Raw genomic sequence first — 57,671 nt, 5'->3', positions numbered from 1 at the left:
AGCGTGTCATTTCTTCCATCGAGATCAGCGGACCGACGTTCTTGTGGAACACGACGCGCTTTTCTTCGCTATAGCGCGACGACGACTTGCCGTAACCGACCGCGAGATCCTGGAGCTGGCATTCGCCGCCCTGGTCGCAGATCGGGCAGTCGAGCGGGTGATTGATCAGCAGGAATTCCATCACGGACTGCTGAGCCTTGACCGCCTTGTCCGACTTCGTTCTGACGATCATGCCCGCGGCGACCGGGGTCGCGCATGCGGGGACGGCCTTCGGCATCTTTTCGACTTCGACGAGGCACATGCGGCAGTTCGCCGCGATCGACAGTTTCTTGTGGTAGCAGAAATGCGGGATGTAGGTATCCGTCTTGTGCGCAGCCTGGATCACCATGCTGCCTGCGGGTACCTCAACCTTCTTGCCGTCAATTTCGAGTTCAACCATGATCTATTCGACTCAGGCGAGTACAGCTTCGGCCGGCACGAGGCAATGCTTGTGCTCGACGTGATATTCGAATTCGTCCCAGTAATGCTTGAGCATGCCGCGCACGGGCATCGCCGCCGCATCGCCGAGTGCACAGATGGTCCGGCCCATGATGTTTTCCGCGACCGAGTTCAGCAGATCGAGGTCTTCCTTGCGACCCTGGCCGTTTTCGATCCGGTGGACGACGCGATAGAGCCAGCCCGTGCCTTCGCGGCAGGGCGTGCACTGTCCGCACGACTCTTCGTAGTAGAAGTACGAGAGACGCAGCAGCGAGCGCACCATGCAACGCGTTTCGTCCATGACGATGACCGCGCCCGAGCCGAGCATCGAGCCCGCCTTCGCGATCGAGTCATAGTCCATGTCGGTCGCCATCATCATGTCGCCCGGCACGACCGGTGCCGACGAACCGCCGGGGATGACCGCCTTGATCTTCTTGCCGCCGCGCATCCCGCCCGCGAGTTCGAGCAGCTTCGCGAACGGCGTGCCGAGCGGGACTTCATAGTTGCCCGGACGCTCGACGTCGCCCGACACCGAGAAGATCTTCGAACCGCCGTTGTTCGGCTTGCCGAGTTCGAGATACTTCTGCGGGCCGATCGCGAGCAGGAACGGCACGGCCGCGAACGTTTCCGTGTTGTTGATCGTCGTCGGCTTGCCGAACAGACCGAAGCTCGCCGGGAACGGCGGCTTGAAACGCGGCTGACCCTTCTTGCCTTCGAGCGATTCGAGCAACGCGGTTTCTTCGCCGCAGATATAGGCGCCGTAACCGTGGTGCGCGTGAAGCTCGAACGAGAAGCCCGAGTTCAAGATGTTCGAACCGAGCAAGCCGGCCTTGCGGGCCTCTTCGAGCGCGGCTTCGAAGATTTCGTAGACTTCCCAGATTTCGCCGTGGATATAGTTGTAGCCCACGGTGATGCCCATCGCGTACGCACCGATGGCCATGCCTTCGATGAGCGCGTGCGGGTTGTAACGCAGGATGTCGCGGTCCTTGAATGTGCCGGGCTCGCCCTCATCTGAATTGCAGACGAGATACTTCTGGCCGGGGAACTGACGCGGCATGAAGCTCCACTTGAGGCCGGTCGGGAAGCCCGCACCGCCGCGGCCACGCAGGCCCGACGCCTTGACGTCGGCAATGACCTGCTCGGGAGGGATTTTTTCCTCGAGGATCTTGCGCAGTTGCGCGTAGCCGCCGCGCGCGACGTAGTCCTCGAGATGCCAGTTCTCGCCGTTGAGGCCGGCGAGGATCAGCGGATCAATGTGGCGATCGTGCAAACTCGTCATTTGGAAAGTTCCTCGAGCATCTGGTCGATCTTCTCGCGGCTCATGAAGCTGCACATTTTCGTGTTGTTGACGAGCAGCACCGGCGCATCGCCGCACGCGCCCATACATTCGCCTTCCTTCAGCGTGAACTTGCCGTCAGGCGTGGTTTCGTTGAAGTCGATACCGAGCTTTTGCTTGATGTAGTTCGCGGCATCCTCGCCGCCCGACAACTGGCACGGCAAATTCGTGCAGACCGTGATCTTCGATTTGCCGACCGGCGACGTGTTGTACATCGTGTAGAACGTCGCGACTTCCTGCACGGCGATCGCGGGCATGCCGAGGTAATCGGCAACCGCCGCGATGGCTTCAGGCGAGAGCCAGCCGTGCTCGGCTTGCGCGACGTGAAGCGCATGCATCACGGCGGACTGCTTTTGGTCCGCCGGGTACTTCGCGACCGCGACGTCGATTTTCTTGAGAGCTTCAGCAGAGAGCATTTTGAACCTTCAGTCTTAGCGGTCGACTTCGCCGAACACGATGTCCTGCGTCCCGATGATCGTGACCGCGTCGGCAATCATGTGGCCCTTCGCCATTTCGTCGAGCGCCGACAAGTGCGCAAACCCCGGCGCACGAATCTTGAGGCGGTACGGCTTGTTCGCGCCGTCGGACACGAGATAGATGCCGAACTCGCCCTTCGGATGCTCGACCGCCGCGTACGTCTCGCCTTCGGGCACGTGGAAACCTTCGGTGAAGAGCTTGAAGTGGTGAATCAGCTCTTCCATGTTCGACTTCATCGAGACGCGCTTGGGCGGCGCGACCTTGTGGTTGTCGACCATGACCGGACCCGGATTCTTGCGCAGCCATTCGACGCACTGAAGCACGATGCGCGTCGATTGGCGCATCTCTTCGACGCGCACGAGGTAACGGTCGTAGCAGTCGCCGTTGACGCCCACGGGAATGTCGAAATCGATCTTGTCGTAGACCTCGTACGGCTGCTTCTTGCGCAGATCCCACTCGATGCCCGAGCCACGCAGCATAGCGCCCGACATCCCGAGCTGCAGCGCACGTTCGGGACTCACGACACCGATGCCGACCAGACGCTGCTTCCAGATCCGATTGTCGGTCAGCAGCGTTTCATATTCGTCGACGTGCATCGGGAAGCGCTTCGCGAAGTCCTCGATGAAGTCGAGCAACGAGCCCTGACGGTTCTCGTTCATCTTCGACAGCGCTTTCGCGTTGTGGATCTTCGACGCCTTGTATTGCGGCATCGAATCCGGCAGATCGCGATAGACGCCGCCCGGCCGATAGTAGGCCGCGTGCATACGCGCGCCCGACACGGCCTCGTAGACGTCCATGAGGTCTTCGCGCTCACGGAAAGCGTAGAGGAACACGGCCATCGCGCCGACGTCGAGCGCATGCGCGCCGATCCACATCAGGTGGTTCAGCATCCGCGTGATTTCATCGAACATCACGCGGATGTATTTCGCGCGCACGGGCACGTCGATGCCGAGCAGCTTTTCGATCGCCATCACGTAGGCGTGCTCGTTGACCATCATCGACACGTAGTCGAGACGATCCATATACGGCACGGACTGGATGAAGGTCTTGTTTTCGGCGAGCTTCTCGGTCGCGCGGTGCAGCAGGCCGATGTGCGGATCGGCACGCTGGATCACTTCGCCGTCGAGTTCGAGCACGAGACGCAGCACGCCGTGAGCGGCCGGGTGCTGAGGGCCGAAATTGAGCGTGTAGTTTTTAATGTCAGCCATGGCGAATTACCTGGTGTGGGGTTCAGGCGAAGGCCTCAGTGCTTGAGACCGCCGTAACGATCTTCGCGGATCACGCGAGGCGTGATTTCGCGAGGCTCGATCGTCACGGGCTGATACACCACGCGTTTCTCTTCCGGGTCGTAGCGCATTTCGACATAACCCGACAGCGGGAAGTCCTTGCGGAACGGATGCCCGATAAAGCCATAGTCGGTCAGGATCCGGCGCAGGTCCGGGTGACCGTCGAATACGATGCCGTAGAGGTCGAACGCTTCGCGCTCGAACCAGTTCACGCCGTTCCAGATCTCGACGACGGACGGCACGATCGGCAGGTCGTCGTGCTCGGCGAACACGCGCACGCGCAGACGCCAGTTGTTCGTGACCGACAGCAGATGGAGCACGGCCGCGAAGCGCGGACCTTCATAGGCGCCGTCGCCGAACGCCGAATAGTCGAGACCGCAAACGTCCATGCATTGCTCGAAGCGCAGCGACGGATCGTCGCGCAGCTGCTTGCAAATCGAAAGGTATTCAGCCGGCTTGACCACGATCGTGATCTGACCCAGGTCCTCGGTGAGGCTCTGCAGGCGGCCGCCAAAGGCCGCCTCGAGATTGGCTTTCAGGGTCTCGAGTTTACTTGTCATGGTGGGAGCTCGGCGTTACTGACGGGCGATGGTGCTGGTGCGGCGGATCTTCGCCTGCAGCTGGATGATCCCGTAGACGAGCGCTTCGGCCGTCGGAGGGCAGCCCGGAACATAGACGTCGACCGGCACGATGCGGTCGCAGCCGCGCACGACCGAGTACGAATAGTGGTAGTAGCCACCGCCGTTCGCACACGAACCCATCGAGATGACCCAACGCGGTTCGGCCATCTGGTCGTAGACCTTGCGCAGGGCGGGCGCCATCTTGTTGCACAGCGTGCCTGCGACGATCATCAGATCGGACTGGCGCGGGCTCGGACGGAACACAACGCCAAAACGGTCGAGATCGTAACGGGCGGCGCCCGCATGCATCATCTCGACCGCACAACATGCAAGACCGAACGTCATCGGCCACAGCGAGCCGGTGCGCGTCCAGTTAATCAGCTTGTCAGCCGTGGTGGTGACAAACCCTTCTTTCAAGACCCCTTCGATACTCATTTGCCATTCGCTCCAGGCAGGCATCCGGGGCGGAGGACCCTCCTCCCGCGACGCCCGCATCGGTCATGCTACGCGCGCCATTATTCCCACTCGAGGCCGCCCTTCTTCCAGATGTAAGCGAAGCCCAACAGGAATTCGAGCAGGAAGATCATCATCGCGATGAAACCCGTCCAGCCGATATCCTTGAGCGCGACGCCCCACGGGAACATGAACGCGGTCTCGAGATCGAAAATGATGAAGAGGATTGCAACGAGGTAATAGCGGACATCGAACTTCATCCGCGCATCCTCAAAAGCTTCGAAGCCACACTCGTACGGTGCGTTCTTCGCGCTATCGGGCTTGCTGGGACCCAGGACCTTGCCAACGCTGATGAGCGCTGCACCCAGACCGACGCCCACGAGAATAAACAGCAATACGGGGAAATAGGGTGCGAGGTTCACGGCTATCCTCTGTCGGTTTGGTTCAGAGATTACCAATCGAATCACTTCGATTGGATGATTCAAGCCGCACGATGCTACGGCCAGATAATTCAAGCCGCGCTAAGACTGAGTAAAACAGTCGGAGATCACAGCCCTGAAAAAACAAATGCCAGCCAAGCACTCGTGCATCTGGCTGGCATCAGTTTGTATTTGGTGCCGACGGCGAGACTCGAACTCGCACAGCTTTCGCCACTACCCCCTCAAGATAGCGTGTCTACCAATTTCACCACGTCGGCATCCTGCGTCAAACCCGTCTGTTTTGACCGCGTTTTCTGCGGTTCGGGCTCAACGTTTCAAGACCATAACTGTAACAGGATATTTGGATTGGATCAACGCTCGAATGTGCAGTTTGTTTAAATATTTTCGAGCGCGATCGATTTACTTCGGCACGTCCTGGCCCGGAGCCGACGATGCGGGCGTCGACGACGCAGCGACGGCAGGCGCCGAGGCCGAGGCCGGCGCGCTGGCTGCCGGAGCCGCGCCGAGCACGCCTGCCGACACCTGCGATTTATACGAACCGATGTAGGTCAGCGCGAGCGTGCAAACGAAGAAGATCGTCGCGAGAATCCCCGTCGTGCGCGACAGGAAGTTCGCCGAACCCGTGGCGCCGAACAGGCTGCCCGATGCGCCGCTACCGAACGCCGCGCCCATGTCGGCGCCCTTGCCGTGCTGAAGCAGGACAAGACCGATCACACCGAGGGCCGACAACACCTGGACCACGATAATCAAGCTTTTCAACAACAACATTTCAGTTCACCCAGTATTCCGTTGTACCTGGCCGGCCCGCATGCCGGTCGACACGCGCCGACGGCGATGAGAACAGGACATCCGATGCATCGGCTCACACCCGTCGATTTGACGTCATGACACCGACGCGCGCGCGTGCGGACGCGCAAAACACGACATGGTAAACGATCTCGGCGTGCTGGGGGTCGCCCTTCGCGTAAATCCGGGTGCTTTTCGTACCGTGCGGCTCATGGCCGGACAAGACGGGCCGGGCTCGAGGTCCGGCGCGTCAGGCCCATGCGCGCTTCGCAAGCGATTGAAACCCGGCATGACGGCCGGGTGGGACGCATCGAACCGCGACGCGCCGAATATCACCGGGAACGGCGCGTCGAGTCGCTCAATTCGAGTCGCGCAATTCGAGCCGCTCAATAACCGCCGTGATGCGCGTGAACGATGCCCGATGCGGCGGCCGCCGCGTCGCAGATCTCGAGGAACTGCGTCGCATCGAGCGATGCGCCGCCCACCAGGCCGCCGTCGACCTCGGGCACCGAGAACAGCGACAACGCGTTCTCGGGCTTGACGCTGCCGCCGTAGAGAATCGGAATCCGCGCGACCGCGTCGCCCTTGCGCGCGAGGTGATGCCGCAGAAACGCGTGCACGTCCTGCACCTCTTCGCAGTTCGCGCTGCTGCCCGATCCGATCGCCCAGACAGGCTCGTACGCGAGCACGAGCCCCGCGGCCTGCTCGACGGTCAGCCGGTCGAGCACCGCGTCGAGCTGCGCGCACAGCACGCGCTCGGTGAACGCGAATTCACGCTCCTCCTGCGTTTCACCGACACAGACGATCGGCGTGAGGCCCGCGGCAAGCGCGCGCTCGGCCTTCTCGGCGACGAGAATCGCGCCTTCGCGGTGATACTCGCGACGCTCGGAATGACCGACGATCGCGTACCGCGCGCCGAAATCGGCCACCATCGGTGCGGACACCTCACCGGTATACGCGCCCTCATCATGCGCGGACAAATCCTGCGCGCCCCACTCGATCCGCGACGCGCCAAGCATCGCCTGCGCTTGCGCGAGATACGGATAAGGCACGCAGAGTCCGATTCGCAGCCCGGGAGGCATGGCCCTCGTCCCATTGGCCAGCTTTTGCAACAGCACTTCGTTGCCGCGCAGACCGCCATGCATCTTCCAGTTACCGATGACCAGCTTCGCGCCGACCTTCGATCCAGGCATCTTCGACATGCAATTCGCCCCGCATTTCGACGGAGACCGCGCGAGCGATCGACAAGCGCGCCAGAGGACCGACAGCGCCACACGATCGAATTGTTCGCCCGATCTCCGGGGTTTTGCCAACACACGTGCCGCGTCACTGCGGTGATCTGACGCAAACCCGGCACACGCAAAATCATCGAATTCTATCGACCCGCTTACATGCGGGCAAACCCGCGCGCGTGGGAGCGTTACCAATCGAATGCGCGGTCCGCGGCCCGCGCAGGCGCCTCGCCCGCGCGTGGACACCCGCATCATACGGTGTCCATAGCGCGGCTCACCGTCTGCCTCACCACGCGAGCATGATCTTGCCGATATGCGTGCTGCTCTCCATCAACGCGTGCGCCTGCGCGGCGTGCTCGGCCGCGAACGTGCGATAGATCACCGGTTTGATTGCCGCGCACGCCAGCAAAGGCCAGACCCGCTCGCGCAGATTCGCCGCGATCGCCGCCTTGAACGCGACCGGCCGCGGCCGCAACGTCGACCCCGTGATCGTGAGGCGCCGCCGCATGACTTCCGCGAACGGCACCTCGGCTTTCGCACCGCCGAGCGTCGCGATCAGCACGAGCCGTCCGCCGTCGGCCATCGCCTGGATTTCGCGCGGCACGTAGTCGCCCGCGACCATATCGAGCACGACGTCGGCGCCGCGTCCGCGCGTGAGTTCGCGCACGACCTCGACGAAGTCCTCGGTCCGGTAGTTGATGCCGCGCTCGGCGCCGAGCGCCTCGACCGCACGGCATTTGTCGTCGCTGCCGGCCGTCGCGAACACGCGATGCCCGAGCGCATGCGCGATCTGCACGGCCGCCACGCCGATCCCGCTCGTCCCGCCTTGGACGAGCAGCACTTCGTCGTCTCCGCCTTCGCCGCGCCCCAGCATCGCGCGGTCCATGACGTTGCTCCAGACCGTGAAATAGTTCTCGGGCAGCGACGCCGCCTCGACGTCGCTCAGGCCCGCCGGAATCGGCAGGCACTGCAGGATCGGCGCGACGGCCAGATCGGCATATCCGCCCCCCGTCACGAGCGCGCAGACCCGATCGCCGCGCTTGAAGCCCCAGCGATTCGCGCTGCTCTCGAGATCGCCGCCGACGATTTCACCCGCGATTTCGAGGCCCGGCAGATCCGATGCGCCCGGCGGCGGCGGATAGTGACCCGCGCGCTGAAACACGTCCGGCCGATTGACGCCCGACGCCGTGACCCTGATCAGCACTTCGTGCGCGTTGGGGACCGGATCCGGCCGCTCGACGAGCCTCAGGACCTCAGGGCCGCCCGGTGTGGAAATCTCGATGGCACGCATGCTCGACTGCTCTCCCGCAACGTCATGTGAATCCGCTCGCGCGCCGCGCGGTGCGTCAAACGGAGCCGATAAAAAAACCGGCACGCAGTCTCCCGCGTGCCGGCTTCGATCTTGGGGCAGCGCGATGGCCGCCCCGTCTGACACTGTCGCAGTCGCTTATTGCGGCTGCGTTTCGCCGCCTTGCGGCGCGCCTTCGTTCAACAGTGCCTTCGCCGACAAGCGCACGCGACCCTTCTCGTCCGTCTGGATGACCTTGACCTTCACGGCCTGGCCTTCCTTCAGATAGTCGTTGATGTCCTTGATGCGCTCGTTCGCGATCTCGGAGATATGCAGCAGACCATCCTTGCCCGGCAGGATGTTGACGATCGCACCGAAGTCGAGCAGCTTGAGCACCGTACCGTCGTAGACCTGACCGACTTCGACTTCCGCCGTGATGTTCTCGATGCGGCGCTTCGCTTCGGCCATGCCTTCGCTGCTCGTGCTCGCGATCGTGATCACGCCGTCTTCGCCGATATCGATCGTCGTGCCCGTTTCTTCGGTCAGCGCGCGGATCACCGAACCGCCCTTGCCGATCACGTCGCGGATCTTCTCGGGGTTGATCTTCATCGTGATCATGCGCGGCGCGAACTCGGACAGCTCCGTGCGCGCACCGCTGACGGCTTCCTGCATCTTGCCGAGGATATGCATGCGGCCTTCGCGCGCTTGCGCGAGCGCGACCTGCATGATTTCCTTCGTGATGCCCTGGATCTTGATGTCCATCTGCAGCGCGGTCACGCCTTCGGCCGTACCCGCCACCTTGAAGTCCATGTCGCCGAGGTGATCTTCGTCGCCGAGAATATCGGTCAGCACGGCGAAGCGATTCTCTTCGAGGATCAGGCCCATCGCGATGCCCGCGACGTGCGACTTCAGCGGCACGCCGGCATCCATCATCGCGAGCGAACCGCCGCAGACGGACGCCATCGACGACGAACCGTTCGACTCGGTGATTTCCGACACGACGCGGATCGTGTAGCCGAATTCATCGGCCGTCGGCAGCGTCGCCACGAGCGCGCGCTTCGCGAGGCGGCCGTGGCCGATTTCGCGGCGCTTGGGCGAGCCCACGCGACCCGTTTCGCCCGTCGCGAACGGGGGCATGTTGTAGTGGAGCATGAAGCGATCGCGGTACTCGCCTTCGATCGCATCGATGATCTGCTCGTCGCCCTTCGTGCCGAGCGTCGCGACCACGAGCGCTTGCGTCTCGCCGCGCGTGAACAGCGCCGAACCGTGGGTACGCGGCAACACGCCCGTACGGATCGTGATCGGACGCACCGTGCGCGTGTCGCGGCCGTCGATACGCGGTTCGCCGTTCAGGATCTGGCCGCGCACGATCTTCGCTTCGAGACCGAACAGGATGTCGCCGACCGCTGCGCTGTCGGCGGCAGGCGCGCCTTGCGCCGTCTGCTCGGCGAGCTTCTCGTTGACGCTCGCGTAGAGCGCCTTGAGCTTCTCGCTGCGCAGCGACTTTTCGCGAATCTGATAGGTCGCGCGGAGCTCGTCGCCCGCGAGCGCGCTCACGCGCGCGATCAGCGCATCGTCGCTCGGCGCCGGTTGCCAGTTCCACTCGGGCTTGCCGCCGTCGCGCACGAGTTCGTGGATCGCGTCGATCGCGGTTTGCATCTGGTCATGACCGAACACGACCGCGCCGAGCATCACGTCTTCGGGCAGTTGCTGAGCTTCGGACTCGACCATCAGCACGGCGCGCTCGGTACCGGCGACGACGAGATCGAGCTTCGACTCCTTCTGCTGCGTGCGCGTCGGGTTCAGCACGTACTGGCCGTCGATATAGGCGACGCGAGCCGCGCCGACCGGGCCGCTGAACGGAATGCCCGAGACCGCGAGCGCGGCCGATGCGCCGATCAGCGCCGGGATGTCCGCGGGCACGTCGGGGTTGACCGACAGCACGTGGATGACCACCTGGACTTCATTGAGGAAGCCTTCGGGGAACAGCGGACGCAGCGGACGGTCGATCAGGCGCGAAATCAGCGTTTCGCCTTCCGAAGGACGGCCTTCGCGGCGGAAGAAGCCGCCCGGAATCTTGCCGGCGGCATAGGTCTTTTCGATGTAATCGACGGTCAGCGGGAAGAACGATTGACCCGGCTTGGCCGACTTCGCGCCGACGACGGTCGCGAGGATGACGGTTTCTTCAACGTCGACCAGCACGGCGCCGCTTGCCTGGCGCGCAATTTCACCGGTCTCGAGCCGCACCTTGTGCTGGCCCCATTGGAATTCCTTCACGATCTTGTTGAACATTTCCACTCCTTCTCAATAGGCCGCGCTCCATGCGGCGCGGCGCGCGACGGTCATCCGTCACGACGTGCGGAGTATTTATGCCATTCCATCGGCGCGCGGGTTGGCGTGCGCTGCTGGAATGACACAAGCTTCCACGATCGTGCCGGTCCGTATAGGTCTGACAACGTGGTCGAGCGACGCGAAAGACGCGTGCCGGGCTTGGCGGGTCGGAAGCATTGCCGCGGGCTCAGTCATGGCCCGATTCGGCGCGCCCGGCCGGGTCCGGCGCATCGTCTGCCGGCGTGCGCGAACCGGAACGACACAGGCAAAAACGCAAAAAAACAAAATGCCTGCATCAGCGGGAGGCTGATACAGGCATTGGCTGAAAAGGCGGGAAGCCCAGACCGCTTACTTACGCAGGCCCAGTTGCTCGATGAGCGCGCGGTAACGGTCCGCGTCCTTGCCCTTCAGGTAGTCGAGCAGCTTGCGACGACGGCTCACCATGCGCAGCAGACCGCGGCGGCTATGGTGGTCCTTCATGTGTGCCTTGAAGTGACCCGTGAGTTCGTTGATGCGCGTGGTCAGCAGAGCGACCTGCACTTCGGGCGAACCGGTATCGTTTGCAGCACGCGCAAACTTCGCGACGACTTCCGACTTATTCATATTTGCAACAGACATGATATTTCCTTGATTTCTGACTGGCGGTCACGGAAGAAAGGCCGTGCCGTGGTGGGTTCATCCATGGGCCGCATCGCCGTCGCATCGAACCGCGCCGCCGACCGGACCGGGCTTTCCGCCGTACCGTCGACACGCTCGCGCGACTGCTCGCACCCATCCTGCTCGCTTCTTTTCCCTACTTGCCATCCGATTCGACGGCCTTTCGGCCCCTTACCGGAACGACAAGAGGCGCATTGTAGCACAGTCGGATTCCTCGACGCCCTTGGGGGCGACACCCATGTACGGGGGAAGCGGACGCCGGGATCGCGGCGCGCGAACGGACACGCGGCCCGGTCTCTGCCGTAATCGGGGTCGAAGTCGGATTCGTGGCGGCCGGCGATCGACGCCGCACGTCGGCCGCCGCCTCGCCGACCCGCTGGTATCGCGCGGCATCGACAACGGGATCGACGCCGCAATCGAAGCCCTGCCCCGGTCGACCGTCAGGGGCGCGTCATCTTGCACGTCGTCGGCAAGCGCGTCTGATCCGGCTCGAACGTCTTGACGGTCTTGAACCCGTAGCCCGATCCTTCCGCGTCGTGCGGCACGCCCGGCGCGCCCTGCTTGGCCATCTCCATGACATAGAGCGGCTGCATCAGCTGATGATCGTCGGGCCGCATCCACGACGGATGGAATGACGCGCCCGGGTCGAGATGCGCATCTTCGAGCGCATGCGCGACCGCCGCGGCATCGGTGCTTTTGGCCTTCTCGATCGCCTGCGCGAGCATGTCGATCATGACCGTCACGCGCAGCACGGGCCAGTCGTCGGCCGGATTCGGCCAACGCGCGCGATAGCCCGCGTAAAACGCGTCGGAGCCCGCGCCTTCGACGTTCTGGTGCCACTCCGCCACGGCCTCGACACGGCCGACGCCGGCATCGCCGATCGCCGCCGCGGCGCCGAGACTGTTCGCGTAGAACGTATAGAAACGAACCTTGAGGCCGCCGTCGTGCGCGGCCTTGACGAGCAAGGTCAGATCGTTGCCGTAGTTGCCCGTGATCACGGCGTCGGCGCCGCTGTCGCGGATCTTCGAGATATACGGCGTGAAATCGGTTACTTTGCCGACCGGATGGAATTCGTCGCCGACGATCGCGATATCGGGGCGCTTGGCCGCGAGCATCCCGCGCGCGAGCGTGCTGACGTCGTGCCCGAAGCTGTAGTCCTGGTCGATCAGGTAAACCTTCTTGACGCTCTTGTCGCCTTCGATGACGTCGGTCAGCGCGTTCATGCGCATGCCGGCGTGCGCGTCGAAGCGGAAGTGCCAGAAGCTGCAGCGCTCGTTGGTCAATGCGGGATCGACGGCCGAATAGTTGAGAAACAGCACGCGCGTATCGGGTTCGCGCGCGTTGTGCTTGTCGATCGCCGATTCGAGCGCGGCCGCGACCGCCGAGCTATTGCCTTGCAGGATAAACGGGATATGCGCGTCCTCGGCGGCGCGCAGTTGTGCGAGCGCCTGATCGGGCGTGCCTTTCGTGTCGAAGACCGCGAGTTCGAGCGGATGCGCGCCATCGGGCAAGCGCACGCCGCCGCGCGCATTGAGCGCGTCGATCGCATAGCGGAGATTGCGCTCGATCGCCGCGCCGCCGTTCGCGAACGGGCCCGACATGCCTTCGAGCATCGCCAGCCGGATCGGCTGGCCCGCCGCGGGCGCGGCAGTCACGGCGAAGGCCGACGGCGCGCTCGCGAGCGTCGATAGGGCGAGCACCGCCGGCGCAATGCGCGACATCGATAGGCGCGACACCGATACCGGCGCCGAAACCGACGCCGATACGTTCGCGCGAATGGACTGCACGATCACGCGCGCGCGGCGCGCGAACGGAAGACATGAAGCGGGACGAAGCATCGAAAATCCTTGCGGCGAATGTGCGCGCGATCATAGCAGGCCGCCGCGCGGCGACATCCGGAGGCGGTCGCGCCGCGACGGCCCCCCGCGCGCGAACGCACCGCCCGCCGATCGCGCCGTGCGCAGCCCTGCGCCGCATGCCTGGCGCCCTATGCGATCAGGCGCGAACCGACGCAGACCTCACGGCCTCTTCCCAGGCGTCGATCGATCGGTTCTGGAATAACCGCGTCGCCGCAACGTTTCCTGGATGATGCGCCGTGTCAGAATCCGGCATGCATCCGATTCTCGTGCAGGAGCCTTGAAATGAAACCGCAAGACGCACCGCGCGCCCGTACGCCGCGGCTCTCGATTCGCCGCATGCGTGCACTCGCGATCATCGCGCTGAGCCTGACGCTCGGCGCCTGCATGCAGCCGTGGCAGGCGTTCCAGCCGGGCGCCGATCAGAGCGCGATCGTCGCGCGCTTCGGCGAACCGAAGGAAGTCTACGATCTGCCGAACGGCAACAAACATCTGCTCTGGCCCACGCGGCCGTTCGGCGAAACGACGGTCGGCGCGGAAATCTCGCCCGACGGCAAGCTCGTGAATCTCGATCAGATGCTGACGGACCAGAACTTCGCGCGCGTGATCGTCGGGCAATGGACGAAGCACGACATTCAGATCACCTTTGGCCTGCCCGAAGAGACGGCCTACTTTCCGCTCATGAAACGCGAAGTCTGGTCGTACCGGTATATGCAGGCCAATGTCTGGTACCGGCTCTATCACTTCTATTTCGACGACCAGGGCGTCGTGCGCATGACGCAGACGACCGAGGACCCGCTTCACGATCCGACGCGCCGCTTCCCGTTTTAAGCGGCCCGTCGCGCGCTTCATCGCCGCGCTAGTGGCTGATCATCCACGGGCGCGCCGAAGGATTGCCCTTCATGGCGCCGGGCGCGCCGGTCTGCGCGCCGCTTTGTCCGGTCGCCGCCTTGCGCGACGACCCGCAGCCGCAGCCGGGCCCGTGAACATGCCGGTACGCGCTCGAGTGCTGCGGCGCATGCGCCGCACGCTCGTTGATCTGATGACCGGCTCGCGCCGTCCCCGCCATCAGCGCGAGCTGGGGCATGCTGATCGTGCGCGTCGACAGCGTGCCGCACTCGGGGCATGCGCAATCGGTGTCGCGATCCGCGATGCGGCGCATCACGGTGAAGACGCCGCACGATTCGCAGCGATAGTCATAGGTCGGCATCCCTCATCCCCTCGTCATCAGGTCATGCGCGCGGCGTGTGCGCGCGCTGCGGAAGCGGCGCACACCGCGCCGCTTCAAGTTCGATCGATCAAAGGCCGCGCGCGTGCGCGCGCCGGCCTTTGCACCCCGTTACCGGCGTACCCGCGTACTCAAACGAGATCCGGCGACAAGGGCATATCGACACCGCCCGTGATGTGCTTGATCGGTCCGGCCGACGTCGGTTGAATATCGAAGTCGAAGATCTGCGTCGGCAGCCAGAGCGTCGCGCACGCGTTCGGAATATCGACGACGCCGCTGATATGGCCCTGCACGGGCGCGGTCCCCAGAATCGAATAGGCCTGCGCGCCCGAATACCCGAATTTCTTCAGATACTCGATCGCATTCAGACACGCCTGGCGATACGCGATATGCACGTCGAGGTAATGCTGCTTGCCGCCTTCGTCGACCGAGATCCCTTCGAAGATCAGATAGTCGTTGTAGTTCGGCGTGATCGGGCTCGGCTTGAAGATCGGGTTCTTGATGCCGTATTTCGCCATCCCGCCCTTGATCAGCTCGACCTTCATATGGACCCAGCCGGCCATTTCGATCGCGCCGCAGAACGTGATTTCGCCGTCGCCCTGGCTGAAGTGCAGATCGCCGACCGACAAGCCCGCGCCTTCGACGTAGACCGGGAAATACACCTTCGAGCCGCGCGACAGATCCTTGATGTCGCAGTTGCCGCCGTGTTCGCGCGGCGGCACGGTCCGCGCGCCCGTCGCGGCGGCCGCATCGCGTGCTTCGCCCTTGAGCTTGCCCATATGCGCGGTCGGCGCGAACGGCGCATTCGCGAGCGGCGGCACGCGCGCGGGTTCCGTCGCGATCAGGCCGACTTCGCGTTCGTTCCACGTTTCGAGCAGTTTCGGATCGGGCAGGCAGCCGATCAGGCCCGGGTGAATCAGGCCGGCGAAGTTCACGCCCGGGATATGACGCGAGCTCGTGTAGAGCCCCTTGAAATCCCAGATCGACTTCTGCGCCTGCGGGAAATGATCGGTCAGGAAGCCGCCGCCGTTCTTCTTCGAGAAGAAGCCGTTGAAGCCCCACTGGCTGTCGTCCTTCGCGCCGATATCGAGCAGATCGACGACGAGCAGATCGCCGGGCTCGGCGCCCTTGACGCCGACCGGGCCCGACAGGAAGTGGACGATCGACAGGTCGATGTCGCGCACGTCGTCGGCGCTGTCGTTGTTCTTGATGAAGCCGCCGGTCCAGTCGTACGTTTCAAGCACGAAGTCGTCGCCCGGGTTGACCCAGCACGCCATCGGAATATCGGGGTGCCAGCGGTTATGGACGTTTTCGTTTTCGTAGGCGGACTGATTGAGGTCGACCTTGATCAGCGTATCGGGCATTGCACTCCCCTCCTTTGGGTTGTCGAAGGCGGCCGGACATCCGGCGCGCCCGGAGCTCGGATATCGGACTAGACGGACAGGTATTCGCGAATTTTTTCGGCGTCGGCGGAACTGCGCGCGCTTTCGTGAACGAGACGTCCGCCCTCGATCACGAACAGACGGTCGGCGACATCGAGCGCGAAACTCAGGACCTGCTCGGACACGACGATCGTGATCTCGCGAAGCTTGCGGATCTCGTTGAGCGCGCGCGCGATGTCCTTGATGATCGACGGCTGGATGCCCTCGGTCGGCTCGTCGAGCAGCAACACCTTCGGATTGCTCACGAGGGCGCGCGCGATCGCGAGCTGCTGTTGCTGACCGCCCGACAGATTGCCGCCCTTGCGGCGGCGCATATCGAACAGCACGGGAAACAGCGCATAGATCTCGTCGGGGATCGTGTGCTCGCGCGTTGATTCGAGCCCGGTGCGGATGTTCTCTTCGACGGTCAGCGTCGAAAAGATCTGCCGGCCCTGCGGCACGTAGGCGATCCCCTTCGCGACGCGCCGGAAGCTCTCGTCCTTCGACACGTCGTTGCCGTCGACGCTGACCGTCCCGCTCTTGAGCGGCAGGATGCCGATCAGCGACTTGAACAGCGTCGTCTTGCCCATTCCGTTGCGGCCCATGATGGCGACGGTCTCGTTGCGCGCCGCTTCGAAACGGATGCCGTGGAGCGCCTCGCTCTGTCCGTAGCTCACAAACACGTCATCGACTTTCAGCATGGCTTTCTCCTGGCGGACTCAATGTCCGAGATACACATCGATCACGCGCTGGTCCGACTGCACCTGCTCCATATTCCCTTCGGCGAGGATCTTGCCCTGGTGCATGACGGTGACCTTGTGCGCGATCTGCTCGACGAACGCCATATCGTGTTCGATCACGATCATCGAGCGGTTCACGCAGATGCGTTTCAGCAATTCGGCCGTGATCTCGCGTTCGCGCACGCTCATGCCGGCGATCGGTTCGTCGAGCATCAGCAGCTCGGGCTCCTGCATCAGCAACATGCCGATTTCGAGCCACTGCTTCTGGCCGTGCGACAGCAGGCCGGCCTCGGTGTCGAGCTGCCCCGCGAGACCGATCTCGTCGGCGACCGCGCGCACGCGATCGCGCACTTCGTCGTCGCGGCGAAACGCGAGCGCGCCGAACACGCCGCGGCCGCGCGGAAACGAGACCTCGAGGTTTTGAAACACCGAGAGGTTTTCGTAGATCGACGGCGTCTGGAACTTGCGTCCGATGCCCTTGCGCACGCGCAGATACTCGGGCACGCGCGTCATCTCCTCGTTGCGGAACTTGATGCTGCCGTGGCTCGCGCGCGTCTTGCCGCAGATCAGATCGAGCAGCGTCGTCTTGCCGGCCCCGTTCGGACCGATGACGACGCGCAGCTCGTTGCGGTCGAGATAGAAATTCAGCGAATCGATCGCCTTGAATCCGTCGAACGAGACCGTCAGGTCTTCGACGGCGAGAACGAAATCGGTATTGCTCATCGCGGCTTCCCCTTAGTCTGCGGATCCGTGCGGCGTGCTCGCATGGACGTCGTTGGCGTCCGCGCCCGGCTTGGCCGCGCGGCGCGCGAGCCATCCCTTGATATGACTGTCGTAGAGTCCGGCGAGCCCGTTCGGGAACGCCATGACCACACCGATGAACAGCGCCGCCATCAGGAACAGCCAGAGGTTCGGAAAGCTCTCCGAGAAATAGGTCTTGCCGAGATTCACGAGGATCGCGCCGTAGACGGCGCCGACGAGCGACATGCGTCCGCCGACCGCGGCGAAGATCACCATTTCGATCGACGGCACGATGCCGACGAACGACGGCGACATAAAGCCGACCTGCAGCGTGAACATCGCGCCGCCGATCGCCGCGAGCGCCGCCGCGAGCGTGAACGCGAAGACCTTGAACATCGCGACGTCGTAGCCCGAGAAGCGCACGCGGTCTTCCTTGTCGCGCATCGCGAGCAGCAGCGTGCCGAGCTTGCTGCGTTGAACGAAGCGGCACGCGACGATCGATGCGAGCAGCAGCAGCGCGTTGACGAAGTACAGGATCAGCTTCGCGCTGTCGGTGCGGATATCCCAGCCGAGCAGCGTGCGCAGATCGGTGATGCCGTTGACGCCGCCCGTGTACCCTTGCTGACCGATGATCAGCACCGAGAGGATCAGCGCGACGGCCTGCGTGATGATCGCGAAATAGACGCCGCCGACGCGCCGCTTGAACATCGCGAAGCTGATGACGAAGGCGAGCACGCCCGGCACGACAAGCGTCGCGAGCATCGCGAACGGCAGCGAATGAAACGGCTTCCACCAGAACGGCAAGGCCGTCAGCTGGTTCCAGTCCATGAAGTCGGGAATGCCGGGCGTCGACTGGATCTTCGTGCTGACCGGATCGGAGGCCTCGAGCTTGAGGAACATCGCCATGCAATAGCCGCCGAGCCCGAAGAACACGCCTTGCCCGAGACTCAGCACGCCGCCGTAGCCCCATGCCATGACGAGCCCCACGGCCACGAACGCATAGGTCAGATACTTGCCCATCAGATTCAGGCGAAACACGTCGAGCGTGAGCGGAAATACGACGAGGATCAGCGCGGCGAGCACAAACAGGCTCGCATAGCCGCTCGACGTCAGTGCGCGCCAGAACGGCGGCGCGGCGGGCGCGCCGGCGGAGCGGGACGGCATCACAGGTTCGGTCATCGCGGGGCTCCGTGCCGTTGCCGGCTCTGGGTGTAGCGGTTCCATGAAATTTCTCCTCGCTGGGTCGGGTTCACGCGCGCCGGACCTTCGACGCGAACAGACCTTGCGGACGCAGCATCAGCACCACGACGATCGTGAGCAGCGTGATCACGCGCGCCGACGAACCGGTCATGAAGAATTCGCTGATCGACTGCATCTGCGCGATGCCGAATGCCGAGGCGACCGTGCCGAGCAAGCTGGCGGCGCCGCCGAACGTGACGACGAGGAACGAATCGACGATATAGAGCGAGCCGCTCGTGGGACCGGTCGAGCCGATCGCGGTAAACGCGGCGCCGGCCACGCCCGCCATGCCGCAGCCGATCGCGAACGTCAGGCGGTCGGTCTTTTTCGTATCGATCCCGGTCGCATTGGCCATCGGACGGTTCGCGACCGTCGCACGCACGCGCAAGCCCCAACGCGAGCGATACAGCGCGAGCAGCACGCCGCCCGTCATCAGGATCGCGAGGCTCATCACGAACAGCCCGTTGATCGGAATATCAAGCCCCTGCTTGGGCGACCACGACCCCATGAGCCAATCGGGCAGCGTCGGACTCACTTCCTTCGGGCCGAACGTCGAGCGAAACACCTGCTGCATGCCGAGGCTCAGGCCCCACGTCGCGAGCAGCGTATCGAGCGGACGCCGGTACAAATGACGAATCAGCGCCCATTCCGCGATCCATCCGGCGATAAACGCGAGCGCGAACGCCGCGACGATCGCGATCGGGAAGTAGAACACCGTGAACGCGTGCCAGTGATCGTCGGCGATGCGCGAAAACATATAGATCGTGTACGCGCCGATCGTCATGAATTCGCCGTGCGCCATATTGATGACGCCCATCTGGCCGAAAATCACCGCGAGGCCGAGCCCCATGAGCAGCAGCACGCTGAAATTGCTGAGGCCCGCAAAGCCTTGCATCAGCGTGATGTTGAGAATGTCTGACGCCGACATCGTTACCTCCTCGAAGAAACACCGCGGCCCGCCGATCGCGGAAATCGCGGCGGAAGAACGAAGCGCCCCCTCGATCGCATCGGTCCCCGCCTGCATTTCCAGCCCGACCCCGCGGATATGCGCAGCCACATCGTTGCGCCGGACGGCGGCACGGCACATGCCGCGCCGCCGAGACCCGGAACGAACTGCAATCGATCCTGTTACTGATACCCCTTCGGGAACGGATTCGGCTCGATCAGATCCGGCGATTCCGCGACGACCTTGACCTGACCGTCGGCCTGCCATTCGCCGATGCGCGTGCGGCTCCAGAGATGGTGGTTCTGGTGGATCTTCACGTAGCCTTCGGGCGCGGTCTTGAGCTCGATGCCCGGCGACGCCGCGACGACCTTGTCGACATCGAAGCTGCCGGCCTTCTCGCACGCGGCCTTCCAGAGCCAGGGACCGAGATAGGCGGCCTGCGTGACGTCGCCGATCACGGACTTGGGCCCGTATTTGGCCTTGAATGCCGCGACGAACTTCTTGTTGTTGTCGTTATCGAGCGACTCGAAGTACTTCATCGCCGAGTAGAAGCCCGCGACGTTTTCGCCGCCGATGCCCAGCACTTCGTCCTCGGTCACCGAGATGGTCAGCAGGAACTGCTTGTCGGCCGTGATGCCGGCGGCCTTGAGCTGCTTGTAGAACGCGACGTTCGATCCGCCGACCACGATCGCGTAGATGCAATCGGGCTTGGCGATCTTGATCTTGTTGATCAGCGAATTGAAGTTCGTCGTGCCGAGCGGGTAATACTCTTCGCCGACGACCTTGCAGCCCTGCAAATGCTGCTCGATGTGCTTGCGCGCGATTTTGTTCGACGTGCGCGGCCAGATGTAGTCGGAGCCGATCAGGAAGTACGACTTCGCTTTCTTCGTCTGATTCGCCCAGTTCAGGCCCCAAAGAATCTGCTGGGTGGCTTCCTGCCCCGTATAAAACACGTTCTTCGACTGTTCGAGACCTTCATAGAACGTCGGGTAATAGAGCAGCCCGTTGTCGCGCTCGAAGATCGGCAGCACGGCCTTGCGCGAGGCCGAGGTCCAGCAGCCGAACACGGCGGCGACGTGGTCGTTCTCGAGCAGCTTCTTCGATTTCTCGGCGAACGTCGGCCAGTCCGATGCGCCGTCCTCCTGAATGATCTTGATCTGGCGGCCCAGAATGCCGCCGGCCGCATTGATCTGTTCAATCGCGAGACGCTCGGCCTGGATCGAACCCGTTTCGGAAATCGCCATCGTGCCGGTCGCCGAGTGCAACTGGCCGACCGTGACTTCCGTATCCGTGACGGCGAGGCCCGTCGTGTTGACCTTCGCGGTCGGGAACTGCTGTGCCCACGACAAGGCCGGCATCGCGAGTGCCGGCGATGCTGCGAGACCCATGAGGATCTTGCGTCGGAGGGCGGACGGCTGGTCGTTGTCGTGCTGATCGTGCGCGGACATCGGATTCTCCTGTTCGTGTGGTCGGGCGATGCGTGTCATCGGGCGACCCGTTCATGTGTTGTCGCCGGGGTCGTTGAAACGAAAGTTAGGGGGTCAATTTGCGGCGATGAATACGTCACTTGACGTAGGGCACGTTTGAATTTCGCTCCCTACAATCGCGCCGTCTCACGCCAGAGCCGCGCGGTGGAATGCAACTTGCGTTCGCGCGTCGGAACCTGGGTTTCGCCCTGAAAGGCGTCTTGATGCACCAAACGGATACACATCGAACCGATGCGGAGAACCGGCATGCACCTGCCGCATCCGCCGCGCCGGGGGCCGCGCCCGCCTCGGGCACGCAGCGCATCGTCAAGATTCGGCGCGACTACAACTCATGGGTCGCCGACGAGACGCTCGAGGACTACGCGCTGCGCTTTACGCCGCGCACGTTCCGGCGCTGGAGCGAATTTCGCGTCGCGAATACGGCGATGGGCGCGATCTCGTTTCTCGCGCTCGAAGCGATCGGCGGCACGCTCGTCGTCAATTACGGATTCAGTAATGCGGTCTGCGCGATCCTCGCCGTCTCGCTGCTGATCTTCCTGACCGGCCTGCCCATCAGCTATTACGCGGCGCGTTTCGGCGTCGACATGGACCTGCTCACGCGCGGCGCGGGCTTCGGCTATTTCGGCTCGACAGTCACGTCGCTGATCTATGCCGTCTTCACGTTCGTGTTCTTCGCGCTCGAATCGGCGATCATGTCGCTCGCGATCCAGCTCTACTTCGCGATCCCGCTCCCCATCGCGTACATCATCAGCGCGATCGTCGTGATCCCGATCGTCACGTTCGGCATCACGTTGATCAATCGCCTGCAGGGCTGGACACAGCCGTTATGGATCGCGCTGCTCGTGGCGCCGTATATCGCGGTGTTCTGGCGCGAGCCGCATCTGCTTTCGCAATGGGCGAGTTTCGGCGGCATGGCCGCGGACGGACATGCGTTCAACCTGCTGTCGTTCGGCGCGGGCTGCACCGTGGCGTTCTCGCTCGTCGTGCAGATCGCGGAACAGGTCGACTTTCTGCGCTTCCTGCCGCCGCGCACACGGAAGAACCGCGTGCGCTGGTGGCTTGCGCTGCTGTCGGCGGGCCCCGGCTGGATCGTGCCCGGCGCGCTCAAGATGCTCGGCGGCGCGCTGCTCGCGTTTCTCGCGATCCAGCACGAAATCGATCCGCTGCGCGCGGTCGAACCGACGCAAATGTATCTGGTCGCGTATCAGTACGTGCTGCACTCGCCCGAGGCCGCGCTCGCGGCCATGACGCTATTCGTCGTCGTTTCGCAGATCAAGATCAACGTGACCAACGCGTATGCGGGCTCGCTCGCGTGGTCGAACTTCTTCGCGCGGCTCACGCATAGTCATCCGGGCCGCGTCGTCTGGCTCGTCTTCAATGTGCTGATCGCCCTGCTGCTCGTCGAAATGGGCGTCTTCGCGGTGATCAGCAGCGTGCTCGCGCTCTACGCGAACGTTGCGATCGCCTGGATCGGCGCGCTCGTCGGCGATCTCGTCATCAACAAGCCGCTCGGTTACAGCCCGAGCTATGTCGAATTCAAACGCGCGCATCTGTACGACATCAATCCGGTCGGACTCGGCGCGATGCTCATCGCCTCGATCGTCGCCGCGCTGTCGCACTCGGGCTGGTTCGGCGAAACGGCTGAAGCGCTTTCGCCGTTCATCGCGCTGCTGACCGCGTTTCTCTGCGCGCCGGCCATCGCGATCGCGACACGCGGCAAGTATTACCTCGCGCGCCAATCGGATGCGCTCGAAGCGGGCCCCATTCTGCGTTGCGTGATTTGCGCCAACGCGTTCGAGCGCGACGATATGGCCCACTGCCCGGCCTATGCGGGACCGATCTGTTCGCTCTGCTGCTCGCTCGACTCGCGCTGCAACGATGTCTGCAAGCCCGGCGCGCGCATGTCGGATCAGCTCAATCTGACGGTCAAGGCCCTGTTTCCGAAACTCAAGCTCAACGCGGGCTCGCTACGCCTCGCGCGGTATACGGGCGTTCTGCTGATCGTGCTCGGGCTGCTCGGCGGCGTGCTCTATCTGGCCTGGTATCAAAGCGCGCACAACCTCGACGAAAGCGCGTCGGTCGCGCGCACGGCGCTGCTGCGCGGCTACGTCACGGCGTTCTTCGCGCTCGCGCTCGTCGGATGCATCGGCGTCTGGTGGCTCGTGCTCGCCAACGAAAGCCGCAAGGTCACGCAGGAAGAATCGGCACGTCAAACCGAATTGCTGATGCAGGAAATCGAGGCCCACCGCAAGACCGATGCCGCGCTTCAGCAAGCGAGCGCGGCCGCCGAATCGGCGAATCGCGCGAAAAGCCGCTACGTCACGGGCCTGAGTCATGAATTGCGCACGCCGCTGAACAGCATCCTCGGCTATGCGCAACTGCTGCTGCAGGACCCGCGCGACATGCACGCGTCGCAACGCAACGCGGTCACGACGATTCATCGCAGCGGCGAGCATCTGCTCGCGCTCGTCGACGGCTTGCTCGACGTCGCGCGGATCGAGGCCGGCAAGCTTCAGCTCAATGTGACCGAGGTCGCGTTTCCGGCGTTTCTCGACGCGCTGTCCGCCATGCTCGAACCCCAGGCCAACAACAAGGGGCTGCTCTATTCGATGAACACGCAAGGCCGCCTGCCGGCCGTTATTCGCGCCGATGAAAAGCGCGTACGGCAGATCCTCATCAATCTGATCGGCAACGCGATCCGCTTCACGTCGTCGGGTTCCGTGCAGATCACGGTGACCTACGCGTGGGAAACCGCGACGTTCGAAATCGTCGATACCGGACCCGGCATTCCGCGCGTCGAACTCGAACGGCTGTTTCTTCCGTTCGAACGCGGCGCGGCCGCGCACGACAACGATCACGGCGCGGGACTCGGGCTCACGATCTGCCGGATGCTGACCGAACTCATGGGCGGCAATCTCGATGTCGACAGCGACGTCGGCAAAGGCACGCGCTTCACGCTCAAGCTGTTTCTGCCCGAGGTCCGCGCGCCGCAATTGCTCGCGGGCCGCGCACAGCCGGTCAAGGGCTACCGCGGTCCGGCGCGCACGGTGCTCGTGGTCGACGATCTCGCCGATCAGCGCCGCATCGTCACGAGCGCGCTGACGCCGCTCGGTTTTCATGTCGTCGAAGCATCGAGCGGACCCGCGGCGCTGCAGTGGCTTGCCACCGAGCTCACCGATCTGATCGTGATGGATGTGTCAATGCCCGCGATGGACGGCTACGAAGCGAGTCAACTGATCCGCAGCAATCAACTGTCGAACGCGCCGATTCTGATTCTGTCGGCCAACGCATTCGCCGACGATCGCGAGAAAGGGGCGATCGCCGGGAGCGACGACTATCTCGCCAAGCCGGTCCATATCCCGCTGCTGCTCGACAAGATCGCGTCGCTGCTCGCCCTCGAATGGATCGATGCCGACGATCGTCCGCAGCCGAGTGCGCCGGCGATACCCGCCGAGCTGCGCAAGCAGCTCAAGGCCTTGCTCGCGGTCGGCTATATCCAGGGCATACTCGAACACATCGAACACGCGATCGGCGAGACGCCGTCGCTCGCCGGCGCGCTCGAACCGCTACGCACGTTCGCGCAACGGTTCCAGTTGTCGGAACTCGCGCAACGTCTCGAAGACGCCTCGCCCGCGGAGTCCGATCATGCCTAAGCGCGCGATTCCGCGTCGCCTTGACTGTATGCACTGCAATTACATTTCCAGCTTTTCACGCTTACTACGTTTAGCGCGCGCGACGCCTAGGCGTTTCGAAGCATTCTCGACCGACGCCTCGGTCCACGGAGCGTCCGTATGTTGAGCCACGACCCCACGATGTCCCCTCTTAGCACCGCGACGCCCGCGTTGCCCGAAGACAAGCCGCTGATTCTGATCGTCGACGACACGCCCGATAATCTCGCGCTGCTGTCCGACACGCTGCAAGCTGCCGGCTATGCCGTGCTCGTCGCGCTCGACGGCGCCTCGGCGCTCGAGCGGCTCGACCTCGTCACGCCCGATGCGGTGCTGCTCGACGCGATGATGCCCGATATGGACGGCTTCGAAACCTGTCGTCTGATCAAACGCGATCCGCGCCATCGCCATTTGCCGATCATCTTCATGACGGCCCTGACGGAAAGCGAACACGTCGTGCAGGGCTTTCGGGTCGGCGGCATCGATTATGTGACCAAGCCGGTACGGCCGAGTGAAGTCGTCGCGCGCATCGCCGCGCACGTGCAGCGTTCGCAGGCGCAACGGCAGGCCGATCTGGTGCTCGAAATGGGCATGAAGGCCGCGCTGATCGCGCGCGGCACGGGCGAGATCGTCTGGCAAAGCGACCTCGCGCGTCAGCGCATCGCGCATCTTTGGCAGCTCGCGAGCGAGGGATCGGACGCGCTGCCTGCGGAGTCGGCGGAGTCGGCGGAGTCAGCGACAACGCGGCTTCCCCCCGCGCTCGCCGACTGGCTCAAACGCTGGATCGATCACGGCGCCGATGCGCAAGCCACGTTTGAGACGGCGCACGGCAGCGTCCGGCGTATCGCGCGCGTGCTCGGCCGCGCCTCGCGCGGCGACTGGGTCATTCTGATCGACGAATTCGACGATGCCGCGCAGACGAGCGATCTCGCGGCGCGCTTCGGGCTCACGGCCCGCGAAGCCGAAGTGCTGCTCTGGCTCTCGCGCGGCAAAACCAATCGCGACATCGGCGATATCGTCGGCATGGCGCCGCGCACGGTCAACAAACACCTCGAACATATCTTCGCCAAACTCAACGTCGAAACGCGCGCGGCCGCCACGGCGATGGCCGTGCAAGTGGCGTCGAGATAATCGAATGGCATACGAAAGGTAACCGTCGGTATTACCTTTTGATGCCTGCTCGATGCCTTTTTTCATACTGCATTTTCACTACTTTCCCGTTTTGTCTGCTTTAACGCTTAGTGATGTTGAGTAAATTTGTTTAGTGAACGTCCGCTCTATAGAAAAACGTTTGCTCGCCGTTAACGTACGTGCGAATACGGCTCAAGTCGTTGCAGGCCGAACGCGAGACGCCTTTGAAGCGTCGGTCCAACGTAGCGACTGGAGAACACTGTGAGATTCAGCACCCTGCCTACCCGCGTCAAATTCTCGATTGCTTTCGGCGTACTTTCCATCGCCGTCCTGATTGTGTCGGGCCTCTCGCTCGACGCCCTGAATGGCGCGAACGGCCGTTTTCATAACTTTGTCCAAGGCGTCAACGCGCGCGCCGAACTCGCGGAGGCCGTACGATCCGCGGTCGACGATCGCGCGATGGCCGTGCGCAACCTCGTACTCGTTTCGTCGCCGCAAGACGTCGAGATCGAAAAGAACGCGGTCATCGACGCCGAACATCGCGTCGAGGCACGACTCGACGCTTTTCAGAAGATGATCGCCGTGGCGCAGGACATCGATGACGAAACGCGTCATCGCGCCGACGAGATCACGCGCATCGAAACGCTCTATCGGCCCGTCGCCCTCGACATCGATCGGCTCGCGGTCGCGGGACAACGCGATGCGGCCGTCGACGAGATCGTCACGAAGTGCCGTCCGCTCTTGCTCGCATTGATCGCCGCGAGCACAAGCTATATCGACCTCACTCATGAACGCGCGGCCGCGATGATCGCCGACTCCGAACGTCAGTTCGCGCAGCAGCGCAGCCTGTTGATCGCGATCTGCCTGGTCTCGATCGTGACCGCGCTGATCGCGGGAACGGTGATCACGCGCAGTTTGCTGCGTGCGCTCGGCGCGGAGCCGACCGCGCTGGCCGAGGCCTCGCAACGCGTGGCGACCGGCGATCTGCGCCCGGTTTCAGGCGCCTCGTCGGCGCCCGCGGGCAGCGTGCTCGCGTCGATGGGCGCGATGCAGGCCAGCCTGGTTTCGCTGATACACCGCATTCATAGCGTCGCCGAAAGCGTCGCATACGGTTCGAGCGAAATCGCGTCGGGCAGCGACGATTTGTCGGCGCGCACCGAGGAGCAGGCCGCGTCGCTCGAAGAAACCGCCGCGAGCATGGAGGCATTGACCAAGACCGTGCGTTACAACGCCGATAACGCCGAGCAGGCGCGCACGCTGTCGATCACGGCATCGGAGATCGCCGAGCGCGGCAATACGGTCGTCGGGCAAGTCGTCGGCACGATGGCCGAGATCAGCACGAGCGCCAAACAGGTCGGCGAAATCACCGGGATGATCGAGGGCATTGCGTTCCAGACCAACATCCTCGCGCTCAATGCCGCCGTCGAGGCCGCACGGGCGGGCGAACAGGGTCGGGGCTTCGCCGTCGTCGCGGGAGAAGTCCGCAGTCTTGCGCAACGCGCATCGAGCGCGGCGAAGGAAATCCGCGAACTGATCGGCAACTCGGTCGAGCGCATTCGGCAGGGCGAGACGCTCGTCGGCCAGGCCGGCGAAACCATGTCGGAGGTGACGGGTGCGGTCGCGCGCGTCAGCGCGATCATCGGCGAGATTGCCGATGCGTCGAACGAGCAAAGCCAGGGCATCGAGCAGATCAATCGCGCGCTGTCGCAGATGGAGCAAGTCACGCAGCAGAACGCCGCGCTCGTCGAGCAGACCGCCGCGGCCTCGAAGTCGCTTGAAGACCAGAGCCAGCGGCTCAACGACGCGGTCGCGTTCTTCCGTTTCCGCGACGATACGCATCACGATCGCAAGGCCGACGCGTATGCGGGGGGACTGGCAGGCGCCGTGAGTGCCTGAGGCCGGCCCAAATCGTAAACGTTTGCGTTGGGGTTCGCACCGGCGTTTGCATTGCAGGGCCGACCCGGCATGAGCGAGTCGATAAAACAAACCCCCAGCGGCGGGATGAATCTCCACCTTCCGGGGGTCTTGGCTCGGCAGCACGACGGGCATGCGCACGCGAGCGTCGCATCGCCTTCATATCGCATGCACGCGTCGAATCACCCTTACCGGGCGATTCGACGCATCCGCTCACAACTGCGGATTGAGCTTTTCCGTCTTCGACTGCAGGCGATTGAGCGCCGCGATATAGGCCTTGGCCGATGCCGCGACGATGTCCGGATCGGTCCCGACGCCGTTGACGATCCGGCCGCTCTTCGACAGGCGCACCGTGACTTCGCCCTGCGCCTGCGTGCCGTTCGTGATCGCGTTGACCGAATACAGGATCAGTTCGGCGCCGCTGCCGACCTTGCTTTCGATCGCGTTGAGCGTGGCATCGACGGGCCCGTTGCCGTCACTGTCACCCGAAACTTCCGCGCCGTCGATCGAGAACACGATCTTCGCGTGCGGACGCTCGCCCGTTTCCGAATGCTGCGACAACGACACGAAGCGGAAGTATTCCTTCTCGTGCGCGGCCGCTGCCTCGTCGGACACGATCGCGAGAATGTCCTCGTCGTAGATATCGGCCTTCTTGTCGGCGAGATCCTTGAAGCGTACGAACGCCGCATTCAGATCGGCTTCGCTTTCAAGTTCGACGCCGAGCTCCTGCAAACGCTGCTTGAACGCATTGCGGCCCGAGAGCTTGCCGAGCACGATCTTGTTCGTCGCCCAGCCCACGTCTTCGGCACGCATGATTTCGTACGTGTCGCGCGCCTTGAGCACGCCGTCCTGGTGAATGCCCGACGCATGCGCGAACGCATTCGCGCCGACCACGGCCTTGTTCGGCTGCACGACAAAGCCCGTGACTTGCGACACCATCTTCGACGCGGGGACGATCTGCGTCGTATCGATGCCGAGTTCGAGACCGAAGTAGTCCTTGCGCGTCTTGACGGCCATCACGATCTCTTCGAGCGACGTATTGCCCGCGCGCTCGCCGAGACCGTTGATCGTGCACTCGACCTGCCGCGCGCCGCCGATCTGCACGCCCGCGAGCGAGTTCGCGACCGCCATGCCGAGATCGTTATGGCAATGCACGGACCAGACCGCCTTGTCCGAGTTCGGTATGCGTTCGCGCAGCGTCTTCACGAGGTTGCCGTAGAGCTCGGGCACGCCGTAGCCGACCGTATCGGCGATATTGATCGTGGTCGCGCCTTCGGCGATCACGCCTTCGAGCACGCGGCACAGAAAGTCGAGATCGGAACGGCTGCCGTCTTCGGGCGAGAATTCGACGTTGTCCGTGAACTTGCGCGCGAAGCGCACGGCATTGCGCGCCTGCTCGTAGACCTGATCGGGCGACATCCGGAGCTTCTTCTCCATATGCAGCGCCGACGTCGCGATAAACGTGTGGATCCGCTTGTTGTCCGATTCGGCAAGCGCATCGGCCGCGCGCTGGATGTCCTTGTCGTTCGCGCGCGCGAGCGAGCAGACGGTCGAGTCGCGCACGAGCGACGCAATCGCCTTGATCGCGTCGAAGTCGCCGGCCGAGCTCGCCGCGAACCCGGCTTCGATGACATCGACCTTGAGCCGCTCGAGCTGCTTCGCGATCCGGATCTTCTCGTCCTTGGTCATCGACGCACCGGGCGACTGCTCGCCATCGCGCAACGTGGTGTCGAAAATGATCAGTTTCTCTGCCATGGTGTGGGGTCCTCGGTCCTGCATATTTTAAAAGTGTAGGCGCTGCGCGGCGCCTCGTTACCGGCATGTCGCGACGCGCGGCTCCACGCAGTTCGTCGCGATCTGCCGCAAGCTTTCGCCGCTATCGATCCGTCGCGGTCCGCGCGGGGTTCTGCCGACCGCGCAACAACTGGTAGCCCCAGTAGACGTAGCCCGACAGGCCGTACAGCACGAACAAGCCGAACAGCATGATCGGCGGATCCGACGAGACGGCGACGAAGGCGACGACCACGAGCAGCAGCACGCCGAACGGCACGCGATGGCGCACGTTGAACGCCTTGCCGCTGTAGAACGGCGCGTTCGACACCATCGTGACGCCCGCGTAGACGGTCAGCGCGAACGCGACCCACGGCAGCCACGCGAGATTCACGGGCACGCGGTTATCGATCGCGAGCCAGACGAAGCCCGCGATCAGCGCGGCCGACGCGGGACTCGGCAAGCCCTGGAAGAAACGCTTGTCGACGACGCCGATATTCGCGTTGAAGCGCGCGAGCCGCAGCGCGGCGCCCGCGCAATAGACGAACGCCGCAAGCCAGCCCCAGCGTCCGAGATCGCGAAGAATCCACTCGTAGATGACGAGCGCGGGTGCGACGCCGAACGAGACCATGTCCGAGAGGCTGTCGAACTGTTCGCCGAAGGCGCTCTGCGTGTGCGTCATGCGCGCGACGCGGCCGTCCATGCCGTCGAGCACCATCGCCGCGAAGATCGCGATCGCCGCGATCTCGAAGCGGACGTTCATCGCCTGCACGACCGCGAAAAAGCCGCAGAAGAGCGCCGCCGTCGTGAACGCGTTCGGCAGCAGATAGATGCCGCGCCGCCGCAAGAATTGCTGACGCTTGTCCCGCAAGCTCTGGACCGAGCTATCGACCGCGGCCGCCTGATTGCGGCGGAACGGGCGCGGGATATGGGACGCAGACTTCGGACGCGGACGGCGTTTCATGGCAGGCATCGGGTTCTCCGGTTCGGCGTGGCGATGCGGCGCTCAGGCGCGCTCGGCGAGTTCGGCCAGCACGGTCGACGAGGCGAACACCTTCTCGCCGATCGCGACGCGCGGCCGGCTGCCGATCGGCAGGTAGACGTCGACACGCGAACCGAAGCGGATAAAGCCGTACCGCTGACCGCGCGTGAGCGGCTCGCCGACCCGCACGTAGCAGAGAATGCGGCGCGCGACGAGCCCGGCGACCTGCACGGACGTGACCGTATGACCGGAGGCCATCGCGATCACGAGCGCATTGCGTTCGTTTTCGAGCGACGCCTTGTCGAGCGCGGCGTTCAGAAACGAACCCGCGAAATAGTCGGCCTTCGTCACGGCGCCGTCGACGGGCGAGCGCTGCGAATGCACGTTGAACACATTCATGAACACGCTGATCTTGAGCGCATCGCGATCGGCATACGGATCGCGGCTCGTCTCGACGGCGACGATACGGCCGTCGGCGGGGCACAGCACGGCGTTCGGCTGGGTCGGAATCGGCCGCGGCGGGTCGCGGAAAAACTGGAGCACGAAAATCGTGAGCAACCAGAACGGCACGGACCACGCGAAACCGGCGGCAAGCAGGATGATCAGCGCGATGACGGCGGCGATGGCGATAAAAGGCCAGCCTTCGCGGGCAATGATCGGATGCGGATAGTTCATGAATGGGTGGGTGAAGCGGAAACCGCTAGGATAGCAAAAGCCGCCCGGTGCTTGACGCAAACGGGCGGCCCAATCGAACCGACGGCCCCGCCTCGCGGCAGGGCCCATGCCGGCATATGCGGCGAGGCATATGCGGCTGAATGACGCGACTTCGTGACGCGGCTTAGTTCTTCGTCTGGTCGACGAGCTTGTTCTTCGCGATCCACGGCATCATCGCGCGCAGCTTCGCGCCGACTTGTTCGATGTCGTGCTCGGCCGTCAGACGGCGACGCGACTGCAGCGTCGGCGCGCCGGCGCGGTTTTCGATGATGAAGCTCTTCGCGTACTCACCCGTCTGGATGTCGCGCAGCACGTCCTTCATGACCTTCTTCGTTTCGTCGGTCACGACACGCGGACCCGTCACGTACTCGCCGTATTCGGCGTTGTTCGAGATCGAGTAGTTCATGTTCGCGATGCCGCCTTCGTAGATCAGGTCGACGATGAGCTTGAGCTCATGCAGGCATTCGAAGTACGCCATTTCGGGCGCGTAGCCGGCTTCGACGAGCGTCTCGAAACCTGCCTTGATGAGCTCGACCGTACCGCCGCAGAGCACGGCTTGTTCGCCGAACAGATCGGTTTCGGTTTCTTCACGGAAGTTCGTCTCGATGACGCCCGCACGGCCGCCGCCGTTGGCTGCCGCGTACGACAGCGCGACGTCGCGCGCCGCACCCGACTTGTCTTGATGCACGGCGATCAGGTGGGGCACGCCGCCGCCTTGCGAGTACGTCGAACGCACCGTGTGGCCCGGCGCCTTCGGCGCGATCATGATCACGTCGAGGTCGGCACGCGGAATGACCTGGCCGTAGTGGACGTTGAAGCCGTGCGCGAACGCGAGCGCCGCGCCGTTCTTGATGTTGGCCGCGACTTCCTTGTTGTAGACCTCGGCGATTTGCTCGTCGGGCAGCAGCATCATGACGACGTCGGCGTTCTTGACCGACTCGGCGACTTCCTTGACCGTCAGGCCTGCCGATTCCGCCTTGCTCCACGACGCACCGCCCTTGCGCAGGCCGACCGTCACGTGCACGCCGCTGTCCTTGAGGTTCTGTGCGTGTGCATGGCCTTGCGAACCGTAACCGATGATCGTGACCTGCTTGCCCTTGATCAACGAGAGATCGGCGTCTTTGTCGTAGTAAACCTTCATGATCTGTTCCTTTGCTATTTTCAAGTGAATCGAACGTGCCGCCAGCCGCGCGGGATGCTCGAACGCGCGAGCGCCCAGGCCGCCGGGCCGGCGCTTGTCAAACCTTCAGGATCCGCTCTCCGCGGCCGATGCCCGAACTGCCGGTGCGAACGGTCTCGAGAATTGCGGTCGAATCGAGACCTTCGATGAACGCGTCGAGCTTGCCGGCGTCGCCGGTCAGCTCGATCGTGTACGTCTTTTCGGTCACGTCGATGATGCGGCCACGGAAGATATCCGCCATCCGCTTCATTTCTTCACGCTCCTTGCCGACCGCGCGGACCTTGATCAGCATGAGTTCGCGCTCGATGTGCGCGCCTTCCGTGAGGTCGACGACCTTCACGACTTCGATCAGGCGGTTCAGGTGCTTCGTGATCTGTTCGATCACGTCGTCGGATCCGATCGACACGATCGTCATCCGCGACAGCGAACGGTCTTCGGTCGGCGCGACCGTCAACGTCTCAATGTTGTAGCCACGTGCCGAAAACAGACCCACGACGCGCGATAACGCGCCGGGCTCGTTTTCGAGCAGCACGGAAATAATATGTCTCATGATGGGCGCTTGCTTGTTTCCTGACTATCGATGACCGGCGTGGCATGCCACCGGCCGATTCCGCTGCCCGGTTCCTGTACAGGACGACGGCTGCGCGCGAATCCGCTCCTTGTGGGAACGATGCGACGCGTGCCGCCCTGCACACCGGGGAACGCGAGGTCCGCCGTTCGAGCCCGTTCGCCGGATCGTCGAGACCGATCTTCGATCGGCCGCGACGACGGCTTGCGGCTCGCTGCCCGCGCGCATGCGACACGCGGGCAACGGCAGGCCTCACGCCTGTTCAGCGGGCGCTTATAGATCCTCCGAACCCAGCAGCATCTCGGAGATGCCCTTGCCGGCCTGAACCATCGGCCAGACGTTTTCGGTCGGATCGGTTTGGAAATCGAGGAACACCGTACGGTCCTTGAGCCGCAGCGCTTCACGCAGCGCCGGCTCGACATCGGCCGTCTTCTCGATGCGCATCCCGACATGGCCATAGGCCTCGGCGAGCTTCACGAAATCAGGCAGCGCATCCATGTACGAATGCGAATAGCGCTTGTTGTATTCGAGCTGCTGCCACTGGCGAACCATGCCCAGATAGCGGTTGTTCAACGAGATGATCTTGATCGGCGTCTCATACTGCTTGCACGTCGAGAGTTCCTGGATGCACATCTGGATCGAGCCTTCGCCCGTGATGCAGACGACGTCGTCGTCCGGATGCGCCATCTTGACACCCATCGCGGCCGGCAGACCGAAGCCCATCGTTCCGAGACCGCCCGAATTGATCCAGCGGCGCGGCTTGTCGAACGGGTAGTACTGCGCGGCCCACATCTGGTGCTGGCCGACGTCCGAACAGACGAACGCATTGCCGCCCGTCAGTTCGTGCAGCTTCTCGACCACGTATTGCGGCTTGATGATCTCGCTCGTGCGGTCGAACTTCAGGCAGTCGCGCGCGCGCCATTGTTCGATCTGCGACCACCATTCGGCGAGCGCCTTGCGATCGGGACCATGCTGCGCGGTCTGAAGCTGCTCGATGAGTTCCTTGAGCACTTCCTTGACGTCGCCGACGATCGGAATATCGACCTTCACGCGCTTCGAGATCGACGACGGGTCGATATCGATGTGAATGATCTTGCGCGGCGACGACGCGAAGTGGCCCGGGTTGCCGATCACGCGGTCGTCGAAGCGCGCGCCGATCGCGAGCAGCACGTCGCAGTTCTGCATCGCGAGGTTCGCTTCGTACGTGCCGTGCATGCCGAGCATGCCGAGGAACTTGCTGTCGCTCGCGCGATACCCGCCGAGCCCCATCAGCGTGCTCGTGACCGGGAATCCGAGCAGGTCGGCGAACTGATTGAGTTCGCGCGCCGCGTCGGCGAGGATGATGCCGCCGCCCGTATAGATGTACGGACGCTTGGCTTGCAGCAGCAGGCTCACGGCCTTGCGGATCTGACCCGAATGGCCCTTCGTGATCGGGTTGTACGAGCGCAGCGAGAGCGTCTTCGGATATTCGAAGCGGCACGGCGCCTTCGACACGTCCTTCGGAATGTCGATCAGCACCGGACCCGGACGGCCCGTGCGCGCGATGAAGAACGCCTTCTTGACCGTGGCCGCGAGGTCGCGCACGTCCTTGACGAGGAAGTTGTGCTTGACGCACGGACGCGTGATGCCGACCGTGTCGCACTCCTGGAACGCGTCCTGGCCGATCGCCGCGGTGGGCACCTGGCCGCTGATGACGACGAGCGGGATCGAATCCATATACGCCGTCGCGATACCCGTGACCGCATTGGTCACGCCCGGACCCGAGGTCACGAGGCAGACGCCGACCTTCCCGGTCGAGCGCGCGTACGCGTCAGCCGCGTGCACGGCCGCCTGTTCGTGGCGCACGAGCACGTGATGAATCTTGTCCTGCTTGTAGAGTTCGTCGTAGATGTAGAGAACTGAGCCGCCCGGGTAGCCCCAGATGAATTCGACTTGCTCTTCGGCAAGGGCTTTCATCAGGACTGTGCCCCCGATCGATTCACCGGCGTCTTCGCGGGGATCGTGGGCAGGCGTTTCCGACGTGGAGAATTCCGCGCTGGGCATATTCATTCATTCACCTTTCAAATTTTCGGCAAAAAATTGATCGGGTGCTCTCCCCGCGTGCTTATGGCTCGGGCTCAAGCTGCGCGTCCAACTGGCAGGCGGGCCTCGTAAGCGCGCCCCTGTAAGACAGGTACGTATTGTTTCGAAGCGTGGAGGGTACTGGTGGAATACGATCGCGGTCAAGCAAAAATCGGTATGGCGTGCCGAACCTGTCGCGCGATCGAAGCGGCGCGCGCATCGACGCTTGCGGACGCGCGCCGATCGATTTATGCCGGTTTCACCTAAGCGCTGCGTTTTTTTGCTAGCATTCGCGGGTTTTATCCACTCATCTTACGGACGATTTCAGGGCGCTCGGCACGCGCGCCCTTTCCCGGATGGCATCAGAAAAGGAACTGGCCGATTTTCTGGCGAGCGTCGAGCGCAGGGCGTTCAAGCAAGCCGCGTTCGCGGTGCGCGACGACGAAGCCGCGCTCGATATCGTCCAGGACGCGATGATCAAGCTCGCCGAAAAATACGGCGACAAACCGGCTGCCGAGCTGCCGATGCTGTTCCAGCGGATTCTGCAGAATTGCCAGCACGACTACTTCCGACGGCAGAAAGTCCGCAATACCTGGATCAGCCTATTTTCGTCGTTTGGTAATAATAGCGAAGATGACGATTTCGACCCGCTTGAAACCCTGACGGCCCAGGACGAGTCTATTCAGCGGTCGAGCAGCGAAAGCGAAGTCGAACGCGCACAAGTGCTGCAGATCATCGGCGACGAGATTCAGAAACTCCCGGCGCGTCAACGCGAGGCCTTTTTGATGCGTTATTGGGAGGATCTGGATGTCGCCGAGACTGCCGCAGCGATGGGGTGCTCCGAGGGAAGCGTCAAAACGCATTGCTCGCGCGCCACGCACACGCTGGCCCAGGCGCTCAAGGCAAAAGGGATCACGTTATGAACTCCACGCTCGAAACTAGGGAAGTCGAATTCGCGCACGCGCTCCGATGTGCGCTCGAAGAAAGTGTTGCCGATCTGCCGGCGCCGGCGCTCGAACGCCTGGCCGCCGCGCGCGCCGCAGCCCTCGCACGCAAGAAGCCGGAAACCGTCGAAGCGCCGGTTTTCGTGCCGGCGTTCGCCGGCGCGGGCGCGCCCGTAGCCGCCCCCGATGCCGCGCCGCGCGCAGGCGCCGGCCGGCGCCCGCTGCGCGGCCTCGCGATCCTCGCGCCGCTCGCCGCGCTCGTGATCGTGCTGATCGGCGTCGCGTCGTGGGAAGACCAGCGCCGCATCGACGAGAACGCCGATATCGACGCGGCCATGCTCAGCGACGACGTGCCGTTGTCGGCCTATCTCGACCACGGCTTCCACGCGTACCTCTCTCACTCGCGATAAGCGTCGGTCGCGCGACGTCACTCACAATCGGGACTTGCGGTGCGGAAAAAACGGGGGCTCGCGGTATTTATCGTTTCGGTGATTGCGATACTGGTCTCGATCGCCGCGACCTGGCCGCGCTTTCACCCCAGCAAACCCGAGGCGGCGCTCGACCGCACGGGCGCCAAGGCGCCGCTCGCGACGTCGGCCGTCGAGGCGACCGGCCCGCTCGCGTGGTCGCGCCTGAGCGCCGATCAGCACGAGGCGCTCGCGCCGTTCGCCGCCGACTGGGACAAGTTCGACGACGACCGCAAACGCCGCTGGCTCAAGATCGTCTCGCGTTACAAGAAGATGTCGCCCGATCAGCGCAATAGACTGCATGATCGGATGATCGAGTGGCTGCACATGACGCCCGAGCAACGCCGCACGGCACGCGAAAACTATCAGCTGTCCAAGCAGGTGCCGCCCGATCAGCGCGAACATGCGTGGAACGAGTACCAGCAACTGCCCGACGAACAGAAGAAGACGCTCGCGGCGGCTGAAAAGCATGCGCGGCGTCCGACTGTCGTGACCGCACCGCCGACGGGCGGCAAGCCCGAACTCAAGGATCTCAATCGTGCGCTGCACGCCGAGGTCCTGGCCGAAGACGCGTCGGCCGCGCAGATCGCCGCAGCCGCGGCGGCCGCCGCCGAAGCATCGGAAGCCGCGGCCGCTTCTGCCGCGGCAGCCGCCTCGGCTGCCGCGGCGAATCAGCCGCTGCTGACGCCGCCCCCCACCCCGTCCTATTTCAATGACCGTCACCCGTGAGCGCCGTCGCGGCTTCCCCGTCCGTCTCCAGCGCGCGCGCGCCGGCCTTGCGCCGCCGCCTGACGTGCCTCGTCTACGAAGGCGTGCTGCTGTTCGGCGTCGTCTTCATCGCGGCCTATCTGTTCAGCACACTGACCCAGCAGCGTAACGGCCTCACGCATCATCTGTGGCTCATGGGCTGGCTCGGCGTCGTGGTCGGCGTCTACTTCGTCTGGTTCTGGACGCACGGCGGCCAGACGCTGCCGATGAAGACCTGGCGCTTCCGGATCGTCGACGCGACGCTCGCGCCGATCGGCGTGCCGCGCGCGATCGCGCGCTACGTGCTGTCATGGCTCTGGTGGCTGCCGCCGCTCGCGGCGCACCCGCTGCTCGGGCTCAGCGTCCCCGCGACGCTCGCGGTGCTGATCGGCTGGATCGCGCTCTGGTCGGCGGCCACGCTGCTCGATACCGACCGCCAATTCCTGCACGACCGGCTCGCGGGCACGCGCATTGTGTCCGTCCCGAAGTAGTCGCTCACATTCAGTTCGCCCCCTCGTCGCGGCATTACGACAGTCATAAGAATGACTTGTTAACGTCACGGCCGAGACACGCATGGCTGGCGAAATGCGCACATCGCATTCGACCCGCGCCGCCATGAAGCTCAAGACGACGTCCTTGCCGCCGCTGTTTCGTCAGACCATCCTCGATGGCCAGGCGCACTCCGGAAGCCCGCCTCCGCTGAACCGACCCTCAGGCGACGCTCCCCCGCCCGGCCCCGCCGGCAACGACGACGACGAACCCCACCACCGCTACCGCACCATCTGGCTGTCCGATATCCATCTGGGCACGAGCGGCTGCCAGGCCAAGTACCTCATCGATTTCCTCCGTTTCAACGAATCCGAGTATCTGTATCTCGTCGGCGACATCATCGACGGCTGGCAGCTCAAAAAGGGCTGGTTCTGGCCGCAGGCGCATAACGACGTCGTGCAGAAAGTGCTGCGCAAGGCGCGCAAGGGCACGCAAGTGTTCTATATCCCGGGCAATCACGACGAATCGGCGCGGCAGTTCTGCGATCACGCGTTCGGCGACATCCTGATTCGCGAAGAAGCGTTCCACACGACGCTGACGGGCAAGCGGCTCTGGGTCGTGCACGGCGATCTGTTCGACGGCGTGATCCAGCACGCGAAGTGGCTCGCGTACGTCGGCGACACGCTGTACACGATGATTCTTGCGCTCAACGGCTGGTTCAACCGGATCCGCGCGCGGCTCGGCTTCCAGTACTGGTCGCTCTCGCAGTATCTGAAGCACCAGGTCAAGAACGCCGTCAACTTCATCTCGCAGTTCGAGAAGGTCATGACCGACGAAGCGCGCCGCCGCGGCTGCGACGGCGTCGTCTGCGGCCACATCCACAAGGCCGAGATCCGCGAGATCGACGGCACGCTCTATTGCAACGACGGCGACTGGGTCGAAAGCCTGTCGGCCCTCGTCGAAACGGTCGAAGGCGAACTCAAGATCGTCTACTGGACCGTGCTCCGTGCCCCCGAAGCGTCCACGCGCCGCACGACGGCGCAGGTGGCCGCATGACAATCGATCTTGAAACCGGAGCACCGATGAAGATCATGATCGTGACCGATGCCTGGGAACCCCAGGTCAACGGTGTGGTTCGTACCCTCAAGCAAACCACGCGCGAGCTGACCGCGCTCGGCCATCAGGTCGACCTGCTCACGCCGCTCGAATTCACGACGATTCCTTGCCCGACCTATCCCGAGATCCGCCTGTCGCTGTTCCCGGGCGCGAAGGTGACGTCGCGGATCAAGGCCTTCCAGCCCGATGCGCTGCATATCGCGACCGAGGGCCCGCTCGGCATCGCCGCGCGCAACTACGCGAAGCGCCACAAGATCCCGTTCACGACCGCCTATCACACGCGGTTTCCCGAGTACGTCCAGGCGCGTTTCGGCATTCCGCTCGCGTGGACATATCGCTTCCTGCACTGGTTCCACGGCCGCTCCCAAGCGGTCATGGCGCCGACCCACGTCGTCAAGCAGGATCTCGAGAAATTCGGCTTCGACAATGTCGTGATCTGGTCGCGCGGCGTCGACACCGAGGTCTTCCATCCGCAGGAATCGAAGGTGCTCAACACGGCGCGTCCGATCTTCCTGTACGTCGGGCGCGTGGCCATCGAAAAGAACGTCGAGGCCTTCCTCAAGCTCGATCTGCCGGGCTCGAAATGGGTCTGCGGCGAGGGCCCGGCGCTCGCCGACCTCAAGGCGCGGTACCCCGAGGCGAACTGTCTCGGCGTGTTGTCGCAGCCTGAGCTCGCGAAGGTCTACGCGGCCGCCGACGTCTTCGTGTTCCCGAGCCGGACCGACACGTTCGGCCTCGTGCTGCTCGAGGCGCTCGCCTGCGGCTTGCCCGTCGCGGCCTATCCGGTCACGGGTCCGATCGATGTGCTCGGCGACGGCCCTGCCGGCGCGATGGACGAGGACCTGCGCGAAGCCTGCCTGCGCGCGCTCAAGATCAGCCGCGCCGACGCGCGCGCCTGGGCCGAGCGCTTCTCGTGGCGCGCGGCCTCCGAGCAATTCGCTTCGCATCTGCGCCCCTTGCCGCACGTCGCGGCTTCCAGCGAGAATGTAGCGGCCTGAACGGACAGCGCATTGACCGACGATGGCCGAGAACGACCCCCACCTGCCTGACCGAAGCCCGCCGCGCGAGCATCCGCATAGCGCGCGCGAGCTTCCGCCGGCCGCGCGCGACGCGTCCCCCGGGGCGGCGCGACCGCCCGGCAACCTCGCGCAGCCCGCGCCTGCGCACCACGACCCGGCGGCACGCATGCCTCAAGACGCCCCTCCGTTGAACCCTTACAAGGGCAATCGCGGCCTCACGCGCGCGTGGTACGCGCTCAAGAATTCGATCAACGGCTTTCGCGACGCGTGGCGCGAGGAAAGCGCGTTTCGCCAGGAGCTCACGCTCGCGGCGATTCTCGTGCCGTGTTCGATCGTCCTGCCGGTCTCCGCGGTCGAGCACGTCCTGCTCGTCGGCTCGGTGCTGCTCGTGCTGATCGTCGAATTACTCAATTCGAGCGTCGAAGCCGCGATCGACCGGATTTCACTCGATTTGCACGAATTGTCCAAACGCGCGAAAGATTTCGGTAGCGCCGCGGTCACGGTCGCGCTTTTTCTTTGCCTGCTAACCTGGATACTATTGGCCGGTCCGGTCGTGCTTCATTGGTTCAGTTAATTCGATCCGCGAAGCTTCGGTTAAATCGAACGACCGGTTTATAATGGCTCGGCTATGTCATCCAGGGGCCGTAAACATGGTGGAAGCGAAACCTCCCCGGCGAACCCGGGAGCGGATTCTCGAGTTGTCGCTCAAGCTCTTCAATACGATCGGCGAGCCTAACGTAACGACGACGACGATCGCCGAGGAAATGGAGATCAGTCCGGGGAATCTGTACTACCACTTCCGCAACAAGGACGACATCATCAACAGCATCTTCGCTCAGTTCGAGCAGGAGATTCAGCGTCGCCTTCGCTTTCCGGACGATCACAAACCGACGATCGATGAAGTCTGGGCCTATCTGCAATACATGGCCGATTTCACCTGGACCTATCGGTTTCTCTATCGCGACCTCAATGATTTGCTGGCGCGCAATCGCACGCTTGAAACGCATTTCAAACAAATCATCGGACACAAGGTCCGCTTCGCGCAGGACATGTGCGAAATCCTCGTCGCCGACGGCGAAATGGATGCGACGGCCGATGAAATCCGCGTGATCGCGACCAATACCGGCGTCATCGCGACGTATTGGCTTTCGTACCAGTTCGTCATGAATCCGCGTAAATATAACGATCAGGACGCGATTCAGGCCGAATTGCATCAGGTCAGCGTACAGATCCTGTCGTTGATGGCGCCGTATCTGCGCGGCCGCTCGCGCCAGCTATTCGACGACCTCGCATCGGGCGCCTTGCCGCGCCGCGAATTCCGCGATTTCCGCACGCCGAAGGAAACGAACTGAACGGCGCACATTGAGCGGCCGACGTTGCGTCGTTCGCCCTGAGCGGTTGGCACCGAGCGGCTCACGTTAAGCGCGCCGCATTAAGCGTGTCCGCTCGAGTGGCGCGCGTCGAGCACGTAGCGTCGGGGTGCCAAACGCGGCATCATGCACGCTTCCCTTCACGTACGAGAGAAAACACGATGATCCGGTCGGTCTGTGTCTATTGCGGTTCGTCGAGCGGTGCCGACCCAGTCTACGCCGACGCCGCGCGCGCCTTCGGCCGCGCGCTCGCCGAATCGGGCATCACGCTGGTCTACGGCGGCGGCAAGGTCGGCCTCATGGGCACGGTCGCCGACGCGGCCATGCAACACGGCGGCAAGGCGATCGGCGTGATTCCCGAACTGCTGCTCGCGAAGGAAGTCGGGCATACGGGCCTCACCGAACTGCACGTCGTCAAGGACATGCACGAGCGCAAGAAGATGATGGCCGATCTCTCCGACGGATTCGTCGCGCTGCCCGGCGGCGTCGGCACCTATGAAGAGCTGTTCGAGGTCTATACGTGGGCCCAGCTCGGCTATCACCAGAAGCCCGTCGGCGTGCTCAATATCGCGGGCTATTTCGACCCGCTCAAGACGATGCTCGAACACACGGTCACCGCAGGCTTCATGCGTCGCGAATACGTCGATCTGCTGCAGTTCGCCGATACGCCGCCCGCCTTGCTCGATCGTCTGCAACACTACACGCCCGTCGCGCTCGACAAGTGGTCACGCCATCGCGATGCGGTTTAAGGAATACCGATGAGGGACGTTGATGAGGGATGTCGATGAGGGACGTCAATAAGCGACGCCGATAAGCAACCCGGATCAGCGACGCGCATCGGCGACGCGCATCGGCCACGCGCAGCGGCGACACGCGCAGTCGCTGCCGACACCGCTCGCGGCGCGGCGTGCACGATCTTCATGCGTCGCGTAGCGACTGCAGCGCGGGCCGCCGCAGCACCCGTCTGAGTCCGAACCATCCGCCGACGGTCGCGCAAGCGATGCCCGCAACGAGTCCCGCGAACGGCAGCCACACGCTGAGTTCAAGCCGGAACTGAAACACGCGATCGGCGAGCACCCAGCCGATGACCTGCGCGCCGAGCGCCGCGAGCAGGCCCGCGAGCCCGCCGACCACGACGAATTCGGTCACCTGCACGGAACGAATCTGCTGCTGCGACGCGCCGAGCGCGCGCAACAGCGCCGCCTCGCGCGTGCGTTCGTCGCGCGTGCCCGCGAGCGCCGCATAGAGCACGAGCACGCCCGCCGCGAGCGTGAATACGAACAGGAACTGCACGGCGCCGATGACCTGATTCAGGATCCGCTGCATCTGCGCGATGATCTGCCCCGTATCGATGACCGTCAGATTCGGGTACGCGTGAATCAGCGCATCGATCGTCGCCTGCCCCGCATCGCCGGGCGGCAGCCGGAAGGCCGTGATGAACGTCGCCGGGAAGTCGGTCATCGCGGCCGGCGGCAACACGGCGAAGAAGTTCACGCGGAACGTGCCCCAGTCGAGCATGCGGATGCTCGTGACGGGCGCGTCGAACGCCTGACCGGCGACGTCGAAACGCAGCACGTCGCCGACCTTGACCTTCAGACGCTTCGCCATGCCCTGTTCGAGCGAGATCTGGGGCTTCGGATCCGCGCCGAACCAGGTGCCCGAAACGACACGATTGTCGGGCGCGAGCGCGGTCGAATACGACAGATTGAATTCACGGTCGACGAGCCGCCGCGTTTCCTCGTCCTTGTATGCGTCGGGATCGATCTTGCGTCCGTCGATCGCGATCAGGCGGCCGCGCACCATCGGCGCAAGCTGCACGTCGTCGAAGCCGCGCGACTTCATGAGCGCGAGCACGCCGTCGCGCTGGTTCGGCTGGATATCGATGACGAACTGATTCGGCGCGTCGGGCGGCGTCGATTTGCGCCAGCCGTCGATCAGATCGTTGCGCGTCATCGCGAGCAGCAACAGACACATCAGACCGATGCCGAGCGCCGTGATCTGCAGCGCGCTCGCGAGCCCCCGGCGTTCGAGCGAAGCGAGCGCATAACGCCATCCGAGCCCCGCGAATGCACGCGCGTGGCGCGCCTGGCGCGTGGTCCGCGCAAGCGCGAACAGCACCCCGCGCGACACGCCGCCGAACACGACGAGTCCGCCCGCGAAGCCGCCCGCGACGATGCCGCCGAGCTTGACTTCGCCCGCGGCGAGAATCAACAGCCCCGCGAACAGCGCGACGCCGACCGCGTAGGCGAACCACGCGACGCGCGCGGCCTCGCCGAGTTCGCGACGCAGCACGCGCGCGGGCGGCACCTGCGTAAGCGGCAGCAGCGGCGGCACCGCGAAGCCGAGCAGCAGCACGAGACCCGCGGCGAGCCCTTCGAGAACGGGCCGGAACGTCGGTTGCGGCAACACGACGTCGATCAGTTGACCGAGCCAGCTCAGCAGTACGGCATGGCCGCCGTAGCCGACGAGCACGCCGAGCACGCTGCCGCCGAGTCCGACGAGCAGAAATTCGATGATGAAGCCCGCACGCAGGTCGGCGCGGCTCGCGCCGAGGCACCGCATGACCGCGCACCCGTCGAGATGACGGCGCATATAGCGATGCGCGCCCATCGCGATCGCGACCGCCGCGAGCAGCGCCGTCAACAACGCGACGAGCGTCAGGAAATGCCGCGCGCGCGTGAGCGTGTCGCGGACCTGGGGCTGCCCTTCCTCGATCGTTTCGATCGCCACGCCGCGCATCTTGCCGCCGTCGACCTGCGCATGCGCCCAGTCGCGGAACTGCGCGACCGCGGGATCGGCGCCCGCGACGAGCAGCCGGTAAACGACACGGCTGCCGTACCCGACGAGCCGCGTCGATCCGAGATCGGACGCGTTGAGCATCACGCGCGGCGAGAAGTTGACGAACGAGAAGCCGCGATCGAGTTCGCGCGTGATGACCGCCGCGACGCGGAAATCGCGCACGCCGAGCTTGATCGAATCGCCGACATGCAGATGCAGCGCGTCGAGCAAGGTCGGATCGACCCAGACCGTGCCCGATTCGGGAATCGATGCCGCGGCCGCGTCAGGTCCGTTCGGCCGTGTCGCGATGCGAACCTCGCCGCGCAAGGGATAGCCTGGCGAGACAGCCTTGAGCGCGGCGAGACGGCTCGTATCGGCGCCCTGCGCGGCGCTGACCATGCTCGGAAAAATCGCGGTCGTCGCGATGCGCAAGCCGTCGCCGCGCGCCTGCGCCGCGAAACGGTCCTCGATCGGCTGATCGGCGCGAATGACGAGATCGGCGCCGATCATCTTGCGCGCGTCGCGATCGAGCCCGAGCCGCAGGCGATCGGCGACGAATCCCACGCTCGTGAGCGCCGCGACGGCGAGCACGAGCGCAAGCAGCAACATCGTGAGTTCGCCGGACCGCCAGTCGCGGACCGTCATGCGAACAGCCTGACGAAAGACTCGAGGAAGGGAGAAGGCGGGATGCGTCGCGGTTCGTGAAGCCTGCGTGGCGCTCACTCGTGCTTGCCCCGCAGCGGTTCGACACCGAGCATATGCGTGGCCATGCCGCGCCAGCCGCCCTGCACGCCGCGCCACAGACGCGGCAGCACCCAGCCCGCGAAGCACAGGAAACTGATCAGCAGGACGAGAAACACCGCAGGCAGAAACAGCGCGAGCGTGAGACCGACGATCATCAACACGTCTTCGGCGCTCGACGCGATCCAGTTCGACAGCGGCTCGGGCGAGAGATTGATCAATGCACGGCTGCCTGCCTTGGTCAGATGCGCCGAGGCGGCGAGCGCGCCGCCCGCGAGCGCGGCCAGCGTCTGCAAGCTCGGGTCGGAGTGACCGAGCGCGGCGGCGGCGAGCAAGGCGCCGGCGGGAATCCGAATCAGCGTGTGGACCGCATCCCAAAGCGAATCGAGCGCGGGAATCTTGTCGGCGAAGAACTCGACGATCGCGAGCACGGCGGCCAGCGACATCATCCACGGAGAAGCGAGAAACGCGAGTGCGGGAGGCAGATGGACGACGCCGATCGCCGCGCCGAAGCCGACCAGCGCAATCGTCAAATACAAACGCAGCCCACTGGCCCACGCCAGTCCGGCCGACAGGGATAAAGCTGAAAGCATCGCCGCCTCCTTCACGCCTCACGCCTTAAAGCGGCGCATGCGGTTATGCGAACGATTATAACCATCGCATTCGATATTCTTCCAAGCGAAAACACCCGAATAATCGCGAATCCGTCGTATTTCCGGTCGAAATCGAAATAAATTACGGCTTATTTAATGGACAGACGAAAGTTTGAGTCCGATCAAGCCGATAACCACGCATCCCGCACTCGCGATGCGCATCCATGACACGGCTTCGCCGAGGTAAATGATGCCGAAAATAAACGCGCCGACCGCGCCGATGCCCGTCCAAATCGCGTAAGCGGTGCCGAGCGGCAAATGTTTCATCGCGAGCGCGAGCAGTCCGAAACTCGCCGTCGCGGTCACCACCGTGAAGATCGACGGCCCGAGGCGCGTGAATCCCTCCGAATGCTTGAGGCCGGCCGCCCAGGCGACTTCGAGAAAACCCGCGATAACCAGATAGATCCAGGACATGCGCCCCGCTCCTTTCAATATGACGGGGTCGTGCCCGATCGATGCGACGGCCGATACAGCCGTCCATTGAAGGCAGATTGTAAGCGATCGCGCGCTACGCCGGCGTCGCGGCCTTGCGCGGACGTCGGCCGCGCGGCGGGGCCTTTTTCTTCGCAGCGGTCTTCGCTGCCGTCTGCACCGAAGTCTCGGCCGCTTGCGGCGCGACCGGCTCGGCGGCATCGCCGACCCTCGGGCCGGCCGACAGCGGCGGCTCGACCTCGTCACGCCGCGGCGCGTCGTTCGGCGCGAGCAGCGACGCCTGGGCCGCATCGACACTCGACACTTCGCGCGCGGCCGCCGGCTTCTTCTTCGCGGTCTTGCGCGCGGGTGTCTTGCGCGGCGCTTTCGGTGTTTTCGGCGGCGTGCGTGACGGCACGACATCGATCGGTTCTGACGACGCTTCAGCGTCATCGCGCGCCGGCTCGCTCACGAATTCGGCGTGCGTCCATGCGTCCGAACGCGTCTCGCCGTGCATCGCTTCAGGCGTCTCGCCATGCGGGTCGAAGCGGCGCGCCGCGTCCGCGACGCGTTCAGGCGCGCGATCGGACGCGTCATACGCATCCTGATCCGGTTCGCGACCCTCGCCCGCGCCATGCGGCGCGTCGCTTGCCGCGGCGGCGCCCTCTCCAAGCCCGGCGATCGACAGTTGATCGTGCGCGCCGCCGCGCCGACGCGCATGCCGATCCTTGTCCTTGCGGTCTTTCTGGCGACCGTCGCGCGCGTCCGATCGCGGCTCGCTCTGCACGGCGGCGGCCGGCGTCGCCTGAGCGGCCGGCGCCAGGGCCGCCCCTCGGCGTGGCGCGCCATCCGCGCTCGCCGCGCCTTCCTGCATGCGCGACACGAACGTGCCTGAACGATCGTCGCGTCCGAAATCGAGCAAGCTGCGCGCACGCGCCTCTTCGAGCAGATTTCCGAATGCGCGGAAGCCGTAGTACGACTCGCTGAAATCGGGCTTGCGGCGCTTGATCGCGCTCTTGAGCACCGACGCCCAGATCTTGCCGCCGTCGCCCTGCTCCGACACGAGCGCGTCGAACGTCTCGACCGCGATCTCGACGGCCTGCAGCTTGCGCGCTTCGGCGTCGTCCTTGCGGCGTTTGTCCTTGTCCTGATCGGCCGTGCGCTTGTTGGCCGCTTCGGCGTCATGCTTCGCGCGCTTGGCCTCGGCACGTTGACGCTCGCGCACGAGGTCGTCGTAGAAAATGAATTCATCGCAGTTCGCGACCAGCAGGTCCGACGTCGAATTCTTGACGCCGACGCCGATCACGCGTTTCGCGTTCTCGCGCAGCTTCGACACGAGCGGCGAGAAATCGGAGTCGCCGCTGATGATGACGAATGTGTCGACATGCGACTTCGTATAGCAGAGGTCGAGCGCATCGACGACGAGGCGGATGTCGGCCGAATTCTTGCCCGATTGCCGGACGTGCGGGATCTCGATGAGTTCGAAGTTCGCCTCGTGCATCGAGGCCTTGAACCCCTTGTAACGCTCCCAGTCGCAGTACGCCTTCTTGACGACGATGCTGCCCTTGAGCAGCAAGCGCTCAAGCACGGGTTTGATTTCGAACTTCTCGTATTTCGCGTCGCGTACGCCGAGCGCGACGTTTTCGAAGTCGCAGAACAGCGCCATGCTCACGCTTTCGTTGGGTGTGGCCATGCGGGCTCCATGGGGATGGGCGTGGCGCGTCGCACACGCCAATCGACGCGCACATGATAGCCGACATCGGATCGCGCGCTCACCGGCGGAACGCACCGCCGCGACATGCGCTCAGGCCGCGCCGACGAGCCGGTAGCCGACGCCCGTTTCCGTGATGATGTGTTCGGGTTGCGCGGGATCGCGTTCGAGCTTCTGGCGCAGATGCGCCATGTAGATCCGCAGGTAATGCGCGCTCTCGACATGCGACGGTCCCCAGACGTCGCGCAGCAACTGCCGATGCGTGAGCACGCGGCCCGCATGCCGGATCATCGTCGCGAGCAGCCGGTATTCGAGCGGCGTCAGATGCACGAGCGCACCGTCGCGCCGCACGTGACGCATCGGCAGATCGACTTCGATCGAACCGAAACGCACGACGGGCGCTTCGCTGCCGCTCGCGCGATCGCGCCGGCGCAGATGCGCGCGCATCCGCGCGAGCAGTTCCGAGACGCCGAAGGGCTTGGTCAGATAATCGTCGGCGCCCGCGTCGAGCGCCTCGACCTTCTCGGTCTCCTGGCTGCGCGCCGACAACACGATGATCGGCACCTCGGCGAAGCCGCGCAGGTCGCGAATCACGTCGATCCCGTCGATATCGGGCAGCCCGAGATCGACGATCACGAGATCGGGCCGGCGCGTCGCGGCTTCGACGAGCCCTTGCCGGCCCGTCTCGGCCTCGTGGACCGTCATGTCCTGCGCTTCGAGCGCGCTGCGCACGAAACGGCGAATCTGCTTGTCGTCCTCGACGAGGACGATATGGACGACGGGGTCGCTCATCCTGCGTGTCCTTGATCCAATGCATCGACATCGACGTCGATATCGACGTCGGCTTCCGGGGCGGGCGGCAACGGCGGTTCGCCGATCGGCAACATCAGCGAGAAGCGCGCGCCCGATACCGTGCCGTCGATCGGCAGTCCGTCCGCGTCGACGCGCGGCCGGTTCGCGGCGCCGATCGTCCCGCCGTGCGCCTCGACAATCGCGCGGCAGATCGCGAGACCGAGCCCGATGCCGGGCTTCGCCGATTCCTTTTCGCCGCGCATGAACTTGTCGAAGATACGGACCTCGGCGCCCGCCGGCAAGCCCGGACCGTCGTCGTCGACGTCGATGCGCATCGTCGGTTTGCCGTCGACGTCGATCACGCTCGCCGAGACCGTCACCGGCGTGCCGCTCGGCGTGTACTTCGCCGCGTTCTCGAACAGGTTCGCGAACACGCGCTCGATGAGCACCGCGTCGATCTGCACGAGCGGCAGATCGGCCGGGACGCGCACGGCGACCGGATGCGTCGCGAGCGTATGGCGGCTATGCCGAAGCGCCGCGCCGACCACCTCCTCGATCGTCGTCCATTCGCGATTGAGCCGCACATGCCCCGATTGCAGCCGCGCCATATCGAGCAGATTCGTCACGAGCCCCGTCATGCGCTGCGCTTCGTCATGAATCGCATCGAGCAGCGGCGCCTGCGCCGGATCGAGCCGGTCGCGCGATTGCGCGAGCATCGACGCGAATCCGACGAGCGACGTCAACGGCGTACGCAGATCGTGCGAGATCGCCGAGAGCAGCGAATTGCGCAGACGCTCGGACTCCATGTCGACGAGCGCGTCGCGCGCGATATCGACGTAATGCACGCGTTCGAGCGCAAGCGCGATCTGCGCCGCGCAGGCATCGAGCATGCGCTGCTGTTCGGGCGCATCGAGCGCGCCGAAGTCCTCGCAGAGGATCGCGAGCACGCCGCGCGTGCGCATCGGCGCCTTGAGCGGCACATAGAGCGCGTGCGACGCGGGCAGCGTATCGGTGCCGCGCCCCGCGCGCTTTTGCTGATCGTAGACCCATTGCGCGACATCGAAATCGATCGCGTCGTTCGCGAGCATCGCCGGACCGCTCGGATTGTCGAGCGGCTGGCGGACCGCCTCGTCCGAATCGGGCAACAGCACCGCCACGCGCGCGCGAAACAGCTCGGACACGTGGCGCGCGCCGATCTCGACGATCTGCTCGGTCATCAGCGCCGCCCCGAGTTCGCGCGCGATCTCGTACATCGCGCTGCTGCGCCGCTCGCGCAACGAGGCGATGCGGACCTGGCCGCGCAGCGTCGAAGTCAGGTGGCTGATCACGAGCGACGTGATCAGCATGCCCGCGAACGTCAGCAGATATTGCGTATCGGAAACCGACAGCGACATCCGCGGCGGTACGAAGAAGAAATCGAATGCCGCGACGCTCAGAAACGACAACACGATGCCCGGCCCGCGTCCGAGCCGATACGCGACGAACACGACCCCGAGCAGATAAAGCACGACGAGGTTCGCGAGATCGAGCCGGTTCGCGAGCGGCGTCGCGATCGCCGTCACGAGCGCGCCCGTCGCGAGCGCGCCGACATAGCCGCGCGCAGGCGATCGATCGTCGCGCCCGCCGACCCAGCGCCGCCAACTCGCGCCGCGCGCGGCCGCGCGTTCATCGGGCGCGGGCGGCGTCTCGACGCCGATCCGCGTGACGTCGAGATCGCCCGCGAGCTTCGCGATCCGTTCGCCGACGGGCCGCTGAAACACGCGCCATCGCGGCCCGGTCCGCGTGCGGCCGACGACGATCTTCGAGACGTTGCGCAGATGCGCGTAATCGACGAGCGATGCGGCCGCCTCGTCGCCGTCCAGCGTCGCGGTCTCCGCGCCGAGATCCTGCGCGAGCTTGAGCGCGCGCAGCGTGCGTTCGCGCAGCGTCTCGGGCAGACGCTGGAGCTGCGGCGTCTCGACATACGCGGCGATCCAGTCGGCGCGCAGACGCGTCGCCAGACGCGCGGCGGCACGCACGAGCGCGCTCGCCTCGGGCCCGGGTCCGATGCACACGAGCACGCGTTCGCGCGTCTGCCAGACGCGGTCGATCGAACGGTCCGCGCGATACTCGCGCATCTGCGCATCGACGCGATCGGCCGTGCGGCGCAACGCGAGTTCGCGCAACGCGATCAGATTGCCCTTGCGAAAGAAGTTGCGAACCGCGCGCTCGGCCTGCTGCGGCAGATAGACCTTGCCTTCGCGCAGGCGGTCGAGCAGATCGTCGGCCGGCAGATCGACGAGCGTCACATCGTCGGCCAGATCGAATACGCGATCGGGCACCGTCTCCCAGACGCGAATGCCCGTGATCTGTCCGACGATATCGTTGAGGCTTTCGAGATGCTGGACGTTGAGCGTCGTGAAGACATCGATGCCCGCATCGAGCAATTCGTGGACGTCCTGCCAGCGCTTCGCATGGCGCGCGCCCGCGACGTTCGAATGCGCGAGTTCGTCGACGAGGACCACCTGAGCGCGGCGCGCGAGCGCCGCGTCGAGATCGAACTCCTGCAACGCGCGCCCACGATAATCGATCGTCTGCAGCGGCAGCGCCTGCAAGCCGTCGAGCAAGGCCTGCGTCTCGGCGCGTCCATGCGTCTCGACGATGCCGACGACGACGTCCATGCCGTCGTCGAACAGACGCCGCGCGGCCTGCAGCATCGCGAACGTCTTGCCGACGCCGGCCGATGCGCCGAAGAAGATCTTCAGACGTCCGCGCTGCGCCTTGGCCTCGTCGCGCTGGAGCTTGTCGAGCAAGGCGTCCGGATCAGGACGATTCATGGATACGCACGCTCATTCAGGGCTGTGTCCTGGATCGGAAACGCGACGATGCGGGGCGTATCCGCCTAGTGATGCAATGCATCGAGCGCGAGATTGAGTTTGAGCACATTCACGCGCGGCTCGCCGAGCACGCCGAACTGACGCCCTTCGGTGAACGTGGCCACGAGATCGCGCACGACGTCTGGCGCAAGCTTACGCGCATTCGCGACGCGATTGATCTGATAGGCGGCCGCGGCCGGCGAAATCTCGGGATCGAGCCCGCTGCCCGACGACGTCACGAGATCGACGGGGACCGGGTCCGCGTTGGCGGGATCGGCGGCCTTGAGCGCGGCGAGCCGGCCCTTGACCTCGTCGGCCAGCGCCGGGTTCGTCGGCCCGAGGTTCGAGGCGCCGCTCGACGTCGCGTTGTACGGCATCGGCGAGGTCGCCGACAGGCGGCCCCAGAAATACCGCGGCGCGTCGAACTGCTGGCCGATCAGTGCCGAGCCCACGGGTGCGCCGTCCTGCTCGATGAGGCTGCCGTTGGCCTGATGCGGAAACAGCGCCTGCGCGACGCCGGTCACGACGAGCGGATAGGCGGCGCCCGTGACGACCGTCAGACCGACGAACATGACGACGAGCGGACGAATGAGGGCGTTGAGGGATTGCGCAAAGGATGTCATGGAGCCGTCTCCGTTCAGACCCAGCCGGCCGCGGCCAGCACGATGTCGATGAGCTTGATGCCGACGAACGGCACGAGGATGCCGCCGAGGCCGTAGATCAGCAGGTTCCGGCGCAGCAGCGTCGCCGCGCCGAGCGGCCGGTAGCGCACGCCCTTCAGCGCGAGCGGAATCAGCGCGATGATCACGAGCGCGTTGAAGATCACGGCCGACAGGATCGCCGACGCGGGCGTCGTCAGATGCATGACGTCGAGCGCGCGCAGTTGCGGATAGGTCGTCGCGAACGCGGCCGGAATGATCGCGAAGTACTTCGCGACGTCGTTCGCGATCGAGAACGTCGTCAACGAGCCGCGCGTCATCAGCATCTGCTTGCCGATCTCGACGATCTCGATGAGCTTGGTCGGGTTCGAATCGAGATCGACCATATTCCCCGCTTCCTTCGCGGCCTGCGTGCCCGTGTTCATCGCCACGGCGACATCGGCCTGCGCGAGCGCCGGGGCATCGTTCGTGCCGTCGCCCGTCATCGCGACGAGCATGCCGCGCGACTGGTAGTCGCGGATCGTCGCAAGCTTCGTTTCGGGCGTGGCCTCGGCGAGGAAATCGTCGACGCCCGCCTCCGCCGCGATGGCCGCCGCCGTCAGCCGGTTGTCGCCCGTGACCATGACGGTCTTGATGCCCATCGTGCGCAGCTCGCCGAAGCGCTCCTTGATGCCGCCCTTGACGATGTCCTTGAGTTCGATGACGCCGAGCACGCGTGCGCCGCCGTGCGCGATCTCGGCGACCACGAGCGGCGTGCTGCCGCGCCGCGCGACTTCATCGACCTGCGCCTGCACACTCGACGCAAAGGCGCCGCCATGCGCGTCGACCGAGCGGCGGATCGCATCGGCCGCGCCCTTGCGGATCTGGCGCTCGCGCAGATCGACGCCGCTCATGCGCGTCTGCGCGGTGAACGGCACGAACGTCGCCGCAAGCGCCTGCATATCGCGTTCGCGCAGATTGAAGCGGTGCTTCGCGAGCACCACGATGCTGCGGCCTTCGGGCGTCTCGTCGGCGAGCGACGCGAGTTGCGCCGCATCGGCCAGCTCATGCTCCGTGACGCCCGCCGCGGGCATGAACGCCGATGCCTGGCGATTGCCGAGCGTGATCGTGCCGGTCTTGTCGAGCAGCAGCACGTCGACGTCGCCCGCGGCTTCGACGGCGCGGCCCGACGTCGCCATGACGTTGGCCTGCATCATGCGGCTCATGCCCGCGACGCCGATCGCCGACAGCAGCGCGCCGATCGTCGTCGGGATCAGGCAGACAAGCAGCGCGACGAGCGCCGTGATCGTCACGACATGCCCCTGCTTGACCGCTTCGACGCTGAACATCGAGAACGGCAGCAGCGTCGCGGTCGCGAGCAGCAGCACGACGGTCAACGCGACGAGCAGGATCGTCAGCGCGATCTCGTTCGGCGTGCGGCGGCGCTTGGCGCCCTCGACCATCGCGATCATGCGGTCGAGGAACGCTTCGCCCGGATTGACCGTCACACGCGCGACGATCCAGTCCGACAGCACGCGCGTGCCGCCCGTGATCGCCGAAAAATCGCCGCCCGATTCACGGATCACGAGCGCGGATTCGCCGGTGATCGCCGACTCGTCGACCGACGCGACGCCTTCGATGACCTCGCCGTCGGCCGGAATCGTATCGCCGGCTTCGATAAGCACGACGTCGCCCTTGCGCAGATCGGACGCGGTCGTCACGCGAATCGACGCGTGGCGCTCGGGTTTTTCGAGTTTCTTCGCCATGACGTCGCGCTTCGCGCTGCGCAGCGCGGCCGCCTGCGCCTTCGAACGGCCTTCGGCGAGTGCTTCGGCAAAGTTCGCGAACAGCACCGTGAACCACAGCCACAGCGCGATCGCGAGGATAAAGCCCGCGGGCGCCTCGGCTTCGCCGCCGAGCGCGGCGATCCAGAGCACGGTCGTCAGAATCGAGCCGACGTAGACGCAGAACATGACCGGATTGCGGAACTGCGTGCGCGGCGACAGCTTGCGAAACGCGTCGACGATCGCGGGCCTGAGCAGCGCGGGATCGAACATCGAACGCGCACTCGAACGGCGTGCCGCGTCGTGCGGGTGTTCGGAGGGAAGCGTCGCGGGCGGCGTGGCCGGGGTCGCCGGCTGAGCACGCTCCGAACGCGTACGGGAATGGGGTGCCATATCGATCCTTGTAGTGTCGATCCTTGTATCGATGCGTCCTTGAACGGGTGCGATCCCGCTATCAATGGGCGGCGATCATCTGCAGATGTTCGGCGACGGGGCCGAGCGCGAGCGCGGGCACATAGGTCAGCGCGCCGACGAGCACGACGGTGCCGAGCAGCAGCACGACGAACAGTGTGCCGTGGGTCGGCATCGTGCCGGCGCCGGGCGCGATGCGTTTTTTCGCGGCCAGCGAACCGGCGATCGCAAGCATCGGAATCAGCGGACCGAAGCGGCCGAACCACATCGCGATCGCCGTCATCGCGTTGTAAAACGGCGTGGACACGGTCAGGCCCGCGAACGCGCTGCCGTTGTTGTTCGCGACCGAACTGAACGCGTAGAGGATTTCGGAAAAGCCGTGCGTGCCCGGGTTCGCGATGCCCGCGACGCCGGCCGACGCGAGCACGGCAATCGAGGTCCCGACGAGCACGAGCAAGGGCGTGAGCAGCACGACGATCGAGACCATCTTCATCTCGTACGCTTCGATCTTCTTGCCGACGTACTCGGGCGTGCGGCCGATCATGAGCCCCGCGACGAACACGGCCAGCAACGCGAACGCGAGCATCGTGTAAAGCCCCGAACCGACGCCGCCGAAGATCACTTCGCCGAGCTGCATGAGCAGCATCGGCGTGAAGCCGCCGAGCGGCGTCAGCGAGTCGTGCGCGTTGTTGACCGCGCCGCACGACGCCGAGGTCGTCGCGACCGTGAAGATGCCCGACGACACGATGCCGAAGCGCGTCTCCTTGCCCTCCATATTGCCGCCCGACTGCAATGCGCTCGCATGCTGGTCGATGCCGAGCGACGCGTAGATCGGATTGCCGGCCTGCTCCGAGGCGATCTCGGAGACGCACGCGACCGCGAACGCGATCGTCATCGCCGCGAGCACGGCCGCGCCCTGGCGGCGATCGCCGACCATCGCGCCGAACATCACGCAAAGCGCGGCCGGAATCACGAGCATCGCGATCATCTGTACGAAGTTCGAGAACGGCGTCGGGTTCTCGTACGGATGCGCCGAGTTCGCGTTGAAGAAGCCGCCGCCGTTCGTGCCGAGCATCTTGATCGCTTCCTGCGACGCGACCGGACCCATCGCGAGCGTTTGCGTCTTCGCGGTCAGTGTGTCGTTCACGGCATTGCCCTGCGCGTCCTTCACGGGGTTGCCCTGCGCATCGACCTTGGGCTGCGTGTATTGCGTCGCCTGAAGCGTGGGCACGTCCTTGTACGCCGAGAAGTTCTGAATCGCGCCTTGGCTCACGAAAACCAGGGCAATCGCAACTGAAATCGGCACGAGTACATATAACGTCGAGCGCGTGACGTCGACCCAGAAATTGCCGATCGTCTGCGCCGAATGACGCGCGAAACCGCGGATCAGCGCGGTCACGACCGCGATGCCGGTCGCCGCCGACAAGAAGTTCTGCACCGTGAAGCAAAGCATCTGTATCAGATAGCTCGCGCCGGATTCGCCCGAATAATCCTGCCAGTTCGTATTGGTCACGAAGCTCACGGCGGTGTTGAACGCGGCGTCGGGCGTCATCGCGGCGATGCCGGCCGGGTTCAGCGGCAACCCGGCCTGCACGCGCAACAACACGTAGATCGCGACGGTGCCGAGCACGTTGAACGCGAGCATCGCGACGGCGTAACCCTTCCAGCTCATCTCCTGCGTCGGGTCGACGCCGCCGAGCTTATAAAAGCCGCGTTCGGCCCAGCCGAACCAGCGAAGCACGCGCGACGATCCGTCGAGCACGTGCGTCATATAGCGGCCGAGCGGAATCGCAAGCGCGATCAGCACCACCGCGTACACGACAAACTGAAGCCAGTCGTTGGAGGTCATTCGAGTTCCTCCGCGTTGAACAAAGCGTAAGCGAGATAGACGAGCAGAAACGCCGTCGAGGCGCCTGCCAACCAGAGCATCCAGAGGGTCATGGCCGCCCCCCGACCGCGCGGCGGCGCAGCACTTCGCAGCCTTTGAGCAGGCCGACGGTCAATGCGGTGAACACGATGAGTCCACCGACATACAGCACGTCCATATTGGGTCTCCGTTGAACGCAGTGACGAGGACTGCATCGTCGCGCGTCGGCGATAAAGACCGGGGCAAAGTTGGGGGGGTGGGTGTAAAGACCGCGTAAACGTCGAACACGGCGCGTCGGACACAGCGCATGGAACTCAGTGCATGGAATTCAGCGCACGGACCTCGGCGGCGGCGGAAGACGCGCACGTGGCCGTGCATCGTCGACGGCCTGCGCTCGATATGCGAATAGGAGACGTGACGCGGCGGCGCGACGCCGGGCGCGTCTCACCGTACGACGAGCCGGGACCGCGACCCCGCCCAGGGCGAACGTGTCGCGCCGCAGTCCCGCAACGAATCGAACGTCAGGCGTTCGCGGATGCGCCGTGACGCAGGTACGACAGCACCATATCCGTCGACATCTTGACGACTTCGGCGCGCTCCTGCGCTTCGGTGAAATCGCGGCCGAGAATCGCCGCGAGCGTATAGCGATTCGACAGCACGTAATAACCGAGCGCCGACAGCGTCACATAGAACCGGACCGCATCGACATCCTTGCGGAATACACCCGCATCGGCGCCGCGCTGGAGAATCGTCGCGGTCATCGACGTAATCGGCGACATCATCTCGTTTATCCGAGACGATCCCTTGATATATCGCGCTTCGTGCAAATTCTCGTTATTGAGCAGCCGAAGCAATTCCTGATGCTCGAAATAATAATTCCAGATGAAATGTGCGAGCTGAGTGATCGCTTCAACCGGTTCGAGACCCGCGAGATCGAGCTCGCGTTCAGCATCGGCCAGGCCCGCGAAGGCCTGTTCGAGAACCGCGGTAAACAGCTGTTCCTTGCTGCCGAAGTAGTAATAGAGCATCCGCTCATTGGTCAACGCACGCCGCGCGATCTGATCGACGCGTGCGCCCGATAATCCGCCGTTGGCAAATTCTTCGGCCGCCGCGGTCAAAATGCGACGCCGGGTCCCCTCTGGATCTCTTTTGATTTTTGGCTCGTTCATGGTGGCATCCGCGACCAAGGGAGAGGCAGCCGATTATGGCATAACGTTCTGTAAACCAAACAGAATCGGCGATAATCTTGGGTCCGTGTTTTCACTCATATCCAGTGTCCCCCGTCACCGCCTCCCCGCCGTCGCTCGCCGACCGGATCGAAGACCTGCTGCCGCAGACGCAATGCACGAAATGCGGCTACGCGGGGTGCCGTCCGTATGCCGAAGCCCTTGCCGACGGCACGGCCTCGTATGACCAGTGCCCGCCCGGCGGGGCCGAGGGTATCGCGCGTCTTGCCGCCTTGCTCGACAAGCCCGTCATCCCGTTGAACGTCGAACACGGCGTCGAGCGGCCGCGGCCCGTCGCGCGCATCGACGAAAGCATCTGCATCGGTTGCACACTATGCATCCAGGCGTGCCCCGTCGACGCGATCGTCGGTGCGGCCAAACGCATGCATACGGTCGTCGAGTCGCTGTGCACGGGATGCGATCTTTGTGTCGCGCCCTGTCCGGTCGATTGCATCTCGATGATCGCGGTCACGGGCGATGCGACCGGATGGGCCGCCTGGACGCAAACGCAGGCCGACGACGCGCGCGCGCGGCATGCGCGCCGGCTCGAACGCGACCGGCGCACGCGCGAGGCCGCCGAGCGCCGAGGCGCCGCGCGACAGGCCGCGGCCGCGGCCCACCGC

The 57,671-nt window shown here is 64.5% G+C and carries 52 protein-coding genes and 1 tRNA gene (1 of these 53 running past the window's edge); 14 read left to right on the top strand and 39 right to left on the bottom strand.

Features of this window, described 5'->3' with window-relative positions:
* The 14 genes from nuoG to D7S86_RS05630 form a co-directional block, all read right to left on the bottom strand.
* A protein-coding gene (gene nuoG, locus D7S86_RS05695; protein ID WP_121084455.1) for an NADH-quinone oxidoreductase subunit NuoG crosses the window boundary here: on the bottom strand, positions 1 to 439 show its 5' portion. The gene continues 1,889 nt to the left of window position 1, outside the view; 439 of the gene's 2,328 nt are visible here — the first part of the coding sequence; it begins with the start codon at positions 437 to 439; its stop codon lies off the left edge, out of view.
* Positions 440 to 451: 12 nt separating this feature from the next.
* On the bottom strand, positions 452 to 1,756 hold the full coding sequence (gene nuoF, locus D7S86_RS05690; protein ID WP_121084453.1) for an NADH-quinone oxidoreductase subunit NuoF: 1,305 nt from the start codon (positions 1,754 to 1,756) through the stop codon (positions 452 to 454).
* Positions 1,753 to 2,229, bottom strand: coding sequence for an NADH-quinone oxidoreductase subunit NuoE (nuoE, locus tag D7S86_RS05685; RefSeq protein ID WP_121084451.1), 477 nt, complete (start codon positions 2,227 to 2,229; stop codon positions 1,753 to 1,755). The genes nuoF and nuoE overlap by 4 nt, the downstream gene beginning before the upstream one ends.
* Positions 2,230 to 2,244: 15 nt before the next feature.
* Positions 2,245 to 3,498, bottom strand: a complete 1,254-nt coding sequence (locus tag D7S86_RS05680) for an NADH-quinone oxidoreductase subunit D (protein ID WP_121084449.1) — start codon at positions 3,496 to 3,498, stop codon at positions 2,245 to 2,247.
* Between the two features lie 35 nt (positions 3,499 to 3,533).
* Complete coding sequence (locus D7S86_RS05675; RefSeq protein ID WP_121084447.1) at positions 3,534 to 4,136, bottom strand: NADH-quinone oxidoreductase subunit C; 603 nt, start codon at positions 4,134 to 4,136, stop codon at positions 3,534 to 3,536.
* A 15-nt stretch (positions 4,137 to 4,151) separates the two neighbouring features.
* A complete protein-coding gene (locus D7S86_RS05670; protein WP_121085225.1) occupies positions 4,152 to 4,631 on the bottom strand; it encodes a NuoB/complex I 20 kDa subunit family protein in 480 nt (159 codons plus the stop codon).
* 80 nt (positions 4,632 to 4,711) lie between these two features.
* Positions 4,712 to 5,071, bottom strand: coding sequence for an NADH-quinone oxidoreductase subunit A (locus tag D7S86_RS05665; RefSeq protein WP_121084445.1), 360 nt, complete (start codon positions 5,069 to 5,071; stop codon positions 4,712 to 4,714).
* Between the two features lie 190 nt (positions 5,072 to 5,261).
* Positions 5,262 to 5,346 (bottom strand) — tRNA-Leu (locus D7S86_RS05660).
* 142 nt (positions 5,347 to 5,488) lie between these two features.
* Positions 5,489 to 5,857: a preprotein translocase subunit SecG gene (gene secG / locus D7S86_RS05655; RefSeq protein WP_121084443.1), complete on the bottom strand. Its 369-nt coding sequence runs from the start codon at positions 5,855 to 5,857 to the stop codon at positions 5,489 to 5,491.
* Between the two features lie 404 nt (positions 5,858 to 6,261).
* Positions 6,262 to 7,077 carry a triose-phosphate isomerase gene (gene tpiA / locus D7S86_RS05650; RefSeq protein WP_240648006.1) on the bottom strand — a complete coding sequence of 272 codons (816 nt, stop codon included), beginning with the start codon at positions 7,075 to 7,077 and terminating at the stop codon, positions 6,262 to 6,264.
* A 316-nt stretch (positions 7,078 to 7,393) separates the two neighbouring features.
* The gene (locus D7S86_RS05645) at positions 7,394 to 8,398 is read right to left on the bottom strand and encodes an NAD(P)H-quinone oxidoreductase (protein WP_121084441.1); all 1,005 of its coding nucleotides are present in this window, start codon (positions 8,396 to 8,398) and stop codon (positions 7,394 to 7,396) included.
* Positions 8,399 to 8,554: 156 nt separating this feature from the next.
* The gene (gene pnp / locus D7S86_RS05640) at positions 8,555 to 10,693 is read right to left on the bottom strand and encodes a polyribonucleotide nucleotidyltransferase (protein ID WP_121084439.1); all 2,139 of its coding nucleotides are present in this window, start codon (positions 10,691 to 10,693) and stop codon (positions 8,555 to 8,557) included.
* Positions 10,694 to 11,074: 381 nt separating this feature from the next.
* The gene (rpsO, locus tag D7S86_RS05635; protein ID WP_121084437.1) at positions 11,075 to 11,344 is read right to left on the bottom strand and encodes a 30S ribosomal protein S15; all 270 of its coding nucleotides are present in this window, start codon (positions 11,342 to 11,344) and stop codon (positions 11,075 to 11,077) included.
* A gap of 479 nt (positions 11,345 to 11,823) precedes the next feature.
* The gene (locus D7S86_RS05630; protein ID WP_121085223.1) at positions 11,824 to 13,104 is read right to left on the bottom strand and encodes a branched-chain amino acid ABC transporter substrate-binding protein; all 1,281 of its coding nucleotides are present in this window, start codon (positions 13,102 to 13,104) and stop codon (positions 11,824 to 11,826) included.
* Positions 13,105 to 13,524: 420 nt separating this feature from the next.
* Between D7S86_RS05630 and D7S86_RS05625 the strand changes: the two genes are divergently transcribed.
* On the top strand, positions 13,525 to 14,070 hold the full coding sequence (locus tag D7S86_RS05625) for a hypothetical protein (protein ID WP_121084435.1): 546 nt from the start codon (positions 13,525 to 13,527) through the stop codon (positions 14,068 to 14,070).
* 28 nt (positions 14,071 to 14,098) lie between these two features.
* On the opposite strand, the gene D7S86_RS05620 is transcribed toward D7S86_RS05625, so the two are convergent.
* From D7S86_RS05620 to urtA, 7 genes are all read right to left on the bottom strand, one after another.
* Complete coding sequence (locus tag D7S86_RS05620) at positions 14,099 to 14,449, bottom strand: zinc ribbon domain-containing protein (RefSeq protein ID WP_121084433.1); 351 nt, start codon at positions 14,447 to 14,449, stop codon at positions 14,099 to 14,101.
* A 149-nt stretch (positions 14,450 to 14,598) separates the two neighbouring features.
* Complete coding sequence (gene fmdA / locus D7S86_RS05615) at positions 14,599 to 15,831, bottom strand: formamidase (RefSeq protein ID WP_121084431.1); 1,233 nt, start codon at positions 15,829 to 15,831, stop codon at positions 14,599 to 14,601.
* Between the two features lie 68 nt (positions 15,832 to 15,899).
* Positions 15,900 to 16,589, bottom strand: coding sequence for an urea ABC transporter ATP-binding subunit UrtE (urtE, locus tag D7S86_RS05610; RefSeq protein WP_121084429.1), 690 nt, complete (start codon positions 16,587 to 16,589; stop codon positions 15,900 to 15,902).
* 18 nt (positions 16,590 to 16,607) lie between these two features.
* Complete coding sequence (gene urtD, locus D7S86_RS05605; RefSeq protein ID WP_121084427.1) at positions 16,608 to 17,351, bottom strand: urea ABC transporter ATP-binding protein UrtD; 744 nt, start codon at positions 17,349 to 17,351, stop codon at positions 16,608 to 16,610.
* A gap of 12 nt (positions 17,352 to 17,363) precedes the next feature.
* Positions 17,364 to 18,548 (bottom strand): urea ABC transporter permease subunit UrtC, encoded by a 1,185-nt coding sequence (urtC, locus tag D7S86_RS05600; RefSeq protein ID WP_205962753.1) that lies wholly within the window; start codon positions 18,546 to 18,548, stop codon positions 17,364 to 17,366.
* Between the two features lie 70 nt (positions 18,549 to 18,618).
* Positions 18,619 to 19,536 (bottom strand): urea ABC transporter permease subunit UrtB, encoded by a 918-nt coding sequence (gene urtB / locus D7S86_RS05595; RefSeq protein WP_121085221.1) that lies wholly within the window; start codon positions 19,534 to 19,536, stop codon positions 18,619 to 18,621.
* Between the two features lie 200 nt (positions 19,537 to 19,736).
* On the bottom strand, positions 19,737 to 21,002 hold the full coding sequence (gene urtA / locus D7S86_RS05590; protein WP_121084425.1) for an urea ABC transporter substrate-binding protein: 1,266 nt from the start codon (positions 21,000 to 21,002) through the stop codon (positions 19,737 to 19,739).
* A 242-nt stretch (positions 21,003 to 21,244) separates the two neighbouring features.
* Here urtA and D7S86_RS05585 point away from each other — a divergent pair, with 242 nt between their 5' ends.
* The 3 genes from D7S86_RS05585 to D7S86_RS05575 all read left to right on the top strand — a co-directional run bounded on the left by D7S86_RS05585 (position 21,245) and on the right by D7S86_RS05575 (position 27,736).
* Positions 21,245 to 24,694 (top strand): ATP-binding protein, encoded by a 3,450-nt coding sequence (locus D7S86_RS05585; RefSeq protein WP_121085220.1) that lies wholly within the window; start codon positions 21,245 to 21,247, stop codon positions 24,692 to 24,694.
* Between the two features lie 159 nt (positions 24,695 to 24,853).
* Positions 24,854 to 25,840 (top strand): response regulator transcription factor, encoded by a 987-nt coding sequence (locus tag D7S86_RS05580; protein WP_121085219.1) that lies wholly within the window; start codon positions 24,854 to 24,856, stop codon positions 25,838 to 25,840.
* Between the two features lie 261 nt (positions 25,841 to 26,101).
* A complete protein-coding gene (locus D7S86_RS05575; RefSeq protein WP_121084423.1) occupies positions 26,102 to 27,736 on the top strand; it encodes a methyl-accepting chemotaxis protein in 1,635 nt (544 codons plus the stop codon).
* Between the two features lie 231 nt (positions 27,737 to 27,967).
* Here the strand turns inward: D7S86_RS05575 and D7S86_RS05570 are convergent, their stop codons facing one another.
* The 6 genes from D7S86_RS05570 to D7S86_RS05545 all read right to left on the bottom strand — a co-directional run bounded on the left by D7S86_RS05570 (position 27,968) and on the right by D7S86_RS05545 (position 35,017).
* Positions 27,968 to 29,509 (bottom strand): 2-isopropylmalate synthase, encoded by a 1,542-nt coding sequence (locus D7S86_RS05570; protein WP_121084421.1) that lies wholly within the window; start codon positions 29,507 to 29,509, stop codon positions 27,968 to 27,970.
* A 121-nt stretch (positions 29,510 to 29,630) separates the two neighbouring features.
* Complete coding sequence (pssA, locus tag D7S86_RS05565; protein ID WP_121084419.1) at positions 29,631 to 30,497, bottom strand: CDP-diacylglycerol--serine O-phosphatidyltransferase; 867 nt, start codon at positions 30,495 to 30,497, stop codon at positions 29,631 to 29,633.
* A gap of 33 nt (positions 30,498 to 30,530) precedes the next feature.
* Entirely contained in the window at positions 30,531 to 31,181 is a 651-nt protein-coding gene (locus tag D7S86_RS05560; RefSeq protein ID WP_121084417.1) for a phosphatidylserine decarboxylase, read from the bottom strand.
* 163 nt (positions 31,182 to 31,344) lie between these two features.
* Positions 31,345 to 32,361 (bottom strand): ketol-acid reductoisomerase, encoded by a 1,017-nt coding sequence (gene ilvC, locus D7S86_RS05555; RefSeq protein WP_121084415.1) that lies wholly within the window; start codon positions 32,359 to 32,361, stop codon positions 31,345 to 31,347.
* 97 nt (positions 32,362 to 32,458) lie between these two features.
* Positions 32,459 to 32,950 (bottom strand): acetolactate synthase small subunit, encoded by a 492-nt coding sequence (gene ilvN, locus D7S86_RS05550; RefSeq protein WP_121084413.1) that lies wholly within the window; start codon positions 32,948 to 32,950, stop codon positions 32,459 to 32,461.
* 291 nt (positions 32,951 to 33,241) lie between these two features.
* Positions 33,242 to 35,017 carry an acetolactate synthase 3 catalytic subunit gene (locus D7S86_RS05545; protein ID WP_121084411.1) on the bottom strand — a complete coding sequence of 592 codons (1,776 nt, stop codon included), beginning with the start codon at positions 35,015 to 35,017 and terminating at the stop codon, positions 33,242 to 33,244.
* A 368-nt stretch (positions 35,018 to 35,385) separates the two neighbouring features.
* Between D7S86_RS05545 and D7S86_RS05540 the strand changes: the two genes are divergently transcribed.
* From D7S86_RS05540 to D7S86_RS05500, 9 genes are all read left to right on the top strand, one after another.
* On the top strand, positions 35,386 to 35,952 hold the full coding sequence (locus D7S86_RS05540; RefSeq protein WP_121084409.1) for an RNA polymerase sigma factor: 567 nt from the start codon (positions 35,386 to 35,388) through the stop codon (positions 35,950 to 35,952).
* Complete coding sequence (locus D7S86_RS05535) at positions 35,949 to 36,383, top strand: DUF3619 family protein (protein ID WP_121084407.1); 435 nt, start codon at positions 35,949 to 35,951, stop codon at positions 36,381 to 36,383. The genes D7S86_RS05540 and D7S86_RS05535 overlap by 4 nt, the downstream gene beginning before the upstream one ends.
* A 39-nt stretch (positions 36,384 to 36,422) precedes the next feature.
* A complete protein-coding gene (locus D7S86_RS05530; RefSeq protein WP_121084405.1) occupies positions 36,423 to 37,169 on the top strand; it encodes a DUF3106 domain-containing protein in 747 nt (248 codons plus the stop codon).
* Positions 37,166 to 37,678 (top strand): RDD family protein, encoded by a 513-nt coding sequence (locus D7S86_RS05525; RefSeq protein ID WP_121084403.1) that lies wholly within the window; start codon positions 37,166 to 37,168, stop codon positions 37,676 to 37,678. The genes D7S86_RS05530 and D7S86_RS05525 overlap by 4 nt, the downstream gene beginning before the upstream one ends.
* Positions 37,679 to 37,802: 124 nt before the next feature.
* Entirely contained in the window at positions 37,803 to 38,732 is a 930-nt protein-coding gene (locus tag D7S86_RS05520) for a UDP-2,3-diacylglucosamine diphosphatase (RefSeq protein WP_121084401.1), read from the top strand.
* Positions 38,733 to 38,758: 26 nt separating this feature from the next.
* A complete protein-coding gene (locus tag D7S86_RS05515; RefSeq protein WP_121084399.1) occupies positions 38,759 to 39,790 on the top strand; it encodes a glycosyltransferase family 4 protein in 1,032 nt (343 codons plus the stop codon).
* 22 nt (positions 39,791 to 39,812) lie between these two features.
* Complete coding sequence (locus tag D7S86_RS05510; protein WP_420813206.1) at positions 39,813 to 40,385, top strand: diacylglycerol kinase; 573 nt, start codon at positions 39,813 to 39,815, stop codon at positions 40,383 to 40,385.
* Positions 40,386 to 40,464: 79 nt separating this feature from the next.
* Positions 40,465 to 41,163 carry a TetR/AcrR family transcriptional regulator gene (locus tag D7S86_RS05505; RefSeq protein ID WP_121085217.1) on the top strand — a complete coding sequence of 233 codons (699 nt, stop codon included), beginning with the start codon at positions 40,465 to 40,467 and terminating at the stop codon, positions 41,161 to 41,163.
* A gap of 182 nt (positions 41,164 to 41,345) precedes the next feature.
* Complete coding sequence (locus D7S86_RS05500; RefSeq protein WP_121085216.1) at positions 41,346 to 41,930, top strand: LOG family protein; 585 nt, start codon at positions 41,346 to 41,348, stop codon at positions 41,928 to 41,930.
* A gap of 169 nt (positions 41,931 to 42,099) precedes the next feature.
* Here D7S86_RS05500 and D7S86_RS05495 read toward each other — a convergent pair whose 3' ends face one another.
* From D7S86_RS05495 to D7S86_RS05445, 12 genes are all read right to left on the bottom strand, one after another.
* Positions 42,100 to 44,604 (bottom strand): ABC transporter permease, encoded by a 2,505-nt coding sequence (locus D7S86_RS05495; RefSeq protein WP_121084397.1) that lies wholly within the window; start codon positions 44,602 to 44,604, stop codon positions 42,100 to 42,102.
* A 74-nt stretch (positions 44,605 to 44,678) separates the two neighbouring features.
* Positions 44,679 to 45,293, bottom strand: coding sequence for a DUF4126 domain-containing protein (locus D7S86_RS05490; RefSeq protein ID WP_121085215.1), 615 nt, complete (start codon positions 45,291 to 45,293; stop codon positions 44,679 to 44,681).
* Positions 45,294 to 45,446: 153 nt separating this feature from the next.
* Positions 45,447 to 45,767 carry a quaternary ammonium compound efflux SMR transporter SugE gene (gene sugE / locus D7S86_RS05485; RefSeq protein WP_121084395.1) on the bottom strand — a complete coding sequence of 107 codons (321 nt, stop codon included), beginning with the start codon at positions 45,765 to 45,767 and terminating at the stop codon, positions 45,447 to 45,449.
* Positions 45,768 to 45,861: 94 nt separating this feature from the next.
* Positions 45,862 to 47,457 carry an NYN domain-containing protein gene (locus tag D7S86_RS05480; protein WP_121084393.1) on the bottom strand — a complete coding sequence of 532 codons (1,596 nt, stop codon included), beginning with the start codon at positions 47,455 to 47,457 and terminating at the stop codon, positions 45,862 to 45,864.
* A 111-nt stretch (positions 47,458 to 47,568) separates the two neighbouring features.
* On the bottom strand, positions 47,569 to 48,267 hold the full coding sequence (kdpE, locus tag D7S86_RS05475; RefSeq protein WP_121084391.1) for a two-component system response regulator KdpE: 699 nt from the start codon (positions 48,265 to 48,267) through the stop codon (positions 47,569 to 47,571).
* A complete protein-coding gene (locus D7S86_RS05470; protein WP_121084389.1) occupies positions 48,264 to 51,083 on the bottom strand; it encodes a sensor histidine kinase in 2,820 nt (939 codons plus the stop codon). The genes kdpE and D7S86_RS05470 overlap by 4 nt, the downstream gene beginning before the upstream one ends.
* 65 nt (positions 51,084 to 51,148) lie before the next feature.
* Positions 51,149 to 51,745: a potassium-transporting ATPase subunit KdpC gene (gene kdpC, locus D7S86_RS05465; RefSeq protein ID WP_121084387.1), complete on the bottom strand. Its 597-nt coding sequence runs from the start codon at positions 51,743 to 51,745 to the stop codon at positions 51,149 to 51,151.
* Between the two features lie 14 nt (positions 51,746 to 51,759).
* A complete protein-coding gene (gene kdpB, locus D7S86_RS05460) occupies positions 51,760 to 53,817 on the bottom strand; it encodes a potassium-transporting ATPase subunit KdpB (RefSeq protein ID WP_121084385.1) in 2,058 nt (685 codons plus the stop codon).
* A gap of 181 nt (positions 53,818 to 53,998) precedes the next feature.
* Entirely contained in the window at positions 53,999 to 55,804 is a 1,806-nt protein-coding gene (gene kdpA, locus D7S86_RS05455; protein ID WP_121084383.1) for a potassium-transporting ATPase subunit KdpA, read from the bottom strand.
* On the bottom strand, positions 55,801 to 55,896 hold the full coding sequence (locus tag D7S86_RS05450) for a potassium-transporting ATPase subunit F (RefSeq protein ID WP_121084381.1): 96 nt from the start codon (positions 55,894 to 55,896) through the stop codon (positions 55,801 to 55,803). The genes kdpA and D7S86_RS05450 overlap by 4 nt, the downstream gene beginning before the upstream one ends.
* Positions 55,893 to 56,000 (bottom strand): potassium ABC transporter ATPase, encoded by a 108-nt coding sequence (locus D7S86_RS29900; protein ID WP_205962752.1) that lies wholly within the window; start codon positions 55,998 to 56,000, stop codon positions 55,893 to 55,895. Before D7S86_RS29900 ends, D7S86_RS05450 begins: the two co-directional genes overlap by 4 nt.
* 343 nt (positions 56,001 to 56,343) lie before the next feature.
* On the bottom strand, positions 56,344 to 56,991 hold the full coding sequence (locus D7S86_RS05445; RefSeq protein ID WP_121084379.1) for a TetR/AcrR family transcriptional regulator: 648 nt from the start codon (positions 56,989 to 56,991) through the stop codon (positions 56,344 to 56,346).
* A 104-nt stretch (positions 56,992 to 57,095) separates the two neighbouring features.
* Here D7S86_RS05445 and rsxB point away from each other — a divergent pair.
* Positions 57,096 to 57,671 (top strand): electron transport complex subunit RsxB (rsxB, locus tag D7S86_RS05440; RefSeq protein ID WP_121085214.1); only part of this gene is annotated, 576 nt, incomplete at its 3' end.

It is taken from the genome of Pararobbsia silviterrae, assembly GCF_003628125.1.
GTDB classification, from domain to species: Bacteria; Pseudomonadota; Gammaproteobacteria; order Burkholderiales; family Burkholderiaceae; genus Pararobbsia; species Pararobbsia silviterrae.
Note: the sequence above shows the minus strand (reverse complement) of the source record. Positions and strands in the feature narration are given on the sequence as shown.

Coding starts and splice junctions, on each gene's coding strand:
- D7S86_RS05480 (WP_121084393.1), bottom strand. CDS start 47,457: ATGGCCACACCCAACGAAAGCGTGAGCATGGCGCTGTTCTGCGACTTC.
- D7S86_RS05450 (WP_121084381.1), bottom strand. CDS start 55,896: ATGACCCTCTGGATGCTCTGGTTGGCAGGCGCCTCGACGGCGTTTCTG.
- D7S86_RS05495 (WP_121084397.1), bottom strand. CDS start 44,604: ATGACGGTCCGCGACTGGCGGTCCGGCGAACTCACGATGTTGCTGCTT.
- D7S86_RS05625 (WP_121084435.1), top strand. CDS start 13,525: ATGAAACCGCAAGACGCACCGCGCGCCCGTACGCCGCGGCTCTCGATT.
- D7S86_RS05670 (WP_121085225.1), bottom strand. CDS start 4,631: ATGAGTATCGAAGGGGTCTTGAAAGAAGGGTTTGTCACCACCACGGCT.
- D7S86_RS05540 (WP_121084409.1), top strand. CDS start 35,386: ATGGCATCAGAAAAGGAACTGGCCGATTTTCTGGCGAGCGTCGAGCGC.
- D7S86_RS05675 (WP_121084447.1), bottom strand. CDS start 4,136: ATGACAAGTAAACTCGAGACCCTGAAAGCCAATCTCGAGGCGGCCTTT.
- D7S86_RS29900 (WP_205962752.1), bottom strand. CDS start 56,000: ATGGACGTGCTGTATGTCGGTGGACTCATCGTGTTCACCGCATTGACC.
- pssA (WP_121084419.1), bottom strand. CDS start 30,497: ATGCCTGCCATGAAACGCCGTCCGCGTCCGAAGTCTGCGTCCCATATC.
- D7S86_RS05570 (WP_121084421.1), bottom strand. CDS start 29,509: ATGGCAGAGAAACTGATCATTTTCGACACCACGTTGCGCGATGGCGAG.
- kdpA (WP_121084383.1), bottom strand. CDS start 55,804: ATGACCTCCAACGACTGGCTTCAGTTTGTCGTGTACGCGGTGGTGCTG.
- D7S86_RS05620 (WP_121084433.1), bottom strand. CDS start 14,449: ATGCCGACCTATGACTATCGCTGCGAATCGTGCGGCGTCTTCACCGTG.
- nuoE (WP_121084451.1), bottom strand. CDS start 2,229: ATGCTCTCTGCTGAAGCTCTCAAGAAAATCGACGTCGCGGTCGCGAAG.
- D7S86_RS05445 (WP_121084379.1), bottom strand. CDS start 56,991: ATGAACGAGCCAAAAATCAAAAGAGATCCAGAGGGGACCCGGCGTCGC.
- D7S86_RS05515 (WP_121084399.1), top strand. CDS start 38,759: ATGAAGATCATGATCGTGACCGATGCCTGGGAACCCCAGGTCAACGGT.
- D7S86_RS05580 (WP_121085219.1), top strand. CDS start 24,854: ATGTCCCCTCTTAGCACCGCGACGCCCGCGTTGCCCGAAGACAAGCCG.
- kdpB (WP_121084385.1), bottom strand. CDS start 53,817: ATGTTCGATCCCGCGCTGCTCAGGCCCGCGATCGTCGACGCGTTTCGC.
- D7S86_RS05560 (WP_121084417.1), bottom strand. CDS start 31,181: ATGAACTATCCGCATCCGATCATTGCCCGCGAAGGCTGGCCTTTTATC.
- sugE (WP_121084395.1), bottom strand. CDS start 45,767: ATGTCCTGGATCTATCTGGTTATCGCGGGTTTTCTCGAAGTCGCCTGG.
- D7S86_RS05490 (WP_121085215.1), bottom strand. CDS start 45,293: ATGCTTTCAGCTTTATCCCTGTCGGCCGGACTGGCGTGGGCCAGTGGG.
- secG (WP_121084443.1), bottom strand. CDS start 5,857: ATGTTGTTGTTGAAAAGCTTGATTATCGTGGTCCAGGTGTTGTCGGCC.
- ilvC (WP_121084415.1), bottom strand. CDS start 32,361: ATGAAGGTTTACTACGACAAAGACGCCGATCTCTCGTTGATCAAGGGC.
- D7S86_RS05520 (WP_121084401.1), top strand. CDS start 37,803: ATGAAGCTCAAGACGACGTCCTTGCCGCCGCTGTTTCGTCAGACCATC.
- urtE (WP_121084429.1), bottom strand. CDS start 16,589: ATGCTGAAAGTCGATGACGTGTTTGTGAGCTACGGACAGAGCGAGGCG.
- urtC (WP_205962753.1), bottom strand. CDS start 18,548: ATGACCGAACCTGTGATGCCGTCCCGCTCCGCCGGCGCGCCCGCCGCG.
- urtB (WP_121085221.1), bottom strand. CDS start 19,536: ATGTCGGCGTCAGACATTCTCAACATCACGCTGATGCAAGGCTTTGCG.
- fmdA (WP_121084431.1), bottom strand. CDS start 15,831: ATGCCCGATACGCTGATCAAGGTCGACCTCAATCAGTCCGCCTACGAA.
- D7S86_RS05680 (WP_121084449.1), bottom strand. CDS start 3,498: ATGGCTGACATTAAAAACTACACGCTCAATTTCGGCCCTCAGCACCCG.
- tpiA (WP_240648006.1), bottom strand. CDS start 7,077: ATGTCGAAGATGCCTGGATCGAAGGTCGGCGCGAAGCTGGTCATCGGT.
- D7S86_RS05535 (WP_121084407.1), top strand. CDS start 35,949: ATGAACTCCACGCTCGAAACTAGGGAAGTCGAATTCGCGCACGCGCTC.
- D7S86_RS05545 (WP_121084411.1), bottom strand. CDS start 35,017: ATGAATATGCCCAGCGCGGAATTCTCCACGTCGGAAACGCCTGCCCAC.
- D7S86_RS05510 (WP_420813206.1), top strand. CDS start 39,813: ATGGCCGAGAACGACCCCCACCTGCCTGACCGAAGCCCGCCGCGCGAG.
- urtD (WP_121084427.1), bottom strand. CDS start 17,351: ATGAGCAATACCGATTTCGTTCTCGCCGTCGAAGACCTGACGGTCTCG.
- kdpE (WP_121084391.1), bottom strand. CDS start 48,267: ATGAGCGACCCCGTCGTCCATATCGTCCTCGTCGAGGACGACAAGCAG.
- nuoF (WP_121084453.1), bottom strand. CDS start 1,756: ATGACGAGTTTGCACGATCGCCACATTGATCCGCTGATCCTCGCCGGC.
- D7S86_RS05470 (WP_121084389.1), bottom strand. CDS start 51,083: ATGAATCGTCCTGATCCGGACGCCTTGCTCGACAAGCTCCAGCGCGAC.
- urtA (WP_121084425.1), bottom strand. CDS start 21,002: ATGTCCGCGCACGATCAGCACGACAACGACCAGCCGTCCGCCCTCCGA.
- ilvN (WP_121084413.1), bottom strand. CDS start 32,950: ATGAGACATATTATTTCCGTGCTGCTCGAAAACGAGCCCGGCGCGTTA.
- D7S86_RS05630 (WP_121085223.1), bottom strand. CDS start 13,104: ATGTCGCGCATTGCGCCGGCGGTGCTCGCCCTATCGACGCTCGCGAGC.
- D7S86_RS05585 (WP_121085220.1), top strand. CDS start 21,245: ATGCACCAAACGGATACACATCGAACCGATGCGGAGAACCGGCATGCA.
- D7S86_RS05645 (WP_121084441.1), bottom strand. CDS start 8,398: ATGCGTGCCATCGAGATTTCCACACCGGGCGGCCCTGAGGTCCTGAGG.
- rpsO (WP_121084437.1), bottom strand. CDS start 11,344: ATGTCTGTTGCAAATATGAATAAGTCGGAAGTCGTCGCGAAGTTTGCG.
- kdpC (WP_121084387.1), bottom strand. CDS start 51,745: ATGACATCCTTTGCGCAATCCCTCAACGCCCTCATTCGTCCGCTCGTC.